The 57,671-nt window shown below is 34.2% G+C and carries 48 protein-coding genes (1 of these 48 only partly in view); 20 read left to right on the top strand and 28 right to left on the bottom strand.

The window, feature by feature from the left end:
• The 5 genes from NLJ00_RS21205 to NLJ00_RS21185 all read right to left on the bottom strand — a co-directional run.
• Positions 1-1,144 carry the 5' portion of a TolC family protein gene (locus NLJ00_RS21205; protein ID WP_053474486.1) on the bottom strand. The gene continues 275 nt to the left of window position 1, outside the view, so 1,144 of the gene's 1,419 nt are visible here — the first part of the coding sequence; the start codon lies at positions 1,142-1,144; its stop codon lies off the left edge, out of view.
• Between the two features lie 125 nt (positions 1,145-1,269).
• Positions 1,270-4,434 carry an efflux RND transporter permease subunit gene (locus tag NLJ00_RS21200; protein WP_256635323.1) on the bottom strand — a complete coding sequence of 1,055 codons (3,165 nt, stop codon included), beginning with the start codon at positions 4,432-4,434 and terminating at the stop codon, positions 1,270-1,272.
• A gap of 12 nt (positions 4,435-4,446) precedes the next feature.
• Positions 4,447-5,598: an efflux RND transporter periplasmic adaptor subunit gene (locus NLJ00_RS21195; RefSeq protein WP_256637486.1), complete on the bottom strand. Its 1,152-nt coding sequence runs from the start codon at positions 5,596-5,598 to the stop codon at positions 4,447-4,449.
• Between the two features lie 325 nt (positions 5,599-5,923).
• Positions 5,924-6,517, bottom strand: coding sequence for a TetR/AcrR family transcriptional regulator (locus tag NLJ00_RS21190; protein WP_053474489.1), 594 nt, complete (start codon positions 6,515-6,517; stop codon positions 5,924-5,926).
• Between the two features lie 324 nt (positions 6,518-6,841).
• A complete protein-coding gene (locus NLJ00_RS21185; RefSeq protein ID WP_256635322.1) occupies positions 6,842-7,759 on the bottom strand; it encodes an SMP-30/gluconolactonase/LRE family protein in 918 nt (305 codons plus the stop codon).
• Positions 7,760-8,043: 284 nt separating this feature from the next.
• Here NLJ00_RS21185 and NLJ00_RS21180 point away from each other — a divergent pair, with 284 nt between their 5' ends.
• Complete coding sequence (locus tag NLJ00_RS21180; RefSeq protein ID WP_256635321.1) at positions 8,044-9,480, top strand: gluconokinase; 1,437 nt, start codon at positions 8,044-8,046, stop codon at positions 9,478-9,480.
• 305 nt (positions 9,481-9,785) lie between these two features.
• Here the strand turns inward: NLJ00_RS21180 and NLJ00_RS21175 are convergent, their stop codons facing one another.
• The 7 genes from NLJ00_RS21175 to NLJ00_RS21145 form a co-directional block, all read right to left on the bottom strand.
• Positions 9,786-10,085: a type II toxin-antitoxin system RelE/ParE family toxin gene (locus NLJ00_RS21175; RefSeq protein ID WP_256635320.1), complete on the bottom strand. Its 300-nt coding sequence runs from the start codon at positions 10,083-10,085 to the stop codon at positions 9,786-9,788.
• A complete protein-coding gene (locus NLJ00_RS21170) occupies positions 10,075-10,302 on the bottom strand; it encodes a DUF2683 family protein (protein WP_256635319.1) in 228 nt (75 codons plus the stop codon). Before NLJ00_RS21170 ends, NLJ00_RS21175 begins: the two co-directional genes overlap by 11 nt.
• Positions 10,303-11,013: 711 nt before the next feature.
• Entirely contained in the window at positions 11,014-11,355 is a 342-nt protein-coding gene (locus NLJ00_RS21165) for a hypothetical protein (protein ID WP_256635318.1), read from the bottom strand.
• Between the two features lie 101 nt (positions 11,356-11,456).
• A complete protein-coding gene (locus NLJ00_RS21160) occupies positions 11,457-12,050 on the bottom strand; it encodes a hypothetical protein (RefSeq protein ID WP_256635317.1) in 594 nt (197 codons plus the stop codon).
• On the bottom strand, positions 12,050-12,646 hold the full coding sequence (locus tag NLJ00_RS21155; protein WP_256635316.1) for a hypothetical protein: 597 nt from the start codon (positions 12,644-12,646) through the stop codon (positions 12,050-12,052). Before NLJ00_RS21155 ends, NLJ00_RS21160 begins: the two co-directional genes overlap by 1 nt.
• Positions 12,647-12,677: 31 nt before the next feature.
• On the bottom strand, positions 12,678-13,307 hold the full coding sequence (locus NLJ00_RS21150; RefSeq protein ID WP_256635315.1) for a hypothetical protein: 630 nt from the start codon (positions 13,305-13,307) through the stop codon (positions 12,678-12,680).
• Positions 13,308-13,313: 6 nt separating this feature from the next.
• The gene (locus NLJ00_RS21145) at positions 13,314-13,811 is read right to left on the bottom strand and encodes a hypothetical protein (RefSeq protein WP_256635314.1); all 498 of its coding nucleotides are present in this window, start codon (positions 13,809-13,811) and stop codon (positions 13,314-13,316) included.
• Between the two features lie 292 nt (positions 13,812-14,103).
• On the opposite strand from NLJ00_RS21145, the gene NLJ00_RS21140 reads away from it, so the two are divergent.
• The 3 genes from NLJ00_RS21140 (at position 14,104) to NLJ00_RS21130 (ending at position 16,124) form a co-directional block, all read left to right on the top strand.
• A complete protein-coding gene (locus tag NLJ00_RS21140) occupies positions 14,104-14,337 on the top strand; it encodes a hypothetical protein (protein WP_256635313.1) in 234 nt (77 codons plus the stop codon).
• Positions 14,338-14,686: 349 nt separating this feature from the next.
• On the top strand, positions 14,687-15,235 hold the full coding sequence (locus NLJ00_RS21135) for a type 1 glutamine amidotransferase domain-containing protein (protein ID WP_256635312.1): 549 nt from the start codon (positions 14,687-14,689) through the stop codon (positions 15,233-15,235).
• Positions 15,236-15,890: 655 nt separating this feature from the next.
• On the top strand, positions 15,891-16,124 hold the full coding sequence (locus NLJ00_RS21130) for a hypothetical protein (protein ID WP_256635311.1): 234 nt from the start codon (positions 15,891-15,893) through the stop codon (positions 16,122-16,124).
• Between the two features lie 43 nt (positions 16,125-16,167).
• On the opposite strand, the gene NLJ00_RS21125 is transcribed toward NLJ00_RS21130, so the two are convergent.
• From NLJ00_RS21125 to NLJ00_RS21100, 6 genes are all read right to left on the bottom strand, one after another.
• Positions 16,168-16,683, bottom strand: a complete 516-nt coding sequence (locus NLJ00_RS21125) for a hypothetical protein (protein WP_256635310.1) — start codon at positions 16,681-16,683, stop codon at positions 16,168-16,170.
• Between the two features lie 33 nt (positions 16,684-16,716).
• Positions 16,717-17,955, bottom strand: a complete 1,239-nt coding sequence (locus NLJ00_RS21120) for a DUF6161 domain-containing protein (protein WP_256635309.1) — start codon at positions 17,953-17,955, stop codon at positions 16,717-16,719.
• Positions 17,956-18,065: 110 nt separating this feature from the next.
• Positions 18,066-18,818 carry a hypothetical protein gene (locus NLJ00_RS21115; protein WP_256635308.1) on the bottom strand — a complete coding sequence of 251 codons (753 nt, stop codon included), beginning with the start codon at positions 18,816-18,818 and terminating at the stop codon, positions 18,066-18,068.
• 447 nt (positions 18,819-19,265) lie between these two features.
• The gene (locus NLJ00_RS21110; protein WP_256635307.1) at positions 19,266-20,351 is read right to left on the bottom strand and encodes an efflux RND transporter periplasmic adaptor subunit; all 1,086 of its coding nucleotides are present in this window, start codon (positions 20,349-20,351) and stop codon (positions 19,266-19,268) included.
• Positions 20,352-20,422: 71 nt separating this feature from the next.
• Positions 20,423-23,713 (bottom strand): efflux RND transporter permease subunit, encoded by a 3,291-nt coding sequence (locus NLJ00_RS21105; RefSeq protein ID WP_256635306.1) that lies wholly within the window; start codon positions 23,711-23,713, stop codon positions 20,423-20,425.
• A gap of 12 nt (positions 23,714-23,725) precedes the next feature.
• Positions 23,726-25,111, bottom strand: a complete 1,386-nt coding sequence (locus NLJ00_RS21100) for a TolC family protein (protein ID WP_053472019.1) — start codon at positions 25,109-25,111, stop codon at positions 23,726-23,728.
• 162 nt (positions 25,112-25,273) lie between these two features.
• Here NLJ00_RS21100 and NLJ00_RS21095 point away from each other — a divergent pair, with 162 nt between their 5' ends.
• From NLJ00_RS21095 to NLJ00_RS21080, 4 genes are all read left to right on the top strand, one after another.
• Positions 25,274-26,311: a sensor histidine kinase gene (locus tag NLJ00_RS21095; RefSeq protein ID WP_053472018.1), complete on the top strand. Its 1,038-nt coding sequence runs from the start codon at positions 25,274-25,276 to the stop codon at positions 26,309-26,311.
• On the top strand, positions 26,311-27,009 hold the full coding sequence (locus NLJ00_RS21090; RefSeq protein ID WP_053472017.1) for a LytR/AlgR family response regulator transcription factor: 699 nt from the start codon (positions 26,311-26,313) through the stop codon (positions 27,007-27,009). The genes NLJ00_RS21095 and NLJ00_RS21090 overlap by 1 nt, the downstream gene beginning before the upstream one ends.
• Positions 27,010-27,098: 89 nt before the next feature.
• Positions 27,099-27,557 (top strand): PepSY-like domain-containing protein, encoded by a 459-nt coding sequence (locus NLJ00_RS21085; RefSeq protein WP_256635305.1) that lies wholly within the window; start codon positions 27,099-27,101, stop codon positions 27,555-27,557.
• Between the two features lie 176 nt (positions 27,558-27,733).
• Complete coding sequence (locus NLJ00_RS21080; protein WP_256635304.1) at positions 27,734-28,240, top strand: hypothetical protein; 507 nt, start codon at positions 27,734-27,736, stop codon at positions 28,238-28,240.
• Positions 28,241-28,327: 87 nt separating this feature from the next.
• Here the strand turns inward: NLJ00_RS21080 and NLJ00_RS21075 are convergent, their stop codons facing one another.
• The 9 genes from NLJ00_RS21075 to NLJ00_RS21035 all read right to left on the bottom strand — a co-directional run bounded on the left by NLJ00_RS21075 (position 28,328) and on the right by NLJ00_RS21035 (position 38,583).
• Positions 28,328-29,092 (bottom strand): SDR family oxidoreductase, encoded by a 765-nt coding sequence (locus NLJ00_RS21075; RefSeq protein WP_256635303.1) that lies wholly within the window; start codon positions 29,090-29,092, stop codon positions 28,328-28,330.
• 271 nt (positions 29,093-29,363) lie between these two features.
• Positions 29,364-30,089, bottom strand: a complete 726-nt coding sequence (locus NLJ00_RS21070; RefSeq protein WP_053472013.1) for an SDR family oxidoreductase — start codon at positions 30,087-30,089, stop codon at positions 29,364-29,366.
• Positions 30,090-30,421: 332 nt separating this feature from the next.
• Positions 30,422-31,345 carry a helix-turn-helix domain-containing protein gene (locus NLJ00_RS21065; protein ID WP_256635302.1) on the bottom strand — a complete coding sequence of 308 codons (924 nt, stop codon included), beginning with the start codon at positions 31,343-31,345 and terminating at the stop codon, positions 30,422-30,424.
• A 197-nt stretch (positions 31,346-31,542) separates the two neighbouring features.
• Positions 31,543-32,106 (bottom strand): 2'-5' RNA ligase family protein, encoded by a 564-nt coding sequence (locus NLJ00_RS21060; RefSeq protein ID WP_256635301.1) that lies wholly within the window; start codon positions 32,104-32,106, stop codon positions 31,543-31,545.
• A gap of 25 nt (positions 32,107-32,131) precedes the next feature.
• A complete protein-coding gene (locus NLJ00_RS21055) occupies positions 32,132-33,502 on the bottom strand; it encodes an alginate export family protein (protein ID WP_256635300.1) in 1,371 nt (456 codons plus the stop codon).
• Position 33,503: 1 nt separating this feature from the next.
• Positions 33,504-35,291 carry an amidohydrolase gene (locus NLJ00_RS21050; protein ID WP_256635299.1) on the bottom strand — a complete coding sequence of 596 codons (1,788 nt, stop codon included), beginning with the start codon at positions 35,289-35,291 and terminating at the stop codon, positions 33,504-33,506.
• Between the two features lie 213 nt (positions 35,292-35,504).
• Positions 35,505-36,194 (bottom strand): hydrolase, encoded by a 690-nt coding sequence (locus NLJ00_RS21045; protein ID WP_180856727.1) that lies wholly within the window; start codon positions 36,192-36,194, stop codon positions 35,505-35,507.
• A 227-nt stretch (positions 36,195-36,421) separates the two neighbouring features.
• Positions 36,422-36,736 carry a hypothetical protein gene (locus tag NLJ00_RS21040; protein ID WP_256635298.1) on the bottom strand — a complete coding sequence of 105 codons (315 nt, stop codon included), beginning with the start codon at positions 36,734-36,736 and terminating at the stop codon, positions 36,422-36,424.
• Positions 36,737-37,641: 905 nt separating this feature from the next.
• Positions 37,642-38,583, bottom strand: a complete 942-nt coding sequence (locus NLJ00_RS21035) for an alpha/beta hydrolase (protein WP_256635297.1) — start codon at positions 38,581-38,583, stop codon at positions 37,642-37,644.
• 404 nt (positions 38,584-38,987) lie between these two features.
• On the opposite strand from NLJ00_RS21035, the gene NLJ00_RS21030 reads away from it, so the two are divergent.
• The 8 genes from NLJ00_RS21030 (at position 38,988) to NLJ00_RS20995 (ending at position 48,821) form a co-directional block, all read left to right on the top strand.
• On the top strand, positions 38,988-40,547 hold the full coding sequence (locus NLJ00_RS21030) for an MFS transporter (protein WP_256635296.1): 1,560 nt from the start codon (positions 38,988-38,990) through the stop codon (positions 40,545-40,547).
• A gap of 92 nt (positions 40,548-40,639) precedes the next feature.
• Positions 40,640-41,479, top strand: coding sequence for a 5-dehydro-4-deoxy-D-glucuronate isomerase (kduI, locus tag NLJ00_RS21025; RefSeq protein ID WP_256635295.1), 840 nt, complete (start codon positions 40,640-40,642; stop codon positions 41,477-41,479).
• Positions 41,480-41,483: 4 nt separating this feature from the next.
• A complete protein-coding gene (locus NLJ00_RS21020) occupies positions 41,484-42,275 on the top strand; it encodes a gluconate 5-dehydrogenase (protein ID WP_256635294.1) in 792 nt (263 codons plus the stop codon).
• 25 nt (positions 42,276-42,300) lie between these two features.
• Entirely contained in the window at positions 42,301-43,707 is a 1,407-nt protein-coding gene (gene uxaC, locus NLJ00_RS21015; protein ID WP_256635293.1) for a glucuronate isomerase, read from the top strand.
• 88 nt (positions 43,708-43,795) lie between these two features.
• Complete coding sequence (locus tag NLJ00_RS21010) at positions 43,796-44,818, top strand: sugar kinase (protein ID WP_256635292.1); 1,023 nt, start codon at positions 43,796-43,798, stop codon at positions 44,816-44,818.
• A 12-nt stretch (positions 44,819-44,830) separates the two neighbouring features.
• Positions 44,831-45,499 (top strand): bifunctional 4-hydroxy-2-oxoglutarate aldolase/2-dehydro-3-deoxy-phosphogluconate aldolase, encoded by a 669-nt coding sequence (locus NLJ00_RS21005; protein ID WP_256635291.1) that lies wholly within the window; start codon positions 44,831-44,833, stop codon positions 45,497-45,499.
• 206 nt (positions 45,500-45,705) lie between these two features.
• On the top strand, positions 45,706-47,154 hold the full coding sequence (locus tag NLJ00_RS21000) for a tagaturonate reductase (RefSeq protein ID WP_256635290.1): 1,449 nt from the start codon (positions 45,706-45,708) through the stop codon (positions 47,152-47,154).
• 44 nt (positions 47,155-47,198) lie between these two features.
• Positions 47,199-48,821, top strand: coding sequence for a UxaA family hydrolase (locus tag NLJ00_RS20995; protein WP_256635289.1), 1,623 nt, complete (start codon positions 47,199-47,201; stop codon positions 48,819-48,821).
• Positions 48,822-49,046: 225 nt separating this feature from the next.
• On the opposite strand, the gene NLJ00_RS20990 is transcribed toward NLJ00_RS20995, so the two are convergent.
• Complete coding sequence (locus NLJ00_RS20990; RefSeq protein WP_053471997.1) at positions 49,047-50,075, bottom strand: LacI family DNA-binding transcriptional regulator; 1,029 nt, start codon at positions 50,073-50,075, stop codon at positions 49,047-49,049.
• 290 nt (positions 50,076-50,365) lie between these two features.
• On the opposite strand from NLJ00_RS20990, the gene NLJ00_RS20985 reads away from it, so the two are divergent.
• The 4 genes from NLJ00_RS20985 (at position 50,366) to NLJ00_RS20970 (ending at position 57,669) form a co-directional block, all read left to right on the top strand.
• Entirely contained in the window at positions 50,366-51,796 is a 1,431-nt protein-coding gene (locus NLJ00_RS20985) for a glycoside hydrolase family 28 protein (protein ID WP_256635288.1), read from the top strand.
• Positions 51,797-51,838: 42 nt separating this feature from the next.
• Positions 51,839-54,943 carry a SusC/RagA family TonB-linked outer membrane protein gene (locus NLJ00_RS20980; RefSeq protein ID WP_256635287.1) on the top strand — a complete coding sequence of 1,035 codons (3,105 nt, stop codon included), beginning with the start codon at positions 51,839-51,841 and terminating at the stop codon, positions 54,941-54,943.
• Positions 54,944-54,955: 12 nt separating this feature from the next.
• The gene (locus NLJ00_RS20975; RefSeq protein ID WP_256635286.1) at positions 54,956-56,629 is read left to right on the top strand and encodes a RagB/SusD family nutrient uptake outer membrane protein; all 1,674 of its coding nucleotides are present in this window, start codon (positions 54,956-54,958) and stop codon (positions 56,627-56,629) included.
• Positions 56,630-56,733: 104 nt separating this feature from the next.
• Positions 56,734-57,669, top strand: a complete 936-nt coding sequence (locus NLJ00_RS20970) for an alpha/beta hydrolase (RefSeq protein WP_256635285.1) — start codon at positions 56,734-56,736, stop codon at positions 57,667-57,669.
• Positions 57,670-57,671 lie beyond the last annotated feature (2 nt).

Raw genomic sequence — 57,671 nt, 5'->3', positions numbered from 1 at the left:
ATTGTCTAAAACTTAAAACAGCTTTTTCTCTTTCTGCGACAGCAATATTATATTGAGTTCTTACTCTTTTGTTATTCAAAAGCGGTTGTGTTAAACCTCCTGCAACAGTTCCGAACAATGAAGCCGGAATGTTGAACCAATTGCTGGTTTCAAAAGAGTTTACGCCGCCTTGAGCTGTAATTCTTAAAGTTGGATATAGATCCGCTTTTGTGATTCCAACATTTGCGTTTGCCGCTTTAAGAGCTAATTCAGCACTTTTTACATCAGGTCTTCTGCTTACTAATGAAGATGGAATTCCGATAGCGGTATTGTTTTTAACTTCAATCGCACTTAATTTAATTGTTCTTTCTTTCGAATTCGGAAAAGAACCAGTTAAAACACTTAAGGCATTTTCCTGAATCGCAATGTTTTGTTCCAATAACGGAATCAATTGCGCTGAATTTAATTTCTGTGCTTCAGATTGTTGAATCGCCAACGTAGTTACCTGACCAGCATCGTATTTTAATTTGATAATATTAGTTGTACTATCATTTAATTTTAGATTTTGTCTGGCAATTTCTAATTGTGCATCCAGCATTAAAAGGTTGTAATATCCTCTTGAAACATTGGCAACAATATTGGTCTGCAATGCTTTTTTAACTTCTGCAGATTGTAAATATCCTGCATAAGCGCCTTTTTTCTGATTTCTGATTTTTCCCCAGATATCTGCTTCCCACGAAAGTGAAGCTCCGGCAGAATAATCGTCGATATGTTTAGCACCAATTGCCTGGTTTAGGTTCAATCCTGTAAAACTATTGTCAGACGGATTGCTTGTACTTGCATTTACAAATAAATTAACCTGAGGTACATTTCCCCATTTTGATTGTGTAAATCTGTATTGTGCAATTTCAATGTTCTTTTCGGCAATCTGCAAATCGTTGTTTCTCGCAACGGCGCTGTCGATCAATTTGATAATATCTTTTTCTGTAAAGAAATTTTTCCACTCCACATCAGCAATACTTGTTGTATCACTCGAAGTTGATGCATTCCTGAAATTTTCAGGAAATGCATCTTTTGGAGTTTCAATATCCTTCGAAACTTTACAGGATATTAATGTCGTGATCAGAATGGCGAAGGTCACGATTTTGGTTATATGATTTTTCATTCTTTCTTTTATTAAATTTCTGTACAAGTATCTTTAGTTTCAAGATCTTTTGAGATTCTGTACGATATATAAGCGATGCCAATTATGATGGCTACTAAAGCTGTGGTTATATAGTTTTCCATTTATTATTTTTCTTCATTATGAATTACGGCAACTGGTTTTCCAGAAACCTTTTCTTGTAAATGCTGGAAGATGATGAATAAAACAGGAATGATAAACAAACCTAGAATTACTCCTGAAATCATACCTCCGGCGGCACCAATACTAATAGAGTGGTTACCTTGAGCTGATGGCCCTGTGGCGCTCATCATTGGTATTAAACCTACGATAAAGGCAAGAGACGTCATGATAATTGGTCGTAAACGTAATTTTGCAGCATCGATTGAAGCTCTAACTAACGCTTGTCCCGATTTTCTTTTCTGTACGGCAAATTCGACGATCAGAATGGCATTTTTGGCGAGAAGTCCAATCAGCATGACAAGGGCAACTTGTACATAAATGTTGTTCTCAATTCCAGTTAAACCAATAGCTACGAATACTCCAAAAATACCTGCAGGGATTGATAAGATTACTGCCAAAGGCAAAATGTAACTTTCGTACTGTGCAGCAAGTAAGAAATAAACGAATATCAAACACAGTAAGAATATTGTTGCGGATTGTCCTCCAGATGAAATCTCCTCACGAGTTTGGCCCGAGAATTCAAACCCGTAACCTGCAGGTAATTGTTGTGCTGCTACTTCTTCAATTGCTTTAATGGCATCTCCTGAACTAAATCCTGGTTTCGGAATGGCATTAATAGAAATTGAGTTAAATAAATTGTATCGTGATGCGGTTTCTGAACCATAAATACGAGTTAGTTTTACTAAAGTATTTATTGGCACCATTTCGCCTGTTCTGTTTTTCACAAATACACGGTCAATTGCTGTTGGATCAGCTCTGTCGGCAATATCAGCCTGAACTACAACACGGTAATATTTACCAAATCTGTTGAAATCAGATGCCTGTGCGCTACCAAAATAAGCCTGCATTGTCTGCAGAATGTCTTTTACATTTACACCTAATTGATTTGCTTTTTCGTCATTAACTTCCAACTGTAATTGTGGATAATCTGCTTTGAAAGAGGTAAAGGCAACTGCAATCTCCGGACGTTTCATTAATTCACCGATAAAGTTTTGAGAAATTCCACTGAATTTATCCAGTTTTCCTCCTGTTTTATCTTGTAGAACTAAATCTAAAGCCTCAACGTTACTAAATCCTGGAACAGTTGGGAAACTGAATACGAAGAAACTTCCGCCAGAAATAGCGCCCAGTTTACCACGAACCTGATTCATGATTTCGTCAATGTTTTTTACTTCGCCTCGTTCTTCGTTTGGTTTAAGCAATACGAATACAACTGCAGAAGATGGACTTGTAGAGTTGGTCAATAAGTTGAAACCTGAAATCGCGGTTACGAATCTTGAAGCGTCTAATGCTTTTAAAGTATTCTCAGCTTCAGTCATTACTTTTTGAGTTCCGTCTAATGATGTTCCAGATGGTGTATTTACTGCAATTGCAATAAATCCTTGATCCTCTGTTGGAATAAATCCTGCAGGAGTTGTTTTTACCATTACAATCGTAGCCACAACAATTAAAGCTAATCCGCCTAAACTCAACCATTTTCTTCTGATTAAGAATTTAAGTCCGCCTACGTAACGATTCGTTAAAGATTCAAAACTGCTGTTGAAAGCGGTAAAGAATTTCTCTTTAAATCCTTTTTTTACATAAGCTGAGTCGTGATCGTGTGCTCCGTGATTATCTTTTAAGAATAATGCCGCAAGCGCCGGACTCAATGTTAAGGCATTAACAGCCGAAATTACAATTGCAATTGCCATTGTAAAGGCAAACTGACGATAGAAAACTCCTGTAGAACCTTCCATAAAACCAACCGGCAGGAATACAGCAGCCATTACCAGCGTAATCGAGATAATAGCACCCGTTATTTCGTGCATTGCTTCATGGGTTGCGACTTTTGGAGACAAGCGTTTATGCTCCATTTTCGCATGCACCGCTTCGACTACCACAATGGCATCATCGACCACAATACCAATCGCCAGAATTAATGCGAAAAGTGTTAAAAGGTTGATCGAAAATCCGAATAACTGCATGAAGAAGAACGTTCCTAAAATTGCTACAGGTACAGCAATAGCCGGGATTAATGTTGATCTAAAATCTTGCAAGAAGATAAATACCACAATAAATACAAGTATAAAAGCTTCTAATAAAGTATGCTCAACTTGTTCAATAGATTGGTCAAGAGATACTTTTGTACTATAGAAAATATTGTGTTTTATGCCTTTAGGAAAATCTTTAGAAGCCTTTTCCATCATTTTGTTAATGGCAATCTGAATATCATTTGAGTTAGATCCAGCTAACTGAATAACTCCGATTACAATTCCTTTTTTACCATTTAAACGAGTTAAACTGTTGTAAGAATATGCTCCAAGTTCAACTCTCGCTACGTCTTTTAAGCGAAGTACTGAACCATCAGGATTAGAACGAATTGCAATGTTTTGATAGTCTTCTGGTTTCGTTAATTTTCCTTTGTATTTAATAACGTATTCAAAAACCTCTTTGCTTCGCTCTCCAAATTTCCCTGGAGCCGCTTCCAAACTTTTGTCCTGGATAGCGCCCATCACTTCGCTTGGCGTCACTTTATAAGTTGACATCTGTGTTGGATTCAACCAAACACGCATAGAGTAATCTTTTACACCACCAAAAATACTGGCAGAACCTACACCCGGAATACGTTTTAACTCCGGAATAATATTGATTTGCGCATAGTTGGCAACAAAAGTCTGATCGTATTTTGCTTCATCATCTGTGTACATACCAATTGCCATGATGAAACTGTTTTGTTGTTTCGCCGTAACAATACCTTGCTGCACAACCTCGGCAGGAAGCTGACTCGTTGCCTGTGCCACTCTGTTTTGTACGTTAACCGCAGCTTGATCGGCATCTGTACCCAGTTTAAAGAAAACGGTAATCGCTAAAGTACCGTCATTACTTGCTGTAGAACTCATGTAAGTCATGTTTTCTACACCATTTATAGATTCTTCGATAGAAGGTGCCACAGAACGTAAAACCGTTTCTGCGTTGGCTCCCGGATATACCGCCGTTACCAAAACCGATGGTGGCGCAATATCAGGAAACTGTTGTAAAGGCAATTTAGTTAAACCCAATACTCCCAGAATTACCAATAAAATGGAAATTACGGTTGCCAATACAGGTCTTTGTATAAATATTTTGAACATTGTCTTTTAGAATTATTTTTTATTAGTTACTTCGGCAACTTTAGTTGATTTTTCTGGCTGAATCGCTTGTCCATCCTGAAGTTTGTCAATACCGCTTAACACGATTTGGTCACCAGTTTTTACACCTTCTTTAATTAAATAATTAGTACCGCTTTTACCCACAACTGTAATAGGCATTTTAGTTACTTTGTTGTCTTTACCTACAGTGAATACGAATACTTTATCCTGCATTTCAACAGTAGCAGCTTGTGGCACTAAAATAGCATCGTTGTGATTTAATCCTAAACGGATTCTTCCTGTGTTTCCAGAACGTAACGTTCCGTTTGCATTTGGGAAAGTGGCTCTAATTGTGATTGCTCCAGTAGTTTTATCAAACTGACCGTCAACCATATCAATTTTTCCGGTTTGAGGATAAGCATTGTTATCAGCTAAAATCAAAGTAACTGGAGGTAATTTTTTGATTTTATCACCAAGTGAACTTCCAGCATATTGTGCTTTAAAGTTGATGAAATCTGTTTCACCTAAAGAGAAATAAGCAAATACTTCATGAACATCAGATAAAGTTGTTAAAGCTTCAACATCAGAAGCAGAAACTAAACTTCCTTGTTTTTTAGGCAGTCTTCCGATGTAACCACTAACAGGGGCTGTTACATTCGTATATCCTAAATTAATTTTAGCAGAACCTACCATTGCTTTTGCCTGTTCAATATTTGCAGCAGCAATTTTTTGAGAAGCTTTAGCTGTTTTCAATTGATAATCAGAAACTACTTTGTTTTGAACTAAAGGAGTCAATTTATCAACTTCTAAGTTTGCGTTGATTAAAGCTGCTTCTGCAGCGTGTAAACTTGCCAAAGCATTGTTTAACTGCTCACGGTACGGACGTTCGTTTATTTTAAATAAAGTTTGTCCTTTGCTTACGTAAGCACCTTCGTCAACAAAAATTCTGTCAAGGTTTCCGCTTACTTGCGGACGAATTTCAACATCTACAGTTCCTTGTATAGCAGCTGGATATTCAGCATCAGTAGTTGTATTTGCACTTGTTATAGCCAACACAGGTAAAACCGGTGGTGGTGGAGCAGTAGGCGCCTGATTTTTGTCGCCACAGCTGCTTAATACTAAAGCCAGAACAAAACTGGTTATAATTATTACATTTTTCATTTTCATATTGGTTTTAATTGGTTGAACATTTTCTCGGATTAAATTCTTAGGTATTCTGGCATTCTCGGGATTCTCGGGATTCATATCTAATTAAATTAAATTATCTAACGTTGTTAAGTAAATGTGCGCAAACTTTCATACTTTAAGCTTTTTCAATTCTATTTTAATCATTATTAAAATATTTAACGGCGTTAAGTAAAAGTCTAAAAAAAGAGCTTTTATTACTCTATTAAATTTTCTAACAGTGTTAAGTTAAGGTTATAAAAAAAAGGATTTTATATTATCCAATTAAATTATTTTACACTGTTAAGTAAAAATTGAAAAAAAAAATCTATTGTATTGATTTGATGATACCACCAATGGCATCTTTCAAAATTTGAGCATTTATTGTTTCTAAAATATCACTTTTGTTAATGATGTTGATGGCGATTAAACCATGAATAACAGAAAAGAAAGTAAAATATTTTTGTTTAATGATATCTTCACTCGGATTGCTGTCTTTCATTACATCAGCAATAACTCCTGTGAATAATTTGTAAGGTCCCTCCTGAGCCGAACATCGTTGTGCGCAGCAGGTCATTTGAACACCAAACATTAACTGATACATTTCAGTATTTGTAAAAGCGAAGTCCCAGTAAGTCATCCACATGGCTTCTAATTGATCTTCTGGTTTTTCAAACTTATCTATTGCAACTTGTAGTTCTTTAGTCAGTTTAATAAAACCTTTACCTGTCAATTCTTCAAGTATTGCTTCCTTATTTGAAAAGTATTCATAAATAATAGGAGCAGTATATTCGATTCTGTCGGCAATTTTACGCATACTCAAACCATTCCAGCCTTCATCTTTTACGATATCATAAGCAGCCCCAAGGATATTATTCCTTGTCTCTTCTTTTTGTCTTAAAATTCGATCTTTGCTAGCCATTATATTCGAGTATTAAATTGTTTAACACTGTTAGGCAAATGTATGGCGGTTTTTCTAATAATGAAATAAATTTGTCATAATATTTTCTTATTCTATCATAGAGAGAACTAAAATACTAGTAAAATAAGGTATTTCGAAAGGTTTTGTATTTTTGTAAAATTTCATTTTAAGCAAAATTCAACCTGAATTCGAATCAAATTAAGATGATTTTGAAGTTTTTTGATTCTGAAAAAAGTCTGATTTCTCACTAACGAATAAAATTTCAATCAAAATTTTGGAAAGTACTAAAAATAAACAGAGAAAATAGGAACGATGATTTATCGATTATTTCATTCCCCGAACACTCATTTCTATCGTATAAACACTTTTACTGGCAGTAATGAATAATGTTTTAAATTTTTTTCCTCCAAAACAAACATTAGCTGTCCATGGTTCAGGAATATCAATATGGGCTATTTTTTCTCCTTGCGAATTGAATATGGTAACTCCTTTTCCGCATAAGTAAATGTTTCCAGAATTGTCTATTGTCATTCCATCTGAACCGGATTCAGTAAACAGCGTTTTTTTGCCTAAAGAACCATTACTTTCGATTGCATAAGAGTACGTTTTATTTGCTCCTATATCCGCTACGTATAAGGTTTTTCCATCTGAAGTTCCAATAATGCCATTAGGTTTTACAAGGTCATCCCCAACGTTGATAATTTTGGATTTATCCGGAGATAAATAGTAAACACATTCTTTCTCTATTTCTTTGGAAGTATGTTTCCAGTAATCCCTTTGGTAAAAAGGATCTGTAAAATAGATACCGCCTTTTGGATCAACCCAAAGATCATTGGGACCATTCAACCTTTTTCCTTCAAAGTTGTTTAGTAATACAGTATAATTTTTATTCTTATCTATTTTCCAAAGCTCATTTTTTTCATCGGCGCAAGCCAAAAGATTTCCTGCGTGATCAAAATACAAACCGTTAGCTCTTCCTGCATTTTCCATAAAAACAGAAAGTTCGCTATTAACAGACCATTTCATGATTCTATTATTAGGCTGATCTGTAAAATAAATATTTCCTTTTTTATCTACTGCAGGGCCTTCCGTAAAACTGAATTGATCGGATAGTTTTGTGAGAACTGCGCCTTTTGCTATTAATTTATAGCTTTTTTCTTTTGATGTCTGAGCGTATATAAAATTTGTAATAGTTAAAGTAATAACAAATATAAGTTGTGATTTTATTTTAAGTTGGAGCATTATAAAAAGGTTTAAAAATTGCTTTTAAAGCGTTTTTAAAAGTAGTTTTTATTTCTGATATTCTGCAAAGCTGGGTTAAGATTCTTTTGAGGAGCAGAAATTCCGTTTTCAAAAGAACGTTTAGTCCCGCTCTCCACTATATTCCCGATAAACAAAAACTACGGCTAAAAAGCCTTGTTTTTCTAAATCGGGAGATGTCGTTTCGATCGGGGCTAGGCGAGAAGGTATCTTTTTTATAATTTTCCTAAGCAATTTTAAATGAATATATTTAACATATTAAATTTATGGATCAAATAAAGAACATGGAAGCATTGTATATTGGTATTGACATTGGAACAACAGCCACAAAAGCCGTTTGTTTTGATAAACAGGGAAATGTGCTTCGACAAATTGTTAAGTCGTACGAAATGTACCATCCTAAGCCGGAATGGAGTGTTCAAAAACCGAACGAAATTTTGCAAACCGTAAAAGAATGTATTAACGAGATTACAAACGGAATTCAGCCTCAGTTTATCAGTTTTAGCTCGGCGATGCAAAGTGTTATTGCAATCGATGAAAATGGAAAACCACTGACAGATGCTATTTTATGGGCAGATAACAGAGCTGCGGGAATTGCCGAAAAACTTAAAAATTCAGATCAGGGAAAACACTTTTATCAAAAAACCGGAATACCAATTCATCCTTTTTCTCCCTTGACAAAAATTGCCTGGTTCAAAGAATTTGACCCTGAACTATTTTCCAAAACCTATAAATTCATCAGTATAAAAGAATATGTTTGGCATCATTTGACCAATGAATATTATACAGACACTTCCATGGCGTCCGGAACCGGATTGCTAAACATTCATACTTTAGATTGGGATGAGGAAGTTTTAGATTTCTTAAACATAAAGCCGCACCAACTACCTAAAGTTTGCGAAGTCATACACCAATGCAAAGGAATTTCAGATGATTTTCTGTATGTAATTGGCGGTGGCGACGGTGCGTTGGCCAATCTCGGAACAGGTGCCATGAACAAAAATTGTATTGCTTTAACTATTGGCACAAGCGGAGCAGTTCGACTGCCCATTGACAAACCGTATCTTGACGACCAAATGCGCACGCAGTGTTATCATTTGATGAACAATCAATATCTTACTTTAGGGGCTGTCAATAATGGCGCGATAATTTTACAATGGCTGAAAGAAACTTTACTAAAAACAGAACAATCTTTAGAAGTTCTTATTGAAGAAGCCGCAAAAATTCCTGCGGGTTCTGATGGACTGCTTTTTGTACCTTATTTATTGGGAGAACGAGCGCCAATCTGGGATGCCTCGGCTGAGGGAACTCTTTTAGGAATGCAGATTACGCACACACAAGCGCACTTGGTACGAGCCACTTTAGAAGGAATTTTATTTGGATTGTTTCAAATCACAGAAATTTTAATTCCGGATCCCGAACACAGAAAAGAAACAAAAGTTATGGCCAGCGGCGGATTTGGTAAAAGCGAACTATGGCTTCAAATGGTTGCTGATATTTTTCAGATGCAGGTTGAAACCTCGCAAACTATCGAAGGATCTTCCTGGGGAGCTGTTCTTATAGGTTTGAAATCAATCGGCGAGGAGATCACAAATGATAACAAAACGGGACAAACCTATTTTCCTAACACGAAACATAAAAATGTATATGAAGCTGCGTTCAATAAGTTTAAAAAAGTATATCCTTTACTGAAGGATTTTTAAGAGCCAATATGAATTTGCATCAGAAGCATTAAAAAATAAAAATTATTTTTTTGCTATTATAAGGTTGGGCGTTGGTAATTTTACACGAATTTACGACGGAATAATTCCCGTTATTAAACTGGACTAAAGTCCAGCTCTACAATATGGATCATTCCTTCGGAATTTTATTCCGTCCAAAAAAAGAGCCAGAGGCTCGGCCTATATTGTAGGGCTGGACTTTAGTCCAGTTTAAAAACGCATAATAAAAACACGCTTTAGACCGGATTAAAATCCGGCGCTACCATATTGGTCGATCCTGTTGTTCTTTATCTTAAAGGAAATTTTTCTGGATTTTGAGATGTATGAAAAATAGCATTTAAAAATATCGTTTTTGATAACTCATCAACTATAAAAAATGCAATATATGGGAATTTTTTAAATGGAATATAGCGATAATTATTATCGTGAAATTGACAAAAAGGATTTATTTGTAAGGCTTTGTAAACTTTTTTATAATCATTAAGAAAGCCTAAGGCGACTTTCTTACTAACTTTTGATATATAGTATTCAACAGCTTCTTCAATGTTTTTTAATGCAATTGGAGAAACAATAATCTTATAATTCATACTTCTTTTTTAAATCAGTATATAGTGATTCAGCATCTGTATATTGGCTTTTGTCTGAATTAATTTGACTATCTAAAATTTGCTGCTGTTCTGCAGATAACTCGTAAGGTTTCACATTAGCTATCTCAAATTTGATCTTTAGTGCTTTCATAAAAGCTTTTACAGCTTCTATTTGAGAAGCGTCTTCTGTATATGCTGTGATATTAATTGCTTGCATGATATTAATTTACTAAAGTTGTTCAACAAAGTTAAAACAAAAGTCTAATTTTAATGTTAATCTCTATATTTTATTTCTATTTTCATTTCTACGAATTTTATTTTTTCATAATATTTTAAAAGATCGTTTCATATTGAATTAGATTATATGTCTTGAACCGGATTGAAATCCGATCCATACAAACTATGCCTTGAACTGGACTAAAGTCCAGCCCTACAATATAGGCCGAGCCTCTGGCTCTTTTCCTAGCTTCGATAAGATGAACAATAGATACAAAAAAAGAAAAAGATTTCTTTTTCATGTAATGAAAAACAAAAAATTCCGAAGGAATGATCCATATTGTAGGGCTGGACTTCAGTCCAGTTTAAAATGAATTACATTGATGTGAAAATTTGGTGCATAAAAATTATACCCTAAACCGGGTTAAAATCTGGCTCTACAAACTATGCCTTGAACTGGACTAAAGTCCAGCCCTACAATATAGGCCGAGCCTTTGGCTCTTTTCCTAGCTTCGATAAGATGAACAATAGATACAAAAAAAGAAAAAGATTTCTTTTTCATGTAATGAAAAACAAAAATTCCGAAGGAATGATCCATATTGTAGGGCTGGACTTCAGTCCAGTTTAAAAATGCATAAATGAAGCCCCGCAATCATAATCGACAAATTTTAGAAGTGCTAACAAATCTCTCACGTTCTTTTTGTAAATAGGATCAACTTATTGAAACATGTTTACTGAAATACGCAACCGCCATTTCTACAATTTCGTCTTTGGTTGTAAAGCTATATTGTATTCCATTTTCTAAAGTATAATGATCGCCAATGCTTGGAAAATATTCTTTCCCATTTGCGTGAAATGAATGTACAACGGTAAACCACCGATGGCGTTCGTTATCTTTAAAGGAATAGACTAGATTATCTGAAGTAATAAAGTTAGTTCCGTTATTTACATCAAGTATAGAAGTGTATTTACTTTTTGGGAAACTACCATAAATACAGATGTTTGAATTGAATTTTTGTGATAATAGTTCGGTTACTTTTTGGTTATTGAGCATATAAAAATCTTTTAAGTTTTGGTGTAGTTTTGTAAATATAGGACTGTGTTTTTCGGTTACTACACCCTTAAAAGTTTTTATTGTATTAAAATAAGGTATTTTTAATTCTCAATTCTCTTAGTTTTGGTAATTTTTTTTATCTGAATTTTTACCAAATAATATATTTCAACAAAAAGCAAAAACACCATAATTTTCATCAACAATGCAAGAAAAAAATTAGAGGGATAAATATCTAAATCACGATACATTGTCCAGGAGCTTGGCAAATAATCACGATGGAAACTACTAATAAAAATAATAAATCGTTCAATTGAAACAATAAGTAAAAAGCTAAATATCATTCTCAATAAAGCATTTTTGCTGACTTTTTTAAATCGCAGTAATTGCGTAAGAGCGAACCATAAAATAGGCTGCGACCAAATTCCAAACCAGTATTCGCCAAACAGTCTGTTGAGCATAGCGCTTTGTTCTTCGGAATTTTTTTCTGCATAAAAAACAAAAATTCCAATTATCCAGACTGCAAAATAAATTACGCCAGCCAAAGAAATAAACTTAACGGCTTCTTCATCTATTTTGTACAGAATTGGTTTCTTTACAAAAATTGAAACAATTAGATATAAAATTGAATATAAACCAAAGGCTGTAAAAAAGTCTACCGTTATTATTTGGAGAAGTAATAGAATATTTTCTCTCATTATTTTTTCGTTCTGTCTTTTGCTAAACGATTTTTGCTTTTCGAATAACCCGCTTCTTCTACATTAAAAGAATCTAGAATTCTATTCATTCTTTCAGTATATTTTTCTTCTTTACTGGCTTCTGTCCATGACATGATTTGATAGTATCGGTCTTTTCCCTGTACAATTGCGAATCGATAAAAAACATTAAAACCGTCGCTGATTCCAGATACTGAAAAAACAATAGCACTTGAGGAATTAATTTTCTTTTTCTTTACATCGTAGAGCTTAAAATCTTTTAAACCTGATTTTTTAAAATTATTCAAAGTCGCATTGTAATATCCATCGAGATCTGGTGTTGTGTTTAATAAATTATTTTCAATAGCATTTACAAAATCACTTTTTAATTCATCTATTACAATAACATAAAATTCGTCAAACTGATTCTGTAATTGTAAAGAAGCCTGATCATTTAACTCAGTCGTAACGCCAAGACTTTCCGGAACAGATAATGAATATTTATTTTCGACTGTTTTCTTTTCAAATTTTTCATTCGAATGATTCTGATCGCATGAAGAAAGAACTACAAGAAATAGTAAAGAAATAATTTTTTTCATAAGGTATTTACTGGTTTTTGGTGATGTAATATTAATCTAAAATCGAATATATATTACATATATAATAAAGAACAAATAAAAGTATTATAACTGCAATTCCAATTATAATTTCTGGATTGACTTTATCAAAAAGTTTGGGTTTTTTAGATAGAGAATGCACTATTGCTGTTATAATAGATATAGAAAATAGGAGTAAAAACCCGAATTTTCCATCATCATTATCTTCTTCATTTCTACATTTAAGGCTTAGATATTCTTTGTTGTTTTTTATTAATGAATGAATTTCACAAGAAGTTTCCGTGTCAAAATCGTCTATATCATCTTTTAAAATGGAAATTGAGATTGTATCTCCGGCTTTTATTTCATTTAGTACTTCATCATCATTAACACATCTATAATCATAACTGTCAATCTCAAAAGTAGTTTGATTATTTATACAGTTAATTTCTATCCATTTTTTACTATGCTTCCCTTTTCTTTCTTTGAATTGAGGAGCGGTTGAAGTGATTAGATTTTCATAGACCTGAAGTTCTGATTGTTTTATTATATAGCTTCCACTGATGACTTTCATAAAAAAGTAAGTCCCTATGATGAAACAGGTTACAGATACGATTAAATAAGTTTGTTGCTTTTTTTCCCAATCACTAATACTTTCAATCATAAATTTTTATTGGCTGTTTGCTTTTCGATTTACATGTCTTATTACAGGATTTTGGCCATCCACATTTCTTTTACTTCTGCCTTCCAGACCAATTTGAACATCATTTGGTTTTTCAGAACCTAGTTCGTTAGGGCTTACATACGTATACATTCCGTATCCATGTCCTGAAACAATCCAGCCTTCGGTTTGATTTAAATGAATAACGCTAAAGTCTCCGGCGGATCCTCCGACATGTACCGGGCCAAATTCTTTCATTAATTTTATTGCCTCGCTTTCTAAATCTGGAATGGTATCTGCATTGTCAAAAATTATATAAGTTCCGTTTTTGAATAAAACCCAATCTTGAAATTTTGGATTAATAGCAAGTCTGACGTGATTAAGCAAATCAGCTTCTGTCATTTCGTTAGATTCTTGATTGTCAATTTTCTTTTTTTCAGGGTTTTTACAACCCAACGAAAAGAAAGTTAAAAGAGGTAGAATAATTTTAAATGGCTTTATCTTCATATAGAATTTGGTTTCAAGAGGATTTTTCAAATGTATTAATTTTTGATTATGATTTAATGCGTTTGAGGTAATTTGATTTTCTTATTTATTGTTTAAAATAAAAATATTTATTGTAAGAAAAAGAATATGAATACTGAAAAATTTTACTATATTTGTCATTCCTAAAATTACGGACGACAGTATTATACAATGTGAAACCTACAATTTTTAATATGTGGGATTCAACAACTGTGAGCATTATTAGCATTTTAAACAACTAATTATAAGCGTCAAATTATTGAATTTTAGGATTATGAATACAAACACAATTTCAAAAGAAGCTCAAACAAGACTTCTAAATTTCTTCAACACTAAAATTGATCCGCAAGACATGGCCAAAGCAATAAGGCAGGTAAATTATATCCTTGCTTTAGGCGTTATGCGAGAACATGAAACTCTTCAAAACGGAATTGATAATTTAGAAAACAGCTTTTTTTGGCTGAATGAATTGGCCGAAGTTTTGAATCCTTATTTGGAGAAGGAATAGAATTTATAAAAACCTCGATTTGAAAAAATCGAGGTTTTTTTATTGATTGTTATCATTCTTTAATTTATGAGCGACACTTCGCGCACCAAAAGGTATATTCTGATTCTGGAATTTCCTTTTACTTCGTAGTAAACGAATTGTGCAATTATTCTCTATTAAAATCCTATAAAATAGTGAACCAAATTGACATCAATTTTATATAATTTCAGTTTAATTTTTAATAAAAATTTGATTTTCAATTAATTAACTTTTATTAAAGAAAGCTTTAACAGCGTCTGTTTCTGCTGGCTGTTTGAAATAACTAATTTTAGCTTAAATCAAATTAATAACATTTTAAATATTTAAAATCATGAAAAAGAATATAGCAATATTAGCCACAAACGGTTTTGAAGAATCAGAATTATCATCGCCAAAAGCCTATCTGGAAGAGCAAGGTTGGAATGCAGATATCGTCAGTCTGAAATCTGGAACTATCAAATCTTGGAAAGACGGAAATTGGAGCAACGAATATAATGTTGATGTTGTATTAGATCAGGCAAATGAAGCAGATTATGATGCTTTGGTTTTGCCGGGAGGAGTAATTAACCCTGATTTATTGAGAAGAGAAGAAGCAGCAGTAAATTTTGTACGTTCTTTTTTTGAAAGTAAAAAACCAGTAGCTGCTATTTGTCATGGACCTCAAATTCTGGTAGATGCTGACGTTTTAGAAGGTCGAAAAGTAACTTCGTTCTTCTCCATTAAAAACGATTTAAAAAATGCCGGAGCGCAATGGGAAGACTCAGAAGTTGTCGTAGACAACGGATTAGTAACCAGCCGAAACCCCAATGATTTGCCCGCTTTTAATAAAAAAATGGTAGAAGAAATTAAAGAAGGAAAACACGAGCGTCAAACAGTCTAAAAAAGATATTTTATCTAGATTTGTCAAATTGCAAAAAATGCAAGATCAATTTTGGTCTTGCATTTTTTTTATTGAATAGTCCCTAGTTTTAACTAGGGGATTAAAAGATTCAATAGTAATAAGGCTTTAGCCAAAACACGCATTTTGGCTAAAGCCTTACAATTATTCTTATTTATACCTCCAGCTAAAGCTGGAGGCAATTGATTTTTTTAATTAATTGAGGATTAATCTTTGCGTTCCTCTGGTTGAAACCAGAGGCTATGTTTTAAAATAATTGTGGAGTTTATTTTTGATTTTTTTGTCTTTTGCTAGTGTTAGCGTTCCTATTTTACGTCTAGTTTGTCATTTCGACCGAAGGGAGAAATCTCCAAAAGTAGCTCGACAAAGATTGTGGACTCACTTTGCGGAGTGTCTAGTGCGATTTCTTCCTTCGGTCGAAATGACAAAAATGCGATAAATGCCTGCTGAAATATAGATTTCTTATATTTGATAAAAGCAATATATTAATTGAAAGAAAAATCTTTCTTTTTAAAATATTTTTCTCTACATTTGAAGTTCTTAAATCTTCACATTTAAAATAAAATAAAATTTGCCTTTTATGGTTGACAAGTAATATGTCTTACCAAAATAGGCTTTAATTCATTAAATGGAAGACATGAAAACAAACACACTTTCCAAAGAAGCTGAAACAAGGCTTCTGAATTTCTTCAACACTAAAATTGATCCGCAAGACATGGCTAAAGTAATAAGGCAGGTAAATTATATCCTCGCTTTAGGCGTTATGCGAGAACATGAAACTCTTCAAAATGGAATAGATAATTTAGAAAACAGCTTTTTTTGGCTGAATGAATTGGCTGAAGTTTTGAATCCTTATTTGGATGGAGAATAAATTTTATAAAAAACCTCGATTTTTTCAAATCGAGGTTTTTTGTTTAAATTTTACCATTCTTTGAGTTTAAGAGTGGGTCGCCCGAGACATTATGGAAAAAAATTAAATATAATGCTAATGCACCAAAAAAAATAATAATAACATAGTGAAGTAGTTTGTAAATATTATGACGTTTACAGGATATTTTCCATTTTTTTATTTTGATTTGCGGTTCAGGTTTTTTAATGCTTTCATTTAATGCTGATAATATTTTATCATATTTTATTCTTGCAGCTTTTGCTCTTTCCTGATGCATAGTTATAAATGGCATTGTGCTATTAAAAAATGCTATTGCTATTAAATTAATAAACGACATAAACAGAAACAATCCTAATGATAATATGTTATTAAAATCTTTAGCATTTGTAAGTGTTAATATGAATACACCAGAGCTAATCGTCAAAATAAAATTACTAAAATTTTCTCGCCGTGTTTCTAAGTGATCTATTCTGTCATATTGTAATTGATAATACATGCGAAAATTTTCTATATCAATTTTTTCTTTTGGTTCATTTTCCATATTTAATTTGTTAATTTTAGAGATGATATCAATTTACCCCTTAATTTTATCTATTATGCCAGGCATAGTTGGACTACTATCTTCTTTTAATAATCCTGAATCTGCTCTACTAAAAAGAGATTGTAGAATCAGTTTTTTGTCATCATCTACAATTGCACCTTCTTTAATTAATGAAAGATAGTACATAGTTAGTTTCTCTCTCTCTTGTGCATCTCTTGCTAAATGGAAACTCGAAAACATAGCTTTACGCAAAGATTGAATACCAAAAAAGATTAAGGAAATAAATGTCACGAAAACAATTGACCAACGGATAGCTGCAATTTTATCGTCGCTAAAAAAACTTGCCAACATACTCTCTGGTGTTTTCCATAGAAGCATGTATAAAGAGAACCCGCCTACTAGTATTAATGCAAATAATGCTCTCATAAACATATGTCCTTCATCTAATAGTTTTTGTGAAGTTTCTTTCCAGTGCTGAGCAGGTGCTTGTAATTGTAAGAGTTCTTTATAAGTTTGTTCAATGTTTTTTCTTTCTTCATTTACTTCTTCAGAAAAAGTTTTAGCAGTTATTTGATTCAAACTAAACCATTTGTTTAGTTTTTCTTGATCATCTTTTTTTATTTGATCAGATGTTTTAACAAAGGAATCTATTTTATTTTCTCCAACTTCCAATAATTCCTTTAATTCTTTATCAGAATCCGAGACATATTTTTCAACTCTGGTTTTTAAAGAATTAAAAGAACTTCGGTCATGAGATGAGTGGTTAATTGATGGACTTTCTCTAAGTTCAAATAATATTGCCATTGTAATACCTTTAAAATATTCCTTATTTGATAATGACGTATGGTTAACCCTTCCAGCAAAATAAGTATAGGCAGCATCAAAAAGTTTTGCGGATTCTTTAAAGGCTGAAATTAAAAAAAAAGCTTCACTTGAATCAGCGGGCATCATTTTTTCATAATCATATGTGCTAATTGAGGATTGTAATTCTGCAATATATAGATGGGAAAGATTACCATTTTGCGTCATTTCAATTAATTGTTCAATTCTAGTTAGAATTGTAGCAAAATAATTTTTACTTTTTAATAAATCTGACGGCAGTGCTTCATACTCATCCCATTTTTTAATTTGATCAGTTACATATCTATATAATGTTGATATGTTGTAAGTGTTTTCAAAATTTGAAATAGGAAATTTTAAAGTAAATTGAGAGTCTTTAATTTCTGACGCAACATCAGATTTTAGAAATTTATTTATTTCGTTAATATTCATAATTCTTGTATTTGTTTTTGGTAATATCTGACTGTCTTGTCCTAAAATAGGTTTACGTTAAAGTGTGAAAATATGTTCAGGAGTGAGACGCTCGAGCCAGGAAGCAAAGACTAGTATAAAATTTCACATTCTTCTTTTGTAAACTTTCGGCGCATTGTAGAAACTTTTCCTTTTGAAGATTGATAAATTACTTCTATTTCTAATCCAACAATAGCTGTAAGAAATTTTTCAATATTGTATAGATTGGATTTGCTTTTTACCACTCGTAGAATAGGGAAAATCTGTCCAGGTCCAAGTGAACCTGATGTTTTTATATTATTACTAGTTATTTTACTCTCAGTTTCCATATAACTTGAATTTAGTCCTAAAGGAATAAGCATTTTTTGAAGAAAAAGGGGATTTTTTTCTTCATATTTAAATACTTCGTTATTGTAATAGAAATTGATCTCTTTAAAATATGCTGTTCCTGTCCCAGTATTTGACATATAGATTCCTACATCTTCCTCACCTTTACCAAACATTTTGTAAAGTACAATAGTAATAATTGGCATAGTCGCTGTTTTTAAAGAATCAGAAAGGCTATTTATTTGCAGCTGTAACAGATTTTTTTCTTTAGCTAATTTTAAACTATCGGTAGTAAGTTCATCTTTTACTTTGTTTAGTTTATCAATAGAATTGTTTAGTGATTCTATTTTTGTATTAAAAAAACCTGTTACCCAAAGAATAAATATACTGGATAGAGATGCAATCGTTGGAACAAAAAAAGTTGGTTTTTTATACCATTTTTTCTCAAGTTCAAGTATTTCTAATTTTAATTTTTGTTCTTCAAGTATTGTTTTGTAAGCCTTTGTTTCTGTTTCCATTATAAATTATTTATTAGATTATCTTAAGTTTAACTGCTAACAATTTTTTTATATATAACAAACCTTTCTTTTTCCAAAATTATCAATTTATCAATCTAAACAACCACGTATTTTTACTGGTTTATTCTGTTGTATATTAAGTTTTTAACTTTCATAGAAGAAGAGTTTTTTTTACCAGTAAAACTTGAATTTTCTTATATCACTTATATGGTTTAAAAAAAACGTAGCGACTCTGCGTCTTTACAAGAAATTTTCACGGTAATCAGAATACCTACAAGGTTTTAAAAACCTTGCAGGAAAACACAAAAAAAGGACGGCACTATATCAAGTACCGTCCTTCAAGGCAAATTTTAGATTTGCATTTTAAAATCAGTAACAATTTTAAAATGCCGCATTCAAGAATGCGTACAGTTTTTGGTAATCACTAAATTGAAGACTAAACGCAGGTTATTCGTTTATGATATCGCCTTCCTTAGTTTCTTCGCTGGCAATTTTTACCAGTTTATCTTTAAGGCTTAAATCTCCGAAAATTTCAATTTTATCGTCAATTTCTCTTCCTTTTTTAATATCAACTCTGTTTGCTTTGTGGTTCACAACTCTAATTACAAACAAACCTTCAGCAGAATTCACTACTGCCGATTTCGGAACTACAAATGTGCTGTCTTTCGCGTTAAGCGGTAATAGAACTTCGGCAACCATTCCTGGCAATAAATCTTTTTTGGTATTGATAACATCCATTTCAACACGCTCAGAACGTAATTTTAAATCTAAAGCCCCAGACATTCTGGTAATTTTAGCTTTAAAAGTTTCAGGCAGTGATTTTACATTAAAACTCATTTCATCGCCTTCATGTAAATATCCTGTATACAATTCTGGAATAGAAACCGCCAAACGTAATTTATCTTGCTGTTGAATGGTTAATAAAGGCAAATCTGAACCTTTTCCTGCCGGACCAACAAATGTTCCTAAATTCACGTTTCTTGCCGCTACAACACCATCAAACGGAGCGCGGATTTCAAGATAACCTCTCATAATCGAAACTTCTTTATGCGCTGCAATTGCGGCTTGGTATTGTGCGTAATCAGAATTCTTTTTTCCGCTTGCCATTTCTAAATCGTTTTTAGAAATCGTTCCTTCAACTTTGCTGGTTTCATACAAACGGTTGTAAGTGCTTTTGCTCGTTGTATAAATCGCTTCCATCGATTTTAATCTCGATTCGGCTGCGGCTAATTGCGAACTGATTTCCGGAGCTTCTAAAACAATTAAAAGCTGTCCTTTTTTTACTTTCGTACCAATATCAACTTTCAATAATTTTACGAAACTGCTCACTTTAGCATACAAATCTACTTGTTGAAAACCAGTTAATTCGGCTGGTAAACGCAATTCTGTGCTTAGTTTTTCTTTTTCTAAAAGAAACGTTTCAGTTTTAGGTTCGATTTCTGCCACAACAGGTTCTTCTTTCTTTGAATTACAGCTGTTAAGGAAAAATAATGCTGCAAAAAACAGCGCGCTATATTGTATTTTATTTTTCATTTTTTGGTTTTATATGATTATTAAAGGATAAAAGTTATCGAAGTTTTTTCACCACGATTGAACTTTCAACTTTATGACTTTCCAACTTTCGACTTACTTATTGATGAGATATAATGGATGCTTTCTTCGTCTTCAGGATCTAAAGAAACAGATTGTGTCGATGTTTTTTCTTGTGCCCAGGCAAAAATCTGAGGAAGAATTAATAATACGGCAAAAGTAGAAAATAATAATCCTCCAATAACCGCTCTTCCTAATGGAGAAACCTGATCGCCGCCTTCACCATGTCCAATTGCCATAGGTAACATTCCCGCAATCATCGCAACCGAAGTCATAATAATAGGACGAAGACGTAACGCCGCAGCTTCTCGTGCAGACTCTAATGCATTTCCGTTTCGTTTACGCAATTGTTCGGCATTCGTGACCAGTAAAACGGCATTGGCAATCGAAACCCCAACTGACATAATGATTCCCATATACGATTGTAAATTTAACGTAGATCCTGTAAGCGTAAGCATTAATAAAGCTCCTAAAACAACCGCAGGAACTGTCGTTAAAATTACCAACGAAACTTTGAACGATTGGAAATTAGCGGCTAACATTAAGAAGATTACAAAAACGGCAACCAATAATCCTGTTTGTAAACTACTTAATGTTTCGCTCAATACAGTACTTAACCCAATTGGCGAAATAAACAAACCACGAGGTAATTCGCCTAAAGAACTAATTGTTTTGCCCACATCTTTTGCAGCCGTACCTAAATCGGTTTGGTTGATGTTTGCCGTAACGGTAATGTATGGCATAGCCCCTAAATTGTCATTTTCTCCACTTACATAAGTTGGTGTAATTTTAGCAACGTCACTTAAAACCGGACGAATCGAGTTTCTTAATACCGGAATTTCTCCAATATCAGTTCTACTTTTCATTTTATTTAAAGGAACCTGAACCTGAACGTTGTATGATAATCCCGCTCTTTCGTCAACCCATGTATTTTTTTCGGTATATCTTGATGATGAAGTCGAAGCTACAAGCGAACGAGAAATATCATTCATATCAACGCCTAATTCTGCAGCACGGGTTCTGTCAATATCAATATTCATTGCCGGATAGTGAATTGGCTGACCAATTTGCACATCTCTGAAATACGAAATCGCTTTTAGTTTATCAACAATTTGATTGGCGTATAATTCATTTCGTTTTTTGTCTTTTCCTGCAATACGAATTTCGATTGGAGTAGGAGAACCCTGGCTTAAAACTTTATCAGTCAATTCGATTGGTTCAAAAGAAACTTTAGTATTTGGCAGTACTTTTTTAAGTCTTGCTCTAAAGTCATCTTTAAACTCATCCATATCAACATGATACTCTTTTAAACTCACTTGGAAAACCGCTTCATGAGAACCCGCCATGAATAAATAAATAGGGTTAATGGAGAATAGAGAAGGGTGCTGACCGACATAAACAGAAGTGATTCCGATATGCTCTTTTCCAACCATTTTCTCCAATTCTTTTAAAACAATTCTGGCTTGCTCTTCTGTTCTTTCTAAACGAGTTCCGTCAACAGCGCGCATTCTCAATTGAAACTGACTTGAATTTGTTTTTGGGAATACATCTTTTCCAATAAACCCAATAAATACAATTGCTAAAGCGGTAGCAGAAACCAGATATATAATACTTGTCGCTTTTTTGTATGGAAATAATCGATCTAAAGTTCTCATAAAACGAACTCTGAATCTTTCAAAAAGGCTTATTTTTCCGTTATTATCCGTATCGATTTTTTCAACGTAGCCTTTTTTCTGTGTTATCAAATCTTTTTCAGATTCCGGAGTTAAACCGCAGTCTCTAAATTCAGCTTCATCATCTGTAATTTCCGGGCCATGTGCATGTTTTTCATGACCTTTCATTAACCAGTTTGCCATTACAGGAACAAAAGTCTGAGATAATAAAAATGAAATAACCATCGAAAATCCAATCGCTAAAGCCAAAGGCAGGAACAACGCTCCCGGAATGCCAACCATTGTAAATGCTGGCGCAAACACGGCAAGAATACAAAGTAAGATCAATAATTTAGGCAATGCAATTTCCTGACACGCATCCCAAATCGCGAGTGCCTTGGGTTTACCCATATCAAGATGCTGGTGAATATTTTCGATGGTTACCGTACTTTCATCCACCAAAATACCAATTGCCAAAGCCAATCCTGATAAAGACATTAAGTTGATCGTTTGCCCGAATAATTTCAAGAATAAAACTCCAGAAATAACCGAAATTGGAATCGTCATAATTACAATCAAAGCCGCACGACGGTCGCCAAGGAAAAGCAATACCATTAATCCGGTCAAAACCGCACCAATAATTCCTTCAGTAATTAAACTTTTAACCGAGTTGATTACATAAACCGACTGGTCAAACTCATAAGATAATTTTACATCTTCAGGAAGTGTACTTTGAATTTTAGGAAGTTCGGCTTTTAATTTCTGAACCACATCCCAAGTCGAAGCATCTCCCGCTTTTGCAATACTAATATAAACCGAACGCTTTCCGTTTACCAAAGCATAACCTGCCGTAATATCGGCACCGTCTTTTACAGAAGCAACATCGCCTAATTTTAGATTTTGAACGCCGCCTTTAAACAACGGAATCTGCTCAAAATCTTTAACTTCTTTAATCGTATTATTAGTTGGCGTAATATAATTTTTATCGCCCATACGAACGTTTCCGGATGGAGCTGTTTGATTGTTTAAACGAATCGCTTCCACAATTTGATCCGGCGTCATATTATGCGAACGCAATAAATCCGGATCAACATTTACCTCAATTGTTCTTGGGCTTCCGCCAAAGGGAGCCGGAGATAATAAACCTGGAATTGCCGTAAATGAAGCACGCACATAAACGTTAGCTAAATCCTGTAATTCGTTGTTTGATCTAATTTTACTGCTCAAAACCAATTGACCAATTGGCAGAGAAGAAGCATCAAAACGAATGATAAACGGAGGCTGAGTTCCCGGAGGAAAAGCCGCCTGAATCCTGTTTGAAAGTGCACTTAACTCGGCAGCCGCCTGAGCCATGTTTGTACCTTCATAATAGGTTAATTTCATGATCATTAACCCCTGAATATTTTTGGTTTCTACCGATTTGATACCATTCGAAAAAGGCAAAACATTCACGTAGTTTTTAGCAAAATAAGCTTCCATCTGGTCTGGCGTATAACCTCCAAACGGATGCGCAATATAAATAACCGGCAAATTCATTTTTGGTAAAATATCTACCTTAATGTCCTTGATGGCACCAATTCCGAAGAAAAATAGACCCGCAACCAATACTAATATGGAAATGGGTTTGCGGAGTGCAAAACGTATTAAATTCATTAGACGTTATAATTAAAATTCATTTATAAATAAGTCAAAATTGCCCGTTGCAGCAACTTTCAGTAAAAACGACTGCCATACATTATTGTTCACAATATCACGATCGATTTCGGCACGGTTTAAAGTGTAAATCGTTTGGGTCAAATCGGTTAGATCCGTTAAACCATTTTTGTATAAAGTCGATTTTTGAATGTAAGCTCTTTTTGCCGCATCAACCTGAATAGGAGCTTCGGCATAATTATCAAGTGTAATTTTGATCTTATCTTCGGCAAAAGTCAGCTGTGATTTTAATTCTCTGTCTGCCTGATTATATTCTTCCTGTAAAGCCTGAGAAACAAATTTCTGAGCGCTTACTTGTTTGCTTGATCTAAAAGGTGTGGTTAAATTCCAAGTGATTCCAACTCCAACCAAATAATTGGTACGATCCGGATTTACGCCATCCCAGTAATTTCTGCTAAAAGCATGCTGGTCTGTAGCATAACTATTTTCAAATCCCGAAGCCCTGGTTTGTAAAACACCAAAAGCACTCATGGTTGGGTAATAAAAACGTTTGTATAATTTAACCTGCTGATTGCTGTAATCGATTTTCGTTTTATAGAATTGTAATAAAGGATGCAGACTGTCTGTAGCCGCATTTGTTTTAATTAATTCTTTCGGAATCTGCGTTACAAAAAGAGTATCCGTAACAAAATCCTGAGGCGCAACGCCCATTAAATCGACCAGTTTATTGTTTTGTTCTTTAACGAAATTCTTCGCCAAGTTCAAAGCAATTTTAGCTTTAGAAACTTCGGCTGTAGCCAATGTAGAATCTACGCCCGCCAATAATCCGTTTTTAACTCTCGCAACAGCTGTCTTTTTGAAAACCTCTGCACGATCCAGATTTTTTTGCTGAGAAATCAACAATCTCTGGCTTGCCAGTAAATTTAAATAAGCAGCAGAAATTTTGATTTCCTGCTGGAATTTTTCCTGCTGTAAATCTTTTTCTTTGGCCTGAACATCAATTTTCGACAAATTGATTTTTTCCTGCGTTTTTCCAAAAGTGAAAAAATCCCAGTTCATGTTGACCAGATAAAGTGCGCCAAAAGCCGAATTCCAGTTTTGTTCCGGCAGCGGTAATCCTGATGAAGCAACTCCAAGACCTCCAAATCCATAAAGCGGTCCGTTTTGACCATTTACAGTTCCGTAATCCTGCTGTGCCGATAAATTTAGGTTAGGCAGGTAATCACGTCGAGATTGTTTTAGAGTCTCTTTTGATGCATTGGTGTAATTGTTTTTTGCCCTGATCGAACCGTAATTTTCAAGCCCAGTTTTTACTGCTTCTTTTAAAGAAAGGGTTTGAGAGTAACCGATTGATGCAAAAATCAAGAAAAATAATAAGGTAATTTTTTTGAAATACATAAACTCAAGTGTGAAATTATAGCACAAATTTATTTCTCTTACACTGATAAAAGTCATGTTAAGTGATGTACTGCAATAGTAAATGACCAATTCAATTGGTCATTTTTTAGAAATGATAATTAAATATTTGTCCGTACTTTGTGAACTATTTAAGTTTAAAAAATGAGCATAAAATTTGATAATATTCTGGATAACAAATGGTGGCAGGAAATTGCCGTCGTCGCGTTTTCCTTTACCATATATACTTTAAAAAATGACTGGATGTTATTTAGTTCCATAACATCTGTTTTAATGGGCGTTTTTTTCTACTGCATTCTGTATATGCACGCACAGTTCAATCGTTTCTTCCTTTTTCCCATATTATTTAAAACCCGTCGTCCTTTTACTTATTTGGTATTAACGCTTTTCGGAGTTCTTGTTTTTTCGATTGTGTTGTATGAGCTTACGATGCTGGACATGTTTAGAAATCTTTATTTTTATCAAAACTCCCATCAAAGAAGTTATTTGTACCAATTGGCCAGCGTTTTAGGGACTTTGGTTTGTATTTTAAGCCCGATTATTGTTTTTAAATTCTACAGAATCCACAGAAAACGTACAGAAGAAGCCTTGTTATTCAACCAAATGCAGTTGAATTCGTTAAAAGGACAATTGAACCCGCACTTTTTATTCAATACTTTTAATACGCTTTACGGAATCAGCCTTGAATTTCCAGACAGAACGCCGGATTTGATCATGAAAGTTTCACAGTTAATGCGTTACCAATTAGAAAGTAACAGCAAACAATGCGTATCTTTAGAAGACGAATTAGAGTTTATAAACAGTTATGTACAGCTTGAAAAAGAACGTGTAGGATATCGCTGTGATATTACTTTTGATTCTAAAGTTGATAATGAAAATGCGTATAAAATTTCGCCGATGCTTTTAATTGCTTTTATTGAAAATGCTTTTAAACACGGAACCTGCGCGATTGAAAAATGTTTCGTCCAAATTTTTATTACTGTGGAAGACGGACAGTTGCATCTTCATGTGGTAAATTCAATTCCAACGAAACAAACCGATGTTGTTTCGACTAAAATTGGTTTAAAAAATACCATTGAAAGACTGAATTTGATTTTCGGAAAAAACTATACACTCGATATTCAGGAGAATAAAAAAACTTACATTGTTGATTTAAAACTGCAATTGAAAAGATTTGCATAATGAGAGATCCAAAAAAATGTATTATTGTTGATGATGAGCCGGCAGCGCATTATGTTTTAGCTAATTATATAAAACAGAATCCGCAGTTAGAATTGGTTTTTCAGGGATATAATGGCATTGAAGCAATGGATTATCTTAGGGAAAACAAAGTCGATTTGATGTTTTTGGATATCAATATGCCTGAGATTTCAGGAATGGAATTATTGAAGATTATTCCCAATCATCCTAAAACCATTTTAACGACAGCTTATTCTGAATTTGCACTCGAAAGTTACGATTACGGTGTAATTGATTATTTACTGAAACCCATTTATTTTCCAAGATTTTTAAAAGCTGTAGATCGTTTTTTCTCTACAGAAAATGTAAAAACAAAAGAAGAAGAAGTAGTTGTAAATAAAGTGAGCGTAAAAGTCGATGGTTATTTTATTGATATTGAATTAGACCAGCTTTTGTATGCACAAAGTTTTGGAAATTACGTAAAACTGCACACGACAAAGCGAACGTATCTCGCCTCAATAACCACAACGGAGCTTGAAAAATGCCTTCCGGAGAAAAATTTTATCCGAATCCATAAATCTTATATTGTTGCATTAGACAAAATTGATACAACTGAAAAAGATTTTGTAGTAATTAAAAATGAAAAATTACCCGTTGGAATAACCTACAAAAGGGAATTGACGGACAGATTAAAAAAGTAACATTTTTTTTATTAAAAAATATTTGGATTTCATTTTAAAAGTAATAATTTTAGTACTTATTTGAGTTTTTAATTTTAATAGTCAGGATCATGAAAAAAGTATTCTTACTGCTGATTTTACTTTACGGTGGTTTTTTAAGCGCTCAAAATGAAGTAGTAACGCCACCCGAAAAAGTTCGGTTTACTTTTGAAAAAGAGTATCCAAACAAAGTTGCGGTCTGGTCTATAGATTATGTTGGCGATGATAATGATGAAATTAGGTACCAGGCAAAATTTAATACCGATAAGAATACCAAAGCGCTCGCAGTTTATGATAATTTGGGAATTTTGAAAGCGTATGAATTACAAATTCCGTTAAGTCAATTACCTCAAAAAGCGCAGACTTATTTAAAGAAAAACTATTCACCAAAAGCAATCAGAGAAATCGCTGTGATAGTAAATGATAAAAACAAAACTACTTATGAAGTAGGTATAGAAAAAGATTCCAGATTTTATGATGTTGTTTTTGATCAAAATGGAGGTTTTGACGTAATCATCGAAAAAAATTAAAAAGAACACTTACTAATTCAATTATATTTAAAACGGCAAAACCGACAAGTTTTTTACTTGTCGGGTTTTGTTTTTGTTGTTAGAAGATATTCTAAATTTTAACTTTTTAATATGGTTAAAATGTAGTAATTTTATTACTTTATATGCAGATTGTTTAATTTTATTAAAGTATTATTATGAAGAATTTTTATTTATTTACCGCCTTTTTATGTTTCAATTTTTTAATAGGACAGCAGAGCATTTTGCTTCCGTCAGAAAAGACAGTAAAGGCATTTGAAAAGCAATATCCACAAAAAAAGCCAATTTGGTCGATGGAATATGGAAAGACTGAGAATGACATTTATTTTGCCGCAAAATTTACTGTGGCAGCCAAAACTCAGGCTTATGCAGTTTATGACAGTGATGGAAATTTTAAAAAGTATAAAGAGCAAATCTCAAGCGCTAAACTTCCAAAAAATGCACAGGATTATCTTGATGCCAATTATCCGATTAAATCAAATTTGAAATCAAAAAGTAAGTCAAAAACAAAAGCTAAAGCCGTAGTGCCGCCAAGAGAAGCTTACTCTGCGTTGGATGCTAAAAACAAAACAACTTATGAAGTGAAAGCCGCAAAAGACGGAAAAAATTATAATCTGATTTTTGATGAAGAAGGAAACTTAATTAAAACAATTCAAATAGGGTAAAAAAAATACTTACTCAAACATATTTAAAACAGCAAACCCGACAGGTTTCAAAAACCTGTCGGGTTTAATATTTAACGTAAATAAGAATTACAAATTCATTCCGCCAGAAGCTTCAATACGTTGTGCATTTACCCAGCGCGCATCTTCGGTACATAAAAAAGCAACAACACCGCCAATATCGTCTGGCAAACCAACTCTTCCTAAAGCTGTAATTGAGGCTAAGTTTTTGTTTAATTGTTCGTTATCACGAACAACACCGCCGCCAAAATCAGTTTCGATGGCACCCGGAGCGACAACATTGGCTCTGATTTTTCTTTCACCTAATTCTTTTGCCTGATATTTTGTTAACGTCTCGATTGCGCCTTTCATAGAAGCATATGCCGAATAACCTGGAAATGAAAATCTAGCCAAACCAGTTGAAATATTTACAATTCCGCCGCCGTCGTTCATTACGTTCAAAGCTTTTTGAGTCAAGAAAAACGGACCTTTAAACTGAATATTAGTCAATTGGTCAAACTCTGCTTCAGTAGTTCCAACAAATGAATTATGAATTCCGATTCCGGCATTGTTTACTAAAAAATCAAATTTATCCGTATTGAAAGTACTTTTTAAAGTGGAAGAAACTCCTTCAAAAAAGCCATCAAAAGTTTGTGAATCTCCAACGTTTAATTGAAGAGAAGCCGCTTTTTGACCTAAACTTTCGATTTCTTTTACAACAGCGTCTGCTTCGTCTTTTTTACTGTTGTAAGTAATGATAACGTCAAGTCCTTTTTTAGCAATTGCAATTGCCATATTTTTTCCTAAACCTCTGCTTCCTCCTGTAACCAGAGCTATTTTTGTATTTACTGCCATTTTTTATAATTGTTGATTATTAATTATGAATTGTTGATATTTTGTTTGTTGTTCTGTCAGTCTGAGCGAAGTCGAAGACCCCGCACAGTGTGATTTTTTTAAACACATAGAAACATAGGTTTTATTTTGATCTAAAAAGATTGTAAAAAGAAACTAGTTTCTAACACATAGCGATGTGGATTTTAGCTGCATTTCTATGTTTGTTTAGATAAAATGAAATGCCTTTTATGTGTTTGCAAAAACTATGTTTCTATGTGTTTAAAAATTAATTTCAGTTACCGTGTAATGCGTTAAATGACGCTTTTAATTCCGGAACGCTTGCGTTTAATCTTGTTTCGCTGGTTCCAAAAGTAAGTTCTTCTTTTCCTTGTTTTATTTGTTCAAAAATGGATAGAATAAAATCACTCACACTCGGATGTGCGTCGTGTAAACCAACTCCGCCAAGATCTGTGTTCAATGCAGGCGGAATAATTTCGATTACTTCGATATTTTTTTCTTTTAATAAATGACGAAGTGAAATTGTAAACGAACGGAAAAATGCTTTTGTAGCCGAATAAACCGGAACTTTTGCAAATGGCGAAAATGCCAATCCAGATGTTACATTCATTACCGTTGTTAAAGATTTCAACTCAATAAATAAGGAAGTTAAATGCAGCGGTGCTTCAATATTTGTACTGATTTCTGCTTTCATGCTTTCGTAGAAATCAGCATCTGTAACAGAAACCCATTTTTGAATTCCGGCATTGTTGATTAATACGTTTAAGTCAGGATGATTTTCTTGAATCCATTTGTAAAGTGCGATTCTTTCTTCTTCTAAAGATAAGTCGCATACTTTTGTGATGACGGAAGGAAATTTTGCTTTCACTTCGTTTAAAACAGATTCTCTTCTGCCGCAGATAATTACGGTATTGTTTTCCTGAATAAATCGTTCAGTAAGTCCAAGTCCAATTCCGCTTGCACCGCCTGTTATTAAAATTTTGTTGTTTGATAAATTCATCTTTTCGATCTTTTAAATTGATAAGACAAAGGTAGGAGTGAAGTAGTGTTGGGGAATTGTAAATATCAAACCGATGTTTGCGAAATTCAAATCAGGAGTAATGAAATTCCAATTTTTTATCCCGAGGCTTCGGGACCAAATTCCAATTATTACTGGCTCAAATAAAAATTCTCATTTTATGTCATCCTGAGCGAAGTCGAAGGACACGCCCTATAAGAACATACTGTATGAACTCAGCTTGAGATCCTTCGACTTCGCTCAGGAGGACAAGCTTTGTGGGAATCTAAAATCTAAAATCTGCAATCTAAAATAATTATAAAATCTAAAATTATTTAGCTCCTAAAAGCCAGCGGCGTTAAAGTAGTTTGTTTTTTAAAAAAGTTAGAAAAATGCGCTAATTCTTCAAAACCAAGAGAATAAGCGATTTCAGAAATATTCCAATCCGTTTGTTTTAAAAGGATTTTCGCTTCGTTTGTCAATCTTGAACTGATTAATTCAGTTGTGGTTTTTCCGGTATTTTCTTTTAAAACCTTATTTAAATGATTAACGTGAACAGATAATCTCGCTGCAAAATCCTTTGCGGTTCTTAATTCTAATCGCTGATGCGGAGATTCTATTGGAAATTGTCTTTCTAATAATTCGGCAAATAAAGACGAAACCCTCGCTGCAGAATTGTGTTTAGAATAAAGAGCAGTTATGGGCTGTAATTTTTGCCCAAAGTGAATTAATTCAGCGACATAATTTCTAATTAAATCATATTTATAGATATAATCAGAATTAATTTCTTTTTGTATTTTATTGAATATCAGGGCTACTTCTTCTACTTCTTCATCTGATAATTGAAAAATAGGATAACCGTCTGAAGCAAAAATAGGAAGTTCGTCTAAGTCAATTCCGCTTTTGTTTTTAGATAAAAACTCGCTTGTAAAAACGCAAAACTGTCCTGATTGATTTGTGTCTTGCGGAACATAATTATACGGAATTTTTGGTGTTGCAAATAACAATCCTTGTTTTTCTATTTCAATTACTTTGTCGGCGTACTCTGCTTTATTATGACCTCGAATCAAACTTATTTTATAATAAGCTCTTCTGTCATAAGGCATTGTCGGTTTTCCCTGAAGACGTTCTAAAAGCTCTTTAATGTCAAAAACATTAAAATGACCAATTTCTTTTTGAATGTCATTTGGCAGTAATGAATTGGATTCAGCGGTTGTATCTTCGCTAATATCTTTGTAAAATGAATCTAGGGATTTCATATGCGTGAATTGTAAAATTCAAATATACGAAATTTTTTTGGCCCGCAGATTTTACGGATAGAACAGATTTGCACAGTCATTGCGAGGAACGAAACAATCTCATTTGCTGAATCAAGTTATAGTGTGGTTGCTTCGTTCCTCGCAATGACAATACTTTGTAAAAAAACTTTGTGTCTTAGTGCCTTCGTGGCAAAACCTCAAAACAAACTGCCCTGAACAAACTCAGCTTGTGCATTTCCATTAAAAGAAAAAGTATCTATTACAAAAAACTGTTTTTTAACAGGATCTAATTCTCTTAAAACAATTTCCTTGCATGAAAAATCAATATCGATTGTAGTAAAAAGCTGCGATGCAATTTTAAGATTTTCCGGTGTTAATTTCCTTCCAATTGACATATGTGGATCGTCACTTTTTTTGAGTTTTAAAGGTTTTAAAGATTCCTGAACCTTTTTCATAATAGGTTTCAAGACTATTTTTGATTCTTCATTTGGAGCTATAAAAAATGCTCCGGCATTGTCATAAGAACCAAAATGATCTAAATCAACTTGAAAAGGAGTAAAAGTATCACAAACTTTAAAAAGCTTTTGTTTGTATTTATCAATTTCGGATTCGGTAATTGTGAATTCACAAATCGTAATATGTCCAACAGAATTACAGCTGTTGTACCAATCAATTTTGCTTTTTAAATAATCCTTCATTGTTTTGACAGAATCAATAACATCTTGTGAAGGATAAATGGCAACCGAATACTTTTTCTCCATTTTTAGAACTTTGTGTTACACAAATTTAGAATTTAAATTGTGCTGTCAAAGCGGTATAAAAATAATCTTTTCCAGAACCGGCTTCTTTTAAAAATGCACCCGCATCAAACCATGCACCTTCTACAGAAACAGTTAAAAAAGGATTTACATTATAATCAAAATTTGTGATCAATTGTGTTCCTATAAAACGTTTGGTTGTGTTGTCTCCAGAATACAAAAGTTGCATATTTGGGGCATATAATCCGTCGTGAATGGAACTTCTCCAGAAAATATCATAATCGATTCCGAAGCCTAATTTTTCGGTTAAATCTAACGCAATTGACGGATGAATGTCAATTAAGTTTGATGGGCCAATTAAACCGACTAAACCGAAATAAGCTCCTTTTGGATACAAAGGATTAAATGTCTGCAATTGATTGTCATTGCTGTTTTTATCTCCGGAAATAAACTCTGTTTTTAAACCAATTTCAGGATTGAATTTGACGTTTTCAAAAGTATATGATGTGTTAGATGAAAGTGTCCAAGCGGAAATATTTTGCGATTCGATTTTGCCGAATTGATACAAACCTTCAAAATCATATTTCCAGTTTCCTTTTGTTTTCCAAATTCTTGTTCCTATGGAATGTCTGGTTTCTTCGCCAACAGCATTATCAAAAACAGCGTGGTTTTTCCATAAACCTAAATAATACAAATCGATATTTTGAATAAATGGCACTTTGTGAAATACCGTATAATTTCCCCAAAGTTTAGCGTTATCATTAAAATCATCATTAAAAACTCCGGGTTTATTGGCAACAGGATGCGAGTAAAAAGCATCCGTCTGCCAATTATTGTTTTTGTAGAATAGTTTCATTCCGTCAAAAGCAATTCGGTTGTTGGGACGTTCGCGAACGCTGACTAAACGCTGCGAACCGTATGCGATTTCCTGTCTTCCAACTCTAAAAGTTAACTGCTGATTTTTATTTTGAATGAAATCAACATCTAAAAAAGCCTGATGAAGATCGAGCTCGTTTTCATCAACTGGACTCGGATCAATTTTACTGTTGGCAAGACTGCTTTGAAATTCAATAAAAGTTCTGAACCTTCCTAAATGAATATCGGCATTTAGCAAATATCTGGACAATAAATAACCATCACCTCCAGTGGTTTCATCGCCCCATTTGTCATTTACGGTATAAAAATATTGTTCTCTTATTTCGCCGCCAATTGAGGCGTAATATTTATCGTTTTTAGATAACGGAATATATTTGATTTTCTCGTACCAGGTTTTCGTCGAATCGGCTTTAAGATATTGGAAATCATCGTCATATCGCAGCTTTTGGAAAACTGGTTTTTGTTGTGCATTTGCAGAAAAAATGATTCCCAAAAGCAACAATAATCGGAATGTATTTTTCATATTAGTTTTTTTGGTAACCTCCAAAGTAATTTACAGGACTCCAGTCCGGAATCGCTTTTGGTGTTTCTTTGGCAAAGGTTCTAAATTCATTATCGGCATAAACTACTTTTCCGTTTACGACTGTCAATTTTGATTCTATATTTAAGATTTTTTCTTCAGGAGTTGCGAAATAATCATCAGAAAGAATAGAAAAATCGGCTAGTTTATCTGCAGTCAGCATTCCACGGTCTTTTTCAATATTGATTAATTGTGCGCTTCCGTAAGTGAATAATTTTAAAGCAGTAGTTCTGTCCAGAATATTTTCATCATTCATATATTTTAAACCGCCTAAAGTTTTTCCGGTTGTTAACCAATACAAACCAACCCACGGATTGTAACTTGCCACACGGGTTCCGTCAGTTCCCATTCCTACTTTAATTCCTAATTCTAATATTTTCTTAAGCGGAACTGTATTTGCAGCCGCCGTTTTTCCATATCTTTTAATGAAACTTTCGCCCTGATACGCCATTCTATGTTGAATCGCTAATCCTCCGTTTAAAGCTTTTATTCGTTTTAAATTTTCTACAGAAACAGTTTCTCCGTGATCAAAGAACCATAAAAGTCCGTTTAAAGGTGTTTCTTTATTGATATCTTCAATTACATTTAAAAATCTTGTAATGCTTTCATTGTAAGTCGCGTGAATTCTAAACGGCCATCTGTTTTTAATTAATAATGATAGAACTTCTTTTAATTGTCCTTCCATCGCCGGACTTAATTCTGGTCTTGGTTTATCAAAGTTTTCAAAATCTCCCGCACTCATAACTAAATTTTCTCCTGCGCCCTGAACATGATATTCTACTTTATCAGAATGATGATCGTCGTCACAGCCTTCGCCAATTTCAACGGTATTAATCCATTTGGTGTAATCGTTTAGTTCGCTTCCTGCTTTTTGAGCAAACAAATAATACGGCATTCTAATCGTTAAGTCGCTGTCTTTGCACAAACCGTTTGTTACACCATAATCGTCCGGAAAGTTTTGAAATCCGCCTCCTGCATCCATAATAGCGGTTACGCCAAGACGGTTCATTTCGGTCATAAATTGTTTTGTGGAGTTTATTTTTTCTTCTGGAGATAATTCCGGAAGCTTAGAAAGTGTTGAGTATAAAATAAATGCATTTGGCTCAGCAACTAATAATCCGGTTGGGTTTCCTTCTGGATCTTTTTCAATTAATCCTGCATTTGGGTTTGGCGTATTGGCATCAATTTTTAAAGCTTGTAACCCTGCTTTGTTTAAATAAGCATGTCCATATAAGTGAAGAATAAATGTTGGAATCTCGCCTATTGCTTCGTTGATTTCTGCTAAAGTTGGGAGCCTTTTTTCTTCAAACTGATAGGCATTCCAGCCGCCTACAACGCGAACCCATTGTCCTTTTGGAGTTCTTTGGGCTTGTTCTTTCAGCATTGCCAAAGCTTTTTTGAGAGAACGAACACCATCCCATCGTAATTCGGTATTAAAGAACCTTCCGCCGCGAATAATGTGCATGTGAGAATCGAATATTCCGGGAATAATTACTTTTCCTTTGGCATCGATTACCGTTGTTTTTTTGTCTTTTAATTTTAAGATTTCGCTGTTTTTTCCTGTTTTCAGGATTTTCCCATCGGCGACAGCCATAGCTTCGGCAATTGTATTTTTATCGTCTAAAGTATGAATTACAGCATGATGAACGATAAGTGTAGCTTTTTTGCCTTGAGCGAAAATTGAAACAGAAAGCAATAAAAGAAAAGCTAATATTTTGAAAGAGAGTTTCATAATAGTGGTATTTAGTTGGTTTTGGGAGAAAAAAAGACTGTACGTTTTATACAGTCTTTTTTGATGGATTAAATATTAGACGCAGATTTTACTGATTTGCTTTGCAAAGACGCGGATTTACACAGATTTTATTTTATAATTAATGATTTAAAAATCCGTTTTATCCGCGCCTTCGCGATAGCGAATCCGTTTCATCCGTGTGCCATTAAACATTTAGTGTTTCAACATTTCGTGTGCATATTGAACACCTACACCATAAGCACCACCGTATTTTTTAACTAAATCTGTTACAGGTACATAAGTTTCCTGACGAGCCCAGTCGCGTTGTAATTCTAATAAATATTGTAATGAAGTTACAGGATGTGCACCCGCTTGTACCATACGAGTTACAGCCATTTCGTGTGCTTCTTTAGAAACGTCCCCGCTTGCATCTGTAATTACATAAACATCATAACCTTCGTTGATTGCTGATAAAACTGGCCCAACAATACAAACGCTTGTCCATAAACCGCCAAAAACGATTTTCTTTTTACCTGTTGCAATAATCGCTTTGCGTGCCGGAGCGTCTTCCCAAGTGTTCATTGTGGTACGATCGATATAGTTTGAAGTTTTTTGAGGATAGAATTCTTCAATTTCTCTAAAAACAGGTCCGCTGAATGATTTCTCTGCAACAGTTGTTACAACAGTTGGAACTTTGAATATTTTTGAAGCTCCGGCTACAAGAGCAGTGTTGTTTCTAAGCTGATCGATTGGAATATTGCTTACTGCAAATGCCATTTGGCTTTCGTAATCAATTAGTACTAATGCATGATTTGTTGGATCTAACAATGCAGGACTTGGTTTTTGAGCAAATCCAATAAATGTTACAAATAATAAAGCTGCGGTAAGGATTAATTTTTTCATGATAATGTGATTTTGTTGTTAATTAAAAGGTTTAAAAAATATTTTGTATTTGATTTTCAGTTTTTAGCATTCAAATTAAATGCCTTGTTTGTAATGTGTTGATTTTAAAAGGATTTTCAGAAAAGGCAATAGTGATCCTAGCGATATATCGTCAATAAAAATTGGATATTCGTTAATGTATTCTCGTAAAGCTTTTAATGAATTTTAAAAGAGAAAAATACTGGTACCTAAATTTTTCCTTTTAGATGTAATCGGTAGAGAATTTCTGATTTTAATAAACCGCTTCCTCCGCCAAAATGTTCAATTACTTCAACTTCCGGCTGCTGTTTTAAGCAAAATGAAGTAAACTCTTTTTCGACATGATCTTCGATTCCGGAACTCAAAAGAACAACATCGATTTTGTGATTTTGAAAATATTCCTGAGCTTCTTTTTCATTGTTGAAAGAAACTGCGTTCCAATCTTCATATGCGTTTACAAGGCGAAGTAAAATGGCCAGTATGTCTTCGTTTTTTCCCAGTAATAAGAATTCAAGTGTTTTCATTTTTTTTAAGTTTCTGAGGTTCTGAGATGCTAAGATTCTAAGTTTTTTACTTTGAATTTAGTTTTGGCAGAACTTCTAATTTACTTTACAAATTTATTTGTTTTATCATGGCTTCAACTTAATCTAGGATAAGAAGTTACTAAGGTTCTAAGATGCTTAGATTCTAAGTTTTTTCTTTTTCTATTTGGTTTCAGTTTTTGACAGAACATGTAATCTACTATGCAAATTTATTTGTTTTGTTTTTTCTTCAACTTAATCTAAGATAAGAAGTTACTAAGGTTCTAAGATGCTTAGATTCTAAGTTTTTTCTTTTTCTATTTGGTTTCAGTTTTTGACAGAACTTGTAATCTACTATGCAAATTTATTTGTTTTGTTTTTTCTTCAACTTAATCTAGAATAAGAAAGGTTTTTTAAGTTTCTAAGATGCTGAGATACTAAGATTCTAAGTTTTTTCTTTTCTATTTGTTTCAGTTTTTGACAGAACTTATAATTTACTATGCAAATTTATTTGTTTGATTGCGGTTTTAACTTAACCTAGAATAAGAAAGGTTCTAAGCTTTAAAAAAACTTAGAACCTCAGAATCTTAGAACTTTAGCAACTTTTAAAAAAATATACGGGAAACCCGTAATGGGATTTCAAAAGGCTGTATTAGATTTGTCTTGTTGAGATTGAGATAATGATTTACTACCTTTTAAATTATTCCTCAAAGATCTTAACGGTTAAACTGTTTTTGGAGAAACAATTTTTTTAATTTTTAAAAATTTGACATATTCACTTTATCATGGGTAACTTGTAGAAATTTGCAAATAATACAACAGATGTCTAATTTTTTATAGGTTTTTAGATTTGGTTAATTGGTTGGCCTCTTCTAAAAACCTTTTTTTTGTTTCATACTTTTTTGGTTTTAGTTATAGCCGTTTACTTTTAACCATTCCTGGCAATCTCTTGTCCAATATTTGCTGGTGTCGTTTACGCCTAAACCAAAACCGTGACCACCTTTTTCATATAAATGTAACTCCGCTGTAACACCATTTTTTTTGAGAGCTAAATAATAATCGATACTGTTTTCGGGTAAAACGACCGTATCATCTGTTGCATGAATTAAAAAAGCAGGAGGTGTTTGTGTGGTAACTTTCTTTTCGTTTGAAAATGAGTCTATTAAATCTTGTGAAGGATTGTTTCCCAGTAAATTAATCTGTGAACCTTTGTGCGTAATATCATTTTGCATTGAAATTACAGGATAAATTAGAAGAGAAAAATCGGGGCGGGCGCTTACTTTAAAAGCAGATTCATAAACTGTATCATCATAATCAGTGGATAGGGTAGCAGCTAAATGTCCGCCGGCAGAAAAGCCTAAAATTCCAATTTTATTAGGATCAATGTTCCATTTTGCGGCATTTTGTCTTACGTAGCGAATCGCTTCCTGAGCGTCTTGCAATGGGCCTACGTTTTTATTTTTCATTACTAAATCACTCGGAAGTCGGTATTTCAATACAAAAGCCGGAATTCCTAAACTATTAAACCATTGCGCCACTTTTGTTCCTTCCTTATCAATAGCCAAATGCTGATATCCTCCGCCGGGAAGAATAATTACAGCAGTCTGATTTGGTTTTGTTACATTCGGGAAAAATGCCGTTAAAGTTGGAATTGTAACTAAACTGGTACTTTGAACTTTTCCGTCAGTTATGACTTCTTTCTCTTTATAATCCGGTGCTTTAATTTCATCCGGAATTTTATTCCAAAGCGGAATTACCTGATTCTGCGCTTTTATATTGAATAATACTCCTGCAAATAGGATAAAACTAAATACAGATTTTCTAAAATATTGTTTTTTTGAATTTTTCAATGTTAAATTTAATTAGTTGTTTTACAATTGTTTACTTGTTTGGTCGGGCAGATTTATAAATTTGAATTTGAATAAATGAAAGGTAATTAAAAACAATTTCATGAGAATTAAATTCCGGGACAATTTTACCCCTAAATACGGATAAATTTCACCTATTGGCTTTTAACAAATATATTGGTTAATGTGTAATTTTGAGTTCTTTTTTTTATGCAATGTCTTAAATTTGGTACTGAAAATAATTTTATATATAATTTATTTGGAATATAAAGATTAAAAACTATATTTGTGCAATCGATTACATTATTGCAATCCCATAATTTTAATCTCTTGATTCTAATGTGTTTAAATTATGCATTTGTATACGGATCTTAAAATTAAATAATCTAACTATAATAACCACAATCATGAGTCAAACCGATGCTGTTACAGTAAATCAAACTATTAAATCCGCAGGAAAATATCGTTGGAGTATATGTGCGCTTTTATTTTTTGCAACCACAATTAATTACCTCGACAGACAAGTTCTTTCGTTAACCTGGAGTGATTTTATCGCACCGGAGTTTCACTGGACAAACAACGATTACGGAAACATTACTGCGCTGTTTTCTATTTTTTATGCTGTTTCATTATTATTTGCAGGACGATTTGTAGATTGGTTAGATACTAAAAAAGGATTTCTTTGGGCTATTGGGATTTGGTCTGTAGGAGCCTGTTTACACGCTTTTTGCGGAATTGCAACTTCAGGAATTATAACTGGCAACTGGTTGGTTGGTTTTGAAGGATCAAAAGAAATAATCAGCAGTTTAAGCGATACCGGAAAAGTGATTAATGTAAGTGTTACATTATTCATTTTCGCCCGTTTTATCTTAGCAGTTGGTGAAGCAGGAAACTTTCCTGCAGCAATTAAAACCACTGCCGAATATTTTCCTAAAAAAGACCGTGCCTTTTCTACCAGTATTTTTAACGCTGGTGCAACCGTTGGTGCATTGGCAGCTCCAATTTCAATTCCGTTTATTGCAGAATCATTTGGATGGGAAATGGCATTTATTATCATCGGGGCATTAGGTTTTATCTGGATGGGATTCTGGATTTTTATGTATGATAAGCCAGAAAGACACAAAAGAGTAAGCGCAGAAGAATTAGCTTATATTCAGCAAGATGATATTGCAGACAGTAAATTAGTAGGTTACGTTCCAGAAACAACTTCAAAAGTATCTTTTATAGAATGTTTAAAATTCAAACAAACCTGGGCTTTTGCTTTTGGTAAATTCATGACAGATGGTGTTTGGTGGTTCTTTTTATTCTGGACCCCGGCTTACTTAAGTTCTGTATACCACATGGATTCTACAGAAGCTGCATTGCCATTATTTGTTTTGTATATGATTACTTTACTATCGATTATTGGCGGATGGCTTCCAACTTATTTTGTGGAAAAGAAAGGAATGAACCCTTACGAAGGAAGAATGAGAGCGATGCTGATTTTTGCATTTTTTCCACTATTAGCTTTAGTCGCACAGCCTTTAGGATATATCAGTTATTGGGCTCCTATCATTATTATCGGAATCGCTGGTGCAGCACACCAATCATGGTCTGCAAATATATTTACAACGGTTGGAGATATGTTTCCTAAAAAAGCAATTGCAACCATTACAGGAATTGGAGGTTTAGCAGGAGGTTTAGGTTCTACTTTGATTAATAAAGGTTCAGGGTTATTGTTCGATTATACACATAAAACATTGACAACCGTAAACGGACAGCCGTTTTTAGAGAAATTCCCGCAATTTGTAACTCAGCCTATTCCGGAAACTTTCTTTAAAGAATTAGAGAAAAGCGGAGCCGTAATTTCTGACGGAATCAATACAGGCTATATGATTATTTTCTCGATTTGTGCTGTTTGTTATTTAATTGGCTGGACAGTAATGAAAACTTTAGTTCCTAAGTATAGTCCAATTACAAATCTGTAATTTAGCATTATTGAAATATTTTTTAGTTGGAATTATGCTTTTTTCAATATAAAAAATTAAATTTGTGCAATCGATTACATTAAAATAAAATTATGACAAAATATAGCTCAAGATACGCGTCAAGCCCAGAAGCAGTTAAAAAATACGACACACAGCAGTTAAGAGAAGAATTCTTAATTGATGATTTAATGCAGGAAGATGAAGTTGTATTGGTTTATTCGCATTACGACAGATACATTGCAGGTTCTGCAGTTCCTGTAAAAGGCGATTTAGCGCTGGAAACAATCGATCCGCTTAAAGCGCCGTATTTTTTAGAAAGAAGAGAAATAGGAATTATTAATGTTGGAGGAAGCGGTTCTGTAGTAGTGGAAGGAACATCTTATGAATTAGGTTTTAAAGATGCTTTATACATTGGAAGCGGAAATAAAGAAGTAATCTTTAAAAGTGCCGACAGCAAAAATCCGGCTAAATTTTACATCAATTCTGCACCGGCTCACACAACTTACCCAACGGTAAAAGTAAGCTTGGCAGAAGCCAATAAATTAGAATTAGGTACGATGGAAACGGCAAATCACCGTACGGTAAACCAAATGATTATTGGAAGCGTTGTAACAACCTGTCAATTACAAATGGGAATGACGGAATTAAGACCGGGAAGTGTTTGGAATACAATGCCGGCACACGTTCACGATCGTAGAATGGAAGTTTATTTTTATTTAGATATTCCAGAAAACCAAGCCGTTTGTCACTTCATGGGACAGCCGCAGGAAACAAGACACATTTGGATGAACAATCATCAGGCAGTAATTTCTCCGCCTTGGTCAATTCACTCAGGTTCAGGAACCAGCAATTATACTTTTATCTGGGGAATGGCGGGTGAAAACTTAGATTACGGAGATATGGATGTTTGTAAAATCACTGATTTAAGATAAGAAAATGACAAACTTATTTGATATAAATGGAAAAGTTGCCCTTATTACAGGAAGTACACACGGACTGGGAATGGCAATGGCAAAAGGACTTGGAGAAGCCGGAGCAACAATTGTGGTGAACGGAAATTCATCTCAACAAAAAATTGACGATGCTCTAGCGGCACTTAAAAGTGAAGGAATCAATGCGGTTGGTTATAAATTTAATGTAACCGAAGAGCAGGAAGTAAAAGCTGCAGTTGCCAAAATTGAAAGCGAAGTTGGACCAATCGATATTTTAATTAACAACGCAGGAATTATTAAAAGAATTCCGCTTCTTGAAATGGAAGTTGCTGATTTTAGAGAAGTAATCGATATTGATTTAGTAAGTCCGTTTATTGTTTCTAAGCATGTGGCAAAAGGAATGATTGAAAGAAGACAAGGGAAAATCATCAACATTTGCTCGATGATGAGTGAGTTGGGAAGAAATACAGTTTCGGCATATGCTGCTGCAAAAGGCGGTTTAAAAATGCTGACGAAAAACATGGCAACAGAATGGGCAAAATACAATGTGCAGATCAACGGAATCGGGCCGGGATATTTTGCAACAGAACAAACAAAACCAATTAGAGTTGACGGACATCCGTTTAACGATTTTATCATTAGCAGAACTCCTGCTGCAAAATGGGGAGACCCAGGTGATTTAGCCGGAGCAGCAATATTTTTATCCTCAAAAGCGAGTGATTTTGTAAACGGTCACATTTTATATGTTGACGGCGGAATCCTGGCGACAATAGGAAAACCTTCAAACGAAGAATAATTCTCAAAATATATTTTAAAAAGACATGAGCGCGAATCAGACATTCATACACGATAATTTTCTGTTAGAAAATAAATATGCTGAAGAGTTGTATCACAATTACTCTAAAAATCAGCCAATTATTGATTATCATAATCACCTAAATCCGCAGTTTATTGCCGAAGACAAGATTTTTGATAACATTACAAATGTATGGATTAATGGAGATCACTATAAATGGCGCGCCATGCGTACATTAGGAATCAACGAGCAGTTTGTAACCGGAAATGGTTCAGATAAAGATAAGTTCTTAAACTGGGCAAAAACAGTTCCGTACACAATGCGTAATCCTTTGTACCACTGGACACATTTAGAATTAGCGCGCTATTTTGATATTTATGATTTGCTGAATGAAAAAAATGCAGAGAAAATCTATATCGAAACGACTGAGAAAATAAATTCTCAGGCTTACAGCACACAAAACCTTCTTAAAAAAGTAAACGCTGAATTAGTTTGTACTACCGAAGATCCAATTGACAGTTTAGAGTTTCACCAAAAACTGGCAAAAAATCCAATTGGAACTAAAATGAGTACGGCTTTCAGACCTGATAAAGCCATCTTAATTGCTAATGATGGTTATAATGCATATCTGGACACATTAGGGGATGTGTCCGGAGTTGCAATTAATACTTATGCTGATTTACAAACCGCATTAAGAAACAGAATTGAATTCTTTAATGCAAACGGCTGTAAATTAAGTGACCACGGTTTAGATCAGATTTATTTTGAACAATTTACAGAATCTGAAATAAATTCAATTTTCAAAAAGAAAAGAGAAAACAGAATTCTGTCTTCAGAAGAAGCTTTAAAATTCCAAAGTGCTGTTCTATTGTTTTTATCTGAAACTTATCATGAATTTGGATGGGTACAGCAGTTTCACTTAGGTGCTTTGCGTAACAACAATGCACGTATGCACAGAATTTTAGGTCCTGATACAGGATGGGATTCTATTGGAGATTATCCGCAGGCACAAAAACTGTCAAGCTTTTTAAATGCATTGGACAGCAAAGATAAATTGTCTAAAACTATTATTTATAATCTAAATCCGGCTGATAACGAAGTTATGGCAACGATGATTGGAAATTTCAATGACGGAAGCGTTCGCGGAAAAGTACAATTTGGTTCAGGATGGTGGTTTTTAGATCAAAAAGACGGAATGACAAAGCAGTTAAATGCGCTTTCAAATATGGGATTAATCAGCTGTTTTGTTGGAATGCTGACAGATTCAAGAAGTTTCTTATCGTTCCCAAGACACGAATATTTCAGACGTATTTTATGTAATCTTTTAGGAGATGAAATCAAACGCGGAGAACTTCCAAACGATATGGAATGGATTGGAAAATTAGTTGCCGACATTTCATATAACAACGCAAAAGAATATTTCAAATTTTAATTTAGAAAAAGAGAAGAAAGAAGAAAGAATTTTAGCGTTCAGGCTTAAAATCCTTTTAATCATTATAATCTGTGGCAAAAAAAATAATATGAGTAGAGTAGTTGCATTTGGAGAAATCATGCTGCGTTTATCGACAGAAAGACATTTACGTTTTTCGCAATCTACAGCATTTGGTGCTACGTACGGAGGAGGAGAATTTAATGTGTGTGTTTCTTTAGCTAATTATGGTGTAAATGCCGAATTTGTTACAAGATTACCCGAAAATGAAATTGGTTCATCAGCATTAAAAGAAATGCGAAAAATGAACGTCGAGACCAAAAGCATTGTTTATGGAGGAGAACGTTTAGGAATCTATTTTCTGGAAACCGGAGCAGGAACACGCGGAAGTAACGTAGTTTACGATCGTGCTCACAGTGCAATGGCAACTATTGAAAAAGGCCAGATAAACTGGGAAAAAGTTTTAGAAGGTGCAGAATGGTTTCATTGGAGTGGTATAACTCCGGCTATTTCTCAAACCGCTGCAGAAGCTTGTTTAGAAGCTATTAAAACAGCTCACAAATTGGGAATAAAAATTTCCTGCGACTTAAATTACAGATCAAAATTGTGGCAGTATGGCAAAACGCCAAGCGAAGTAATGCCGGAAATGTTACAATATTGTAATGTTATTTTAGGCGACATTGATACCGCATATTTTATGTTAGGAATTCCAAAAGAAAACCCTAATTATCAGGATCAGGAATCGCTTCCGGTTTTATACTCAAAGTTGTTTGAATTAATTCCAAATTTAAAAATCGCTGCAACAACACTTCGTTATTCTGTAAGTGCATCGCACCAAAGAATTGGCGGTGTTTTGTTTGACGGAAAAACAATTTATCAGGCAGCTGTAAAAGAAGTTACACCAGTTGTAGACAGAGTTGGAAGCGGTGATGCTTTTATGGGCGGATTGATTTACGGATTGTTAGAATATCAAAATAATAACCAGAGAGCATTAGATTTTGCAGTGGCAGCTTGCTGTTTAAAACACACAATTGCCGGCGATTACAATTTGGTTACTTTAAAAGAAGTTGAAAATATGATTGATGGTGATGGTTCTGCATTAGTATCAAGATAATTAATTAGAGATATGGCAAAATATTCAAGAATAGAGGTTACGCAGACAATGAAGGATAACGGAATGGTACCGTTGTTTTTTCATTCGGATATTGAATTAAGTAAAAAAGTTTTAAAGGCTTGTTATGACGGAGGTTCCAGATTAATGGAATTTACCAGCAGAGGCGACTTTGCACATGAAGTTTTTGGAGCTTTAAATAAATATGCTTTAGCAGAATTACCGGGAATGATCTTGGGGGTTGGTTCTGTTACAGATGCTGCTGCAGCTTCATTGTATATGAGTTTAGGAGCCAATTTTATTGTAACTCCGGTATTTAGAGAAGATATTGCAATTGCTTGTAACCGCCGTAAAGTACTTTGGTCGCCAGGCTGCGGCACACTTACTGAAATTGCAAGAGCAGAAGAATTAGGCTGTGAAATTGTAAAACTATTTCCTGCTGACATTTACGGACCAGAATTTATCAAAGCCATAAAAGGACCTTGTCCCTGGACAAACATTATGCCTACAGGAGGTGTTTATCCAACAGTTGAAAGTTTAAGTTCATGGCTAAACGCAGGAGCAACTTGTGTTGGTTTAGGATCGCAGTTGATTTCAAAAGATATATTAGATAATAAAGATTTTGATGGTTTAACAGCTAAGGTTAAACAGGTTCTTGACATTATAAAAGATATTAGAAAATAAATAAGGAGTAATCATGCCAATCCTTATTTATGCGTTTTTTTTAGATTTTAGAGATTGTAATTGAGCATTACGCTTGAAAAATAAATCTTGTCACTCCTCACAGCAAGATCTATTTTAATTACGAGTGTAATGTTTCATTTACAATGTATTAAAATGTCAATAAGGTATTAAGTGGTTATTTAAAACACTTTAAAGCAAAAATTAAAATGGAAAAAATTAACAGATCAAATTCAGAGTTTTCAAACAGGCTTCCTATTAAAATAGTTCAATTTGGAGAAGGTAATTTCTTAAGAGCTTTTGTAGAATACGCTATTCAGAAATTAAACCAAAATGCAGATTTTAATGCCGGAATCGCTGTTGTTCAGCCTATTGATAAAGGGTTGGTGAATATGATCAATGCGCAGGATGGTTTATACACTTTGTTTATGAAAGGTGTAAAAAAAGGCGAGGAAATTCAGGAAAAAGAACTGATAACAAATATTGTAAAAGCAGTTGATCCTTATGCTTCTTTCAATGAATATCTGGCTTTAGCCAAAGAAGAAGAACTGGCTTTTATTATATCAAACACAACAGAAGCAGGTATCGAGTACATCGCTTCAGACTTGCCTACAATGCAGCCTCCTGTATCTTTCCCAGCAAAATTAACCGTACTTTTGCATGAAAGATTTAAACATTTTAATGGTGCAGCTGATAAAGGATTAACAATCATTCCTTGTGAGTTAATTAATTATAATTCAGATACTTTAAAAGAAGTTATTTTAAAATATTGTACAGACTGGAAATTAGGTCAGGACTTTGTTTCGTGGCTTTTAAACAGCTGTTCATTCCACAATACATTAGTTGACAGAATCGTTCCGGGATATCCAAAAGATCAAATTGAAGAATACAACATTCAGTTAGAATACAAAGATGATTTAATTGTAAGTGCAGAAAGTTTCTTTTTATGGGTTATTGAAGGAGATGATGAATTGAAAGCAAAACTTCCGTTTGAAAAAACAGATTTAGATGTAAAAATTGTAGAAGATATGCAGCCTTACAGAACACGTAAGGTAAGAATTTTAAATGGAGCGCACACTGCAATGGTGCCGTTTTCATTACTTTACGGAAACGAAACTGTAAAAGAAACCGTTGATAATGCTTTTACAGGAGAATTTATTAACAAAGCTGTTTTTGAGGAAATCAACGAAACCTTAAACATGGATAAACAAGAATTGGCAAGTTTCTCTGAAGAAATTTTAGACCGTTTTAGAAATCCGTTTATCAAGCACTTATTATCATCAATTGCTTTAAATTCAATTTCGAAATTTAAAGTTCGTGTTTTACCAAGTTTAACAGGATATGTTGATATTCACAAAACACTTCCGGTTCATTTAACTTTTGCATTTGCCGCTTTAATTCGTTTCTACAAAGGAACCTGGAACGGACAAAGTTTACCGATAAATGATAGTGAAGATATCGTTTCGTTTTTTGACGGTTTATGGAAATCAGATGATTATGAAAAAATAGCGAGATTGACTTTGCAAAACAAAAGTTTTTGGGATGAAGATTTAACTGAAATTCCGGGATTAACAAAAGCGATTACAATTGCCTTAGAAGAAATTGATGCAAATGGAATTGAAGCTGGTTTTGCCAAGTTTCAGGAAAGAATAAAATAAAAGAAAAGCAAAAAAAAAAACAAAAAGCAAAAAGAATAAGGATTATGGCAGCGCAGAAAAAATTGATAAAAGTTCACCCAACCGACAATGTCGCTGTTGCTTTGGTGGATCTTACAGCTGGCGAAGTAATTGATTTCGAAGGAGAATCAGTTACGATTGAGACAGATGTAAAAATGAAACATAAGATTGCAATGGTTCCTTTTAATGTAGGGGACAGGATCATTATGTACGGAGTTTTAGTAGGGAAAGCTAGTGCAAGAATCGAAAGAGGAGGATTGCTTTCTACTGAAAATGTAAAACACGAAAGTGATAAAGTTACTGGTAAAACAGAAACGATTGGCTGGACTGCTCCAAATGTTGACAAATGGAAAGACAGAACCTGGCAAGGATATCACAGAGAAGACGGACAAGTTGGAACTGAAAATGTTTGGTTGTTCTTCCCGTTAGTATTTTGTGAAAACAGAAACATCGAAATCTTAAAAGATATTTTTGAGAAAGAATTAATGAAACCTAAAGAAAATGATTACCAATTGTTATTGCGTTCTTTAGTGAAATCAGAAACTGGCGGTGCCGGAAATCAGGAAGCTTCAAACGATGCTAACTTATTCAATAATATTGAAGTAAAATTCATTACACACCAAGGAGGCTGCGGCGGAATTCGCCAGGATTCTCATAGTCTGGCTAAACTTTTGGCGGGTTATGTAAACAATCCAAACGTTGCCGGAGCAACTGTTTTGAGTTTAGGATGTCAAAATCTTCAAATTCAAATCTTCAAAGATGCTCTTGATGCCATAAATCCAAACAGTAAAAAACCTGTTTTAATTTACGATCAGCAGTCTATCGGAACTATCGAAGCGATGTTGAGCAGTGTTGTAAAAGACACTTTTGAAGCGATTAAAAAAGCAAACGAAATAAAAAGAGAACCAGCTCCATTATCTAAACTTAGAATTGGTTTAGAGTGCGGTGGATCTGACGGATTCTCTGGAATTTCTGCAAACCCAACTTTAGGTGTAACTTCAGATTTACTAGCTGCTTTAGGCGGAACTACCATTCTTTCTGAATTCCCTGAATTATGTGGAGTGGAGCAGGAATTAGTAAACAGATGTGTTGAAGACGAAGGCGGAAAACGTTTCTTAGACTTAATGCAATGGTATGAAAAAACAGTTGTAGATGCTGGTTCAGGATTTGATATGAATCCGTCGCCGGGTAACATTAAAGACGGTTTAATTACCGATGCTATGAAATCTGCAGGAGCGGCTAAAAAAGGTGGAACTTCACCTATTACAGGAGTTTTTGATTATGGTGAATATATCACTAAACCGGGTTTAACTTTGCTTTGTACGCCAGGAAACGACGTAGAATGTACAACGGCAATGGTGGGTTCTGGAGCAAACATGGTATTGTTTACAACAGGTTTAGGAACACCAACAGGAAACCCAATCGCTCCGGTTGTTAAGATTTCTTCTAATACACAATTAGCAAACAAAATGTCGGACATTATCGATATTGACACCGGAGGAATCATCACCGGAGAAAAATCAATCGATGAAATGGCAGATGAAATGTTAGAGTTTATTATTGATGTTGCCAGCGGAACAATCAAAACCAAAGCAGCGTTATTAAACCAAAACGACTTCATCCCTTGGAAAAGAGGAGTATCGCTTTAGGTTTTAGTTACAAAGGTACAGAGATACAAAGTGACAAAGGTTTATATGTAGAGACGCATGTAGAGACGCACAGCAGTGCGTCTTTCTTTTTAAACCATATAAGTTATATAAGTTCATTTTAGATTATACTTAGAATAAAAAAGCAGCTCCATAAGAGCTGCTTTTTTTATTGTTATATTAAAAGCAAACTTAAATTTACTTATATAACTTATATGGTTTAAAAACCTAAAAGGTGCTTCTTGATGATGATTTGCGGATATGTAGTTCTGGTGCGAGAACTACCTTTTTTTCTATTTTAATGGTTTCTGTTTTGTCAACTTGTTCTAAGAAAACGCGCGCGGACATTTTTCCCATTTCAAGAGGTGACTGATCTACAGAAGTTATTGATAATTCCATGAATTTGGTGAAAGGTTCATTACTGAAACCAGCTACACAAAACTCTTTCGGGATACTGATATTTCTTTCTTTCAATTCCTGAATGGCACCTAATGCAGCAAAATCACTCGCAGAAAATATAGCATCCGGCGGTGTTTCTAATTGTAAAAGTTTATCAACTGCTTCTTTTCCGGCTTCAACGGCACTTTTTGTATAAATTACATATTCTTCCTTAAAATCAATTCCGTGATCCAGCAAAGCTTGTTTGTAGCCTAAAAACCTGTTTTTAAAGATTTCCAGTGACTGATCTCCAGAAAAATGTGCAATTTTTCTACAGCCTTCATTAATTAAATGTTTGGTCGTTAAATAACCGCCTCTAAAGTCGTTTATGGTTACAGAGCTTACACCTTCAATATGTTTGCTTCTGTCAAAGAAAATCAACGGAACGTTTTTTTGAAGTACATACTGAAATGCAGCATCGTTTTCGTCAGTTACATCAGTTACAGACATTAAAATTCCGTCAACCTGAGCATCAATTAAAGTATATAAGTTTTCGTTTTCTCTTTTTTTGCTTTCATGCGTCTGGCAAATAATTACCTGATAACCATGAGGGTGCAGTTCTTCTTCAATTCCCCTGATCACAGAAGCAAAAAAGTTACTGTCTATACGCGGTACAATCACGCCAATATTGTTACTTCGGCCGCTTTTTAATGCTAAAGCAAGTTTGTTTTGCTTGTAGTTCATTGAGGCAGCGGTTTTAATAACCAACTCACGAGTGCTTTCTTTGATCTTCGGGTTGTTATTCAACGCTCTGGAAACAGTAGCTGCAGTGATATTTAATTTTTCGGCAATATCATAAATGGTTACTTTTTCGCTCATTAAAAAGGGTTTTTACAAGTTAAATTCTTAGACAAAAATACATTTTTTTTAGATAACCTAATATTTAATGTTATCGATTACCGTAACGAATTACTACAACGTTTTTTATTTTACAATGATAATAAATTACAATAATTTTTGCATTAAATGTAATTATAATTCTTAATAAAAATTAAAAATATAATAAATTTCTAAATAAATTTGGTTGGATGGAACATATTTTCTACTTTCGTGTAATCGATTACATGAATATTCATGATTTTTCAATGTTTACCTGAAATTCTACAAAAATGATTATAAACAAGGTTATAGCGTATAAATCAATTGTTTTTGCCAGTATAATGGTTGTTTTGACTATATCCTGTGCTAAAAAAGTTGCTAGTGCCTCTGAATCTGATCCGTGGAAAAACATGGAGTTGACTATAAAAAGTCTTCCCCAAACAAAATTTCAGGATAAAACCTATAATATAAACGATTTTGGTGCTGTTGCAGATGGCAAAACTTTAAACACTTTGGCATTTGAAAAAGCCATTAAAACCTGTGCTGAAAATGGCGGCGGAAAAGTGCTGGTTCCGAATGGAAAATACTTAACCGGAGCGATTCATTTAGAAAGTAACGTAAACCTGCATTTAGAAGATCATGCCGAAATTCTTTTCAGTTTAAATCCAAAAGATTATCCAATCGTTCATACTTCGTGGGAAGGAACAGAAGTAATGAATTATTCCCCGCTTATTTATGCGAAAAACAAAACAAATGTTGCCGTTACCGGAAAAGGAATTTTAAACGGTCAGGCAGACAGCACCAACTGGTGGATTTGGTCTGGCGGAAAAGGATACGGCTGGAAAAAAGGAATTCCGTCTCAAAATGACCCAGCAAACCGTGAAGTTTTAGTTGATATGGCTGAGAAAAATATTCCGGTTTCAGAAAGAATTTTTGGAGAAGGAAGATATCTGCGTCCCAACTTTATCGAGTTTTTTGAATGTAATACTGTTTTGGTAAAAGATATAACGGTTATCAATTCTCCTTTTTGGATTCTTCATCCTATAAAAACCAATAACATTCTTATTGACGGCGTAACAGTAAACAGCCACGGACCAAACAACGATGGCTGCGATCCTGAATATTCTCAAAATGTAATAATCAAAAACTGCACTTTCAATACGGGCGATGACTGCATTGCCATTAAAGCCGGACGTGACGCCGACGGAAGAAGAGTAGCGATCCCGAGTAAAAACATCATTGTTCAAAACTGTAAAATGATCGACGGTCATGGCGGAGTTGTAATTGGGAGCGAGATTTCGGCCGGAGTGAATAATGTGTTTGTTGAGAATTGTATAATGGACAGTCCAAACTTAGATCGTGCCATTCGCATCAAAACCAATTCAAAAAGAGGAGGCGTAATTGAAAATATTTTTGTTAGAAACCTTGAAGTAGGAACTGTAAAAGAATGTGTTTTACTCGTAACCATGTTTTATAACGTGTATGGCTCCCAAACGGGAAATTTTATACCAACAGTACGAAATATAAACCTTGAAAATATTACAGTAAAAAACAGCGGAAAATTTGGCGTTTTGGCAGAAGGTTATGCAGAATCTCCGGTAGAAAATATTACGCTGAAAAATGTAAAAATCGAAAAAGCTGACTCAGTTTATTCATTAAAAAACGTAAAGAATATCAATTTTATAAACACTTATATCAATGGAAAAAAAGTAAACAAATAAAAACTAATAACTATAACATTTAACCAAACCACGAAACCACTTATGAAAATTAAACAACCATTAAAGAAAAAAACAAAATACAACCTTGTATTTTTATTTTTCCTGAATTTCCTGCTGTGCAATACGATAAACGCACAGTCTACAACAATAGAAGGAAAAATTACAGATGCTTCAGGATTATCGCTTCCAGGCGTTAATATCCAGGAAAAAGGAACTAAAAACGGAACTTCGACAGATTTTGAAGGAAGTTTTAAAATAAACGTAACCAATAGCAAAGCTGTTTTAATAATAAGCTATTTAGGTTTTCAAACGCAGGAAGTAAGCGTTGCCGGAAAAACAAGAATTGATGTAAGCCTTGCAGAACAATCAAATTCATTAAACGAAGTTGTAGTTGTGGGATACGGTTCTGTAAAGAAAACAGACCTTACAGGATCTGTAAGCACCATCAGCGCGGCAACAATTACGGAAAGAAATACAACCAGTGCACTTGAAGCCATTCAGGGAAGTACACCCGGAGTTACGATTTCGTCAACTTCAGGACGTTCCGGTGACGGATTTAAAGTCGTTATTAGAGGAAATAACTCTTTAGTAGGATCGTCTCCTTTATATGTTGTTGATGGCGTTCCTGTTGACAATATTGACTTTTTGAATCCGCAGGATATTGCCAGAATGGACGTTTTAAAAGATGCTTCTTCTGCAGCAATTTACGGTTCAAGAGGAGCCAGCGGTGTTATTATTGTTACAACAAAAAGCGGTGCCAATGTAAAATCCGGAATCAATGTAACTTTTGATTCTTCTTACGGAACAAAAACAGCGGCAAGATTACCAAAAATGATGAGCGGTGAAGAATGGTGGAAATTTCACCAGGTTGCTTATATGAGCGCAACTCCGGCAACGCAGACTCCTGCCCAGCTTGCAGCTTTGGCCGGAAATCAAAGTCCGCTATTAGTTTCAAGAGCCAACAACGGTTACAATTTTGACTGGGCCGATGCGGTTCTAAAAACAGGAATGACACAAAATAATTACTTAAATGTTACAGGTCGTTCAGATTCTGGGTTGAGCTACAATTTAGGATTCGGGATTCAAAGCGATGAAGGACTTATTGATAATGACGGAACAGATAAATATTCTTTTAAATTAGGATTAAATCATAAAATAAACGACAAATTTACAACGGGTGCCAACGTTACAATTGCTCGTGTTGACACGCAGTTAGGAAGTGATTTAGCGATGCAGGACGCTTTTAGGCTTAGTCCATTAATGTCGCCGTGGGCAGTTGACGCTGCTGGAAATGAAAAAGTAGGAACGTTGTTTTTCCTTCCGGGAAAACTAACTTATCCTGATGGTTCCTGGGCAATTAATAAAACTAGTGCGGTAAACCCGTTAATGGAAATTGCTAATTCTTCTCAAACAGAAAAAACATGGCAGACGATTGGAAATGTTTTCTTTCAATATCAGGCTTTAAAATGGCTTTCGTTTAAAACCACTTTTTCTGCCGGAATAGAAAATACGGTTACAAGTGCCGCGTATGGCGCACAGTCAAATGCCGGAGTTACCTTAAACGGAAAAAATTCGGCATCCATAAAAAACTTCAACAACTTCAATTATACTTGGGATAATCAAGTTGACTTGAAACATACTTTTGCCGAAGTTCACGATTTCAGCGTTTTATTATTGCAGAGTTTGTATTCAAATGTTGATGAAACTTCGTATTTATATTCTAATAATCAGCCTTTTGATACGGGATCAAACAATATGGGATCTGGAGTTCAAACCAGTTATAATATCAGTTCAGGATATCAAAAAAATACTTTAAGTTCTTACGCCGTTCGTTTAAATTATACGTTTAAAGACAAATATTTATTGACAGCTTCTTCAAGATGGGACGGTTCATCTGTTTTATCAGAAGGAAATAAATGGCAGAGTTTTCCTTCTGTAGCTTTAGGATGGAAAATCAGCAAGGAATCTTTCTTAGCAAACAGTAATGTAATTTCAGATTTAAAACTTCGTGCGAGTTTAGGTTATACAGGAAACGACAACGTAGCACCTTACACTTCTCAGGCTTTATTAAATCAGCAGACTTTTTATGCAAACGGAGCAAATGTAGTTTCGGGCTGGCAGTCAGAAAATCTGGCAAATCAGGATTTAACCTGGGAAAAAACACGAGAACTAAACTTTGGTCTTGATTTCGGTTTCTTAAAAAATAGAATTTCAGGAAGTGTTGATGTTTACGACAGATTATCAGATAAATTAATTTACAAACAGCAATTGCCTGCAGAAAGCGGCTGGAAAAATACTTTTGCAAACGTTGGTTCTGTAAGTAATAAAGGTGTCGAGGTTTTATTAACTACAAAGAACATTAAAAGCGAAAATGTAAATTGGGAAACGACTTTTACTTTTACTAAAAACGTAAACAAATTAGAGTCAATTTACAATCAGGATAAAGTTAGTGATATCGGAAATAAATTAATTCTGGGTTCAGAACTAAATCCAAATTACAACTACGTTTACGATGGTGTTTGGCAGGAAAGCGAAGCATCACGTGCAGCATCTTACGGGCAAGCTCCGGGGCAGGCAAGACCAAAAGATTTAAATGGCGACGGAAAATTTAATCAGGATGACAGAACGGTAATTGGAAACGCAAATCCGGATTGGCAGGGAAGTTTATATTCTAAACTGACTGTTGGTAATTTTGATTTCAATTTTTCAGTTTTGACAAGTCAGGGACAAACAGTTCTAAGTACATTTCACCAAAACTTTGCTGATGTAAGTGACAGAGGACGTCAAAAACTGGCAATGGATTATTTTATTCCAACAAACGATACAGGTATCGAAGCCAATGCCAATAACACAAACCCAAGACCGGGACCGGTTGCAACGGGTGCGGGAGCTTACTGGACTTCTTTATTTGGGTACTACAGAGATGTTTCTTACGTAAAAATCAAAAATATATCTTTAGGTTATACACTAAATTCAGAATTATTGAAAAGACTTAAAATCAGTAATTTGAGAATTTATGTAAATGTTTTAGATCCATTTGTATTTACAGATTTTGATGGATATGATCCAGAATGGGCCGCTTCTCCTTTTGGGGTAAACCGTCCGGCATCTGTAACAACGCAATTGGGATTAAGTGTTAAATTTTAATAAAGATATCAAATGAAAAAAATAATAATAATATTAGGAATTGCTGCCTTGTCTTTAAATTCATGCAGCAATTATATAGAAGAAGAAAGTCTTTCGAATGTTCCTGCCGATGCTACATATAAAACAGCATCAGGATATCAGTTATTGATCAATACCAATTATGCATGGCTTAAAAGTATTTACGGAGGAAATCCGTGGTTATTTGAAGCAGGAACGGATATGTATGCCGAAGGAAGAACGCCGGAACCAGCAGGTTTAAGCCAGTATGCACTTTTAATACCTTCTTCAGACAACGTTGCAGATTTGTACACACCTTGTTATCAGTTAATTCAATCTGTAAACAAAGCGGTTTATTATTCGACAATAACAGAACAAACGGCAAATTTGAACACTTTAGTAGGTGAAGCTAAATTTTTGAGAGCGCAGGCTTATTTCTTGTTAGTTCAGACTTATGGCGGAGTTCCAATTGTAAATGAAAATATTACAACGCCAGTTTTATCTTTTCACAGAAATACGGCAGAAGAAGTTTATACACAGATTATTTCAGATTTAGATACAGCGTTGGCAAGTGTTGGAACAAACTCGTACAGCACAACAGGAAAAGTAAATAAAAGAGCTGTAAATGATTTATTGGCAAAAGTATATTTAACGAGAGGATATGAAACGTTTGGCAAAGCCGATGATTTTGCAAAAGCAGCAGCATACGCAGATGCAGCAATTGGCGGACAAACTTTAGCACTTGCTTTTGACCAGTTATTTAAACCCGGAAACGATTTAAATGCCGAAACTATTTTCTCTGTACAATACGACAAAGCTTCAACAAGCACAGATCCAACAAAATTGGGTAACAATCAGTTTTATTATTTCAGTTCGTATTTAGGCGGAGCAGAAACTGGTGCGCCATTAAGAAGTTATAATTTATGTCCAACAGATTACGCTTTGGGTCTTTATGAAAAAGGAGATAAAAGATGGGAAGGGACTTTCATGACAGAAATCTTAGAAGGTCCTGAAACTACAAACGGCGTTACAAAAAATGTTTTGTATTATCCATATTACAGAAGTACAAATCCGGCTTCATTAAAAGTGAGACATTTTTATGAGCCAAAATGGTTTACACCTGCAGACAGAGCGGCTTGGGAAACAGCAAATGCAGCCAGAAAATCGGCAACGTTTGTGTACCATCCTTGGGGAGAATATTCTGCGGCGCATACCTTAATTAAAAACTTAGACTGTTATACGATTCCGGTTAAGAAATTTGACGATCCGGATCCTACAACGCCTTCAAGTACAGGGCCTGTAAGTACAAGAGATATTATTGTTTCAAGATTGGGAGAAACGTATTTAATCGCTGCCGAAGCCTATTTAAAAGCAGGACAGCCAGGAACTGGTTTAGACCGTTTAAACGAAGTGAGAAGAAGAGCCGGAGTTGCAAATGCTACATTAGCTGAGTTCAATATCGATTATATTTTAGATGAAAGAGGAAGAGAATTGTTAGGAGAATACAAACGTTGGTTTGATTTAAAACGTACGGGAACATTAGTTGCACGAGCATCGGCTCATAATTATAAAATTAAGGCCGCAAATTTTGTTGGTGTTGGCGGACAACTTAAAATTTTAAGACCAATTCCGCAAGTGGCATTGGATTTAAACCAGAATAAAGATTTTCCTCAGAATCCTGGTTATTAGTAATTTGTTAGTTTTTTGAGACTATTAGTTTTTTTGAAGAAGTTAAGGAGGAGTTCGACCCAAGTGTCGGACTCCTTTCTGACTAAAAAGTAAAAAGGATTGTAATGCGAAAAATAATATTGATTTTATTCATGCTGTCTTGTGCAATAAATGCGCAGCAGACTTATCCTGTCGACACATCGTACACGGTAAAAAGCACGTATGCTAAATTGATAAAAAAATATCCGTCAATCACAATTCCGGTTATAGAAAAGAATAAGAATCTGATTCAAATTAAGGATATAATTTATTTTAAAGAGAACGAAAGAACCTTGCATTTTGATGCTTTTGTATATAACACAAAAAAGCAAAATCCTGCCGTTATTATGATTCATGGCGGAGGCTGGAGATCTGGCGATAAAACTCAGATGAACGCTTTGGCAGAAGAAATTGCATCTTACGGTTATTCCTGTTTTACAATTGAATACAGATTGTCGCTTGAGGCAAAATATCCTTACGGAGTTTATGATGTAAAAAATGCGATTAAATTTATAAAAGATAACGCAGCGAAATTCAAAGTAGATCCAGACAAAATTGCGGTTTTAGGCTGTTCTTCGGGCGGACAAATGGCAGCTTTGATTGGTACAACAAATGAAAATCCAACTTTTGAAGATGCTTCAAATCAAAGTAAATCATCATCAAAAGTAAATGCAATTATTGATATAGACGGCGTTTTGGCATTCAGGCATCCAGAATCTTCAGAAGGAGAAATGGCATCGTTTTGGCTTGGAGGTTCTTATGATGAAAAACCGGAGAATTGGAAAAATGCTTCAGCTTTAAGCCATACCGATAAAAATACACCGCCAACATTGTTTATAAACAGCAGTATTGACAGGTTTCATGCCGGTAGAGATGATATGATAAAGATTTTAAATCAGTATAAAATTTACAATGAAGTTCAAACACTAGAAAACTCACCGCATTCTTTTTGGTTTTTTGAACCCTGGTTTTATAAAACAACCGATTTTACAGTCCAATTTCTAAATAAGATATTCAAATAATT

It is taken from the genome of Flavobacterium panici (assembly GCF_024499525.1).
GTDB classification, from domain to species: Bacteria; Bacteroidota; Bacteroidia; order Flavobacteriales; family Flavobacteriaceae; genus Flavobacterium; species Flavobacterium panici.
The sequence above is the reverse complement of the archived record's forward strand: the minus strand, read 5'-3'. Positions and strand labels throughout refer to the sequence as shown.

Excerpts from the sequence above, each read along its gene's own strand:
- NLJ00_RS21200 (WP_256635323.1), bottom strand. The coding sequence starts at position 4,434 with ATGTTCAAAATATTTATACAAAGACCTGTATTGGCAACCGTAATTTCC.
- NLJ00_RS21195 (WP_256637486.1), bottom strand. The coding sequence starts at position 5,598 with ATGAAAATGAAAAATGTAATAATTATAACCAGTTTTGTTCTGGCTTTA.
- NLJ00_RS21190 (WP_053474489.1), bottom strand. The coding sequence starts at position 6,517 with ATGGCTAGCAAAGATCGAATTTTAAGACAAAAAGAAGAGACAAGGAAT.
- NLJ00_RS21185 (WP_256635322.1), bottom strand. The coding sequence starts at position 7,759 with ATGCTCCAACTTAAAATAAAATCACAACTTATATTTGTTATTACTTTA.
- NLJ00_RS21180 (WP_256635321.1), top strand. The coding sequence starts at position 8,044 with ATGGATCAAATAAAGAACATGGAAGCATTGTATATTGGTATTGACATT.
- NLJ00_RS21175 (WP_256635320.1), bottom strand. The coding sequence starts at position 10,085 with ATGAATTATAAGATTATTGTTTCTCCAATTGCATTAAAAAACATTGAA.
- NLJ00_RS21170 (WP_256635319.1), bottom strand. The coding sequence starts at position 10,302 with ATGCAAGCAATTAATATCACAGCATATACAGAAGACGCTTCTCAAATA.
- NLJ00_RS21165 (WP_256635318.1), bottom strand. The coding sequence starts at position 11,355 with ATGCTCAATAACCAAAAAGTAACCGAACTATTATCACAAAAATTCAAT.
- NLJ00_RS21160 (WP_256635317.1), bottom strand. The coding sequence starts at position 12,050 with ATGAGAGAAAATATTCTATTACTTCTCCAAATAATAACGGTAGACTTT.
- NLJ00_RS21155 (WP_256635316.1), bottom strand. The coding sequence starts at position 12,646 with ATGAAAAAAATTATTTCTTTACTATTTCTTGTAGTTCTTTCTTCATGC.
- NLJ00_RS21150 (WP_256635315.1), bottom strand. The coding sequence starts at position 13,307 with ATGATTGAAAGTATTAGTGATTGGGAAAAAAAGCAACAAACTTATTTA.
- NLJ00_RS21145 (WP_256635314.1), bottom strand. The coding sequence starts at position 13,811 with ATGAAGATAAAGCCATTTAAAATTATTCTACCTCTTTTAACTTTCTTT.
- NLJ00_RS21140 (WP_256635313.1), top strand. The coding sequence starts at position 14,104 with ATGAATACAAACACAATTTCAAAAGAAGCTCAAACAAGACTTCTAAAT.
- NLJ00_RS21135 (WP_256635312.1), top strand. The coding sequence starts at position 14,687 with ATGAAAAAGAATATAGCAATATTAGCCACAAACGGTTTTGAAGAATCA.
- NLJ00_RS21130 (WP_256635311.1), top strand. The coding sequence starts at position 15,891 with ATGAAAACAAACACACTTTCCAAAGAAGCTGAAACAAGGCTTCTGAAT.
- NLJ00_RS21125 (WP_256635310.1), bottom strand. The coding sequence starts at position 16,683 with ATGGAAAATGAACCAAAAGAAAAAATTGATATAGAAAATTTTCGCATG.
- NLJ00_RS21120 (WP_256635309.1), bottom strand. The coding sequence starts at position 17,955 with ATGAATATTAACGAAATAAATAAATTTCTAAAATCTGATGTTGCGTCA.
- NLJ00_RS21115 (WP_256635308.1), bottom strand. The coding sequence starts at position 18,818 with ATGGAAACAGAAACAAAGGCTTACAAAACAATACTTGAAGAACAAAAA.
- NLJ00_RS21110 (WP_256635307.1), bottom strand. The coding sequence starts at position 20,351 with ATGAAAAATAAAATACAATATAGCGCGCTGTTTTTTGCAGCATTATTT.
- NLJ00_RS21105 (WP_256635306.1), bottom strand. The coding sequence starts at position 23,713 with ATGAATTTAATACGTTTTGCACTCCGCAAACCCATTTCCATATTAGTA.
- NLJ00_RS21100 (WP_053472019.1), bottom strand. The coding sequence starts at position 25,111 with ATGTATTTCAAAAAAATTACCTTATTATTTTTCTTGATTTTTGCATCA.
- NLJ00_RS21095 (WP_053472018.1), top strand. The coding sequence starts at position 25,274 with ATGAGCATAAAATTTGATAATATTCTGGATAACAAATGGTGGCAGGAA.
- NLJ00_RS21090 (WP_053472017.1), top strand. The coding sequence starts at position 26,311 with ATGAGAGATCCAAAAAAATGTATTATTGTTGATGATGAGCCGGCAGCG.
- NLJ00_RS21085 (WP_256635305.1), top strand. The coding sequence starts at position 27,099 with ATGAAAAAAGTATTCTTACTGCTGATTTTACTTTACGGTGGTTTTTTA.
- NLJ00_RS21080 (WP_256635304.1), top strand. The coding sequence starts at position 27,734 with ATGAAGAATTTTTATTTATTTACCGCCTTTTTATGTTTCAATTTTTTA.
- NLJ00_RS21075 (WP_256635303.1), bottom strand. The coding sequence starts at position 29,092 with ATGGCAGTAAATACAAAAATAGCTCTGGTTACAGGAGGAAGCAGAGGT.
- NLJ00_RS21070 (WP_053472013.1), bottom strand. The coding sequence starts at position 30,089 with ATGAATTTATCAAACAACAAAATTTTAATAACAGGCGGTGCAAGCGGA.
- NLJ00_RS21065 (WP_256635302.1), bottom strand. The coding sequence starts at position 31,345 with ATGAAATCCCTAGATTCATTTTACAAAGATATTAGCGAAGATACAACC.
- NLJ00_RS21060 (WP_256635301.1), bottom strand. The coding sequence starts at position 32,106 with ATGGAGAAAAAGTATTCGGTTGCCATTTATCCTTCACAAGATGTTATT.
- NLJ00_RS21055 (WP_256635300.1), bottom strand. The coding sequence starts at position 33,502 with ATGAAAAATACATTCCGATTATTGTTGCTTTTGGGAATCATTTTTTCT.
- NLJ00_RS21050 (WP_256635299.1), bottom strand. The coding sequence starts at position 35,291 with ATGAAACTCTCTTTCAAAATATTAGCTTTTCTTTTATTGCTTTCTGTT.
- NLJ00_RS21045 (WP_180856727.1), bottom strand. The coding sequence starts at position 36,194 with ATGAAAAAATTAATCCTTACCGCAGCTTTATTATTTGTAACATTTATT.
- NLJ00_RS21040 (WP_256635298.1), bottom strand. The coding sequence starts at position 36,736 with ATGAAAACACTTGAATTCTTATTACTGGGAAAAAACGAAGACATACTG.
- NLJ00_RS21030 (WP_256635296.1), top strand. The coding sequence starts at position 38,988 with ATGAGTCAAACCGATGCTGTTACAGTAAATCAAACTATTAAATCCGCA.
- kduI (WP_256635295.1), top strand. The coding sequence starts at position 40,640 with ATGACAAAATATAGCTCAAGATACGCGTCAAGCCCAGAAGCAGTTAAA.
- NLJ00_RS21020 (WP_256635294.1), top strand. The coding sequence starts at position 41,484 with ATGACAAACTTATTTGATATAAATGGAAAAGTTGCCCTTATTACAGGA.
- uxaC (WP_256635293.1), top strand. The coding sequence starts at position 42,301 with ATGAGCGCGAATCAGACATTCATACACGATAATTTTCTGTTAGAAAAT.
- NLJ00_RS21010 (WP_256635292.1), top strand. The coding sequence starts at position 43,796 with ATGAGTAGAGTAGTTGCATTTGGAGAAATCATGCTGCGTTTATCGACA.
- NLJ00_RS21005 (WP_256635291.1), top strand. The coding sequence starts at position 44,831 with ATGGCAAAATATTCAAGAATAGAGGTTACGCAGACAATGAAGGATAAC.
- NLJ00_RS21000 (WP_256635290.1), top strand. The coding sequence starts at position 45,706 with ATGGAAAAAATTAACAGATCAAATTCAGAGTTTTCAAACAGGCTTCCT.
- NLJ00_RS20995 (WP_256635289.1), top strand. The coding sequence starts at position 47,199 with ATGGCAGCGCAGAAAAAATTGATAAAAGTTCACCCAACCGACAATGTC.
- NLJ00_RS20990 (WP_053471997.1), bottom strand. The coding sequence starts at position 50,075 with ATGAGCGAAAAAGTAACCATTTATGATATTGCCGAAAAATTAAATATC.
- NLJ00_RS20985 (WP_256635288.1), top strand. The coding sequence starts at position 50,366 with ATGATTATAAACAAGGTTATAGCGTATAAATCAATTGTTTTTGCCAGT.
- NLJ00_RS20980 (WP_256635287.1), top strand. The coding sequence starts at position 51,839 with ATGAAAATTAAACAACCATTAAAGAAAAAAACAAAATACAACCTTGTA.
- NLJ00_RS20975 (WP_256635286.1), top strand. The coding sequence starts at position 54,956 with ATGAAAAAAATAATAATAATATTAGGAATTGCTGCCTTGTCTTTAAAT.
- NLJ00_RS20970 (WP_256635285.1), top strand. The coding sequence starts at position 56,734 with ATGCGAAAAATAATATTGATTTTATTCATGCTGTCTTGTGCAATAAAT.